General features: G+C 68.6%; 52 protein-coding genes and 2 pseudogenes (1 of these 54 cut by a window edge). 26 read left to right on the top strand and 28 right to left on the bottom strand.

Going from position 1 to position 57,010, the window contains the following annotated elements; translation table 11 throughout:
* Positions 1-74: the beginning of an ABC transporter ATP-binding protein gene (locus GPX89_RS33355; protein ID WP_157391718.1), read on the bottom strand. The gene continues 757 nt to the left of window position 1, outside the view; only the first 74 of its 831 coding nucleotides appear in the window; the start codon lies at positions 72-74; its stop codon lies beyond the left edge, outside the window.
* A 210-nt stretch (positions 75-284) separates the two neighbouring features.
* Between GPX89_RS33355 and GPX89_RS46335 the strand changes: the two are divergent.
* The 3 genes and pseudogenes from GPX89_RS46335 to GPX89_RS33340 all read left to right on the top strand — a co-directional run.
* A pseudogene (locus tag GPX89_RS46335) lies at positions 285-1,709 on the top strand (Spo0B domain-containing protein); the annotation flags it as partial.
* Positions 1,710-1,844: 135 nt separating this feature from the next.
* Positions 1,845-2,504 carry an ATP-binding protein gene (locus tag GPX89_RS46330; RefSeq protein ID WP_407939515.1) on the top strand — a complete coding sequence of 220 codons (660 nt, stop codon included), beginning with the start codon at positions 1,845-1,847 and terminating at the stop codon, positions 2,502-2,504.
* A complete protein-coding gene (locus tag GPX89_RS33340) occupies positions 2,486-3,166 on the top strand; it encodes a response regulator (protein WP_328602594.1) in 681 nt (226 codons plus the stop codon). The genes GPX89_RS46330 and GPX89_RS33340 overlap by 19 nt, the downstream gene beginning before the upstream one ends.
* A gap of 14 nt (positions 3,167-3,180) precedes the next feature.
* On the opposite strand, the gene GPX89_RS33335 is transcribed toward GPX89_RS33340, so the two are convergent.
* A complete protein-coding gene (locus GPX89_RS33335; protein ID WP_157391717.1) occupies positions 3,181-3,477 on the bottom strand; it encodes a hypothetical protein in 297 nt (98 codons plus the stop codon).
* A gap of 261 nt (positions 3,478-3,738) precedes the next feature.
* Between GPX89_RS33335 and GPX89_RS33330 the strand changes: the two genes are divergently transcribed.
* Positions 3,739-4,137 carry a VOC family protein gene (locus GPX89_RS33330; protein WP_328602635.1) on the top strand — a complete coding sequence of 133 codons (399 nt, stop codon included), beginning with the start codon at positions 3,739-3,741 and terminating at the stop codon, positions 4,135-4,137.
* Between the two features lie 3 nt (positions 4,138-4,140).
* Here the strand turns inward: GPX89_RS33330 and GPX89_RS33325 are convergent, their stop codons facing one another.
* The gene (locus GPX89_RS33325; RefSeq protein WP_328602593.1) at positions 4,141-4,761 is read right to left on the bottom strand and encodes a class I SAM-dependent methyltransferase; all 621 of its coding nucleotides are present in this window, start codon (positions 4,759-4,761) and stop codon (positions 4,141-4,143) included.
* 55 nt (positions 4,762-4,816) lie between these two features.
* Positions 4,817-6,202 (bottom strand): alpha/beta hydrolase family protein, encoded by a 1,386-nt coding sequence (locus GPX89_RS33320; protein ID WP_157391716.1) that lies wholly within the window; start codon positions 6,200-6,202, stop codon positions 4,817-4,819.
* Between the two features lie 138 nt (positions 6,203-6,340).
* Here GPX89_RS33320 and GPX89_RS33315 point away from each other — a divergent pair, with 138 nt between their 5' ends.
* Positions 6,341-7,591 (top strand): serine hydrolase domain-containing protein, encoded by a 1,251-nt coding sequence (locus GPX89_RS33315; protein ID WP_328602592.1) that lies wholly within the window; start codon positions 6,341-6,343, stop codon positions 7,589-7,591.
* A 15-nt stretch (positions 7,592-7,606) separates the two neighbouring features.
* On the opposite strand, the gene acs is transcribed toward GPX89_RS33315, so the two are convergent.
* The 8 genes from acs to GPX89_RS33275 all read right to left on the bottom strand — a co-directional run bounded on the left by acs (position 7,607) and on the right by GPX89_RS33275 (position 17,638).
* Positions 7,607-9,547: an acetate--CoA ligase gene (gene acs, locus GPX89_RS33310; RefSeq protein WP_328602591.1), complete on the bottom strand. Its 1,941-nt coding sequence runs from the start codon at positions 9,545-9,547 to the stop codon at positions 7,607-7,609.
* A gap of 81 nt (positions 9,548-9,628) precedes the next feature.
* On the bottom strand, positions 9,629-11,263 hold the full coding sequence (locus GPX89_RS33305; RefSeq protein WP_328602590.1) for a solute symporter family protein: 1,635 nt from the start codon (positions 11,261-11,263) through the stop codon (positions 9,629-9,631).
* Positions 11,260-11,616: a DUF485 domain-containing protein gene (locus GPX89_RS33300; protein ID WP_157391715.1), complete on the bottom strand. Its 357-nt coding sequence runs from the start codon at positions 11,614-11,616 to the stop codon at positions 11,260-11,262. The genes GPX89_RS33305 and GPX89_RS33300 overlap by 4 nt, the downstream gene beginning before the upstream one ends.
* A gap of 140 nt (positions 11,617-11,756) precedes the next feature.
* Positions 11,757-13,151: an ammonium transporter gene (locus GPX89_RS33295; RefSeq protein ID WP_328602589.1), complete on the bottom strand. Its 1,395-nt coding sequence runs from the start codon at positions 13,149-13,151 to the stop codon at positions 11,757-11,759.
* A 202-nt stretch (positions 13,152-13,353) separates the two neighbouring features.
* Positions 13,354-14,889, bottom strand: coding sequence for a sodium/solute symporter (locus tag GPX89_RS33290; protein WP_157391714.1), 1,536 nt, complete (start codon positions 14,887-14,889; stop codon positions 13,354-13,356).
* Between the two features lies 1 nt (position 14,890).
* Positions 14,891-15,256 (bottom strand): hypothetical protein, encoded by a 366-nt coding sequence (locus tag GPX89_RS33285; protein WP_157391713.1) that lies wholly within the window; start codon positions 15,254-15,256, stop codon positions 14,891-14,893.
* 353 nt (positions 15,257-15,609) lie between these two features.
* The gene (locus GPX89_RS33280; RefSeq protein ID WP_328602588.1) at positions 15,610-16,401 is read right to left on the bottom strand and encodes a LytR/AlgR family response regulator transcription factor; all 792 of its coding nucleotides are present in this window, start codon (positions 16,399-16,401) and stop codon (positions 15,610-15,612) included.
* Positions 16,402-16,447: 46 nt separating this feature from the next.
* Entirely contained in the window at positions 16,448-17,638 is a 1,191-nt protein-coding gene (locus tag GPX89_RS33275) for a histidine kinase (protein ID WP_157391712.1), read from the bottom strand.
* A 169-nt stretch (positions 17,639-17,807) separates the two neighbouring features.
* On the opposite strand from GPX89_RS33275, the gene dnaE reads away from it, so the two are divergent.
* Together dnaE and GPX89_RS33265 are read left to right on the top strand one after the other, a co-directional pair.
* Positions 17,808-21,359, top strand: coding sequence for a DNA polymerase III subunit alpha (gene dnaE, locus GPX89_RS33270; RefSeq protein ID WP_328602587.1), 3,552 nt, complete (start codon positions 17,808-17,810; stop codon positions 21,357-21,359).
* Positions 21,360-21,477: 118 nt separating this feature from the next.
* Positions 21,478-22,638: a cellulase family glycosylhydrolase gene (locus GPX89_RS33265; RefSeq protein WP_157391711.1), complete on the top strand. Its 1,161-nt coding sequence runs from the start codon at positions 21,478-21,480 to the stop codon at positions 22,636-22,638.
* A 9-nt stretch (positions 22,639-22,647) separates the two neighbouring features.
* Here GPX89_RS33265 and GPX89_RS33260 read toward each other — a convergent pair whose 3' ends face one another.
* From GPX89_RS33260 to GPX89_RS33235, 6 genes are all read right to left on the bottom strand, one after another.
* A complete protein-coding gene (locus GPX89_RS33260; protein WP_235948724.1) occupies positions 22,648-24,393 on the bottom strand; it encodes an ArnT family glycosyltransferase in 1,746 nt (581 codons plus the stop codon).
* Entirely contained in the window at positions 24,390-25,862 is a 1,473-nt protein-coding gene (locus tag GPX89_RS33255) for a glycosyltransferase (protein ID WP_157391710.1), read from the bottom strand. Before GPX89_RS33255 ends, GPX89_RS33260 begins: the two co-directional genes overlap by 4 nt.
* The gene (locus GPX89_RS33250) at positions 25,859-27,373 is read right to left on the bottom strand and encodes a hypothetical protein (protein WP_157391709.1); all 1,515 of its coding nucleotides are present in this window, start codon (positions 27,371-27,373) and stop codon (positions 25,859-25,861) included. The genes GPX89_RS33255 and GPX89_RS33250 overlap by 4 nt, the downstream gene beginning before the upstream one ends.
* A 1-nt stretch (position 27,374) precedes the next feature.
* Complete coding sequence (locus GPX89_RS33245; protein ID WP_157391708.1) at positions 27,375-29,351, bottom strand: hypothetical protein; 1,977 nt, start codon at positions 29,349-29,351, stop codon at positions 27,375-27,377.
* 70 nt (positions 29,352-29,421) lie between these two features.
* Positions 29,422-30,054 (bottom strand): MspA family porin, encoded by a 633-nt coding sequence (locus GPX89_RS33240; protein WP_157391707.1) that lies wholly within the window; start codon positions 30,052-30,054, stop codon positions 29,422-29,424.
* 84 nt (positions 30,055-30,138) lie between these two features.
* Entirely contained in the window at positions 30,139-30,357 is a 219-nt protein-coding gene (locus GPX89_RS33235) for a hypothetical protein (RefSeq protein WP_157391706.1), read from the bottom strand.
* Positions 30,358-30,444: 87 nt separating this feature from the next.
* Between GPX89_RS33235 and GPX89_RS33230 the strand changes: the two genes are divergently transcribed.
* Positions 30,445-30,882 carry a nitroreductase family deazaflavin-dependent oxidoreductase gene (locus GPX89_RS33230; protein WP_157391705.1) on the top strand — a complete coding sequence of 146 codons (438 nt, stop codon included), beginning with the start codon at positions 30,445-30,447 and terminating at the stop codon, positions 30,880-30,882.
* Between the two features lie 128 nt (positions 30,883-31,010).
* On the opposite strand, the gene GPX89_RS33225 is transcribed toward GPX89_RS33230, so the two are convergent.
* Positions 31,011-31,352, bottom strand: a complete 342-nt coding sequence (locus GPX89_RS33225) for a hypothetical protein (RefSeq protein WP_157391704.1) — start codon at positions 31,350-31,352, stop codon at positions 31,011-31,013.
* A 235-nt stretch (positions 31,353-31,587) separates the two neighbouring features.
* Here GPX89_RS33225 and ilvA point away from each other — a divergent pair, with 235 nt between their 5' ends.
* Positions 31,588-32,943, top strand: coding sequence for a threonine ammonia-lyase IlvA (gene ilvA, locus GPX89_RS33220; RefSeq protein ID WP_328602586.1), 1,356 nt, complete (start codon positions 31,588-31,590; stop codon positions 32,941-32,943).
* 10 nt (positions 32,944-32,953) lie between these two features.
* Here ilvA and GPX89_RS33215 read toward each other — a convergent pair whose 3' ends face one another.
* Positions 32,954-33,631: a response regulator transcription factor gene (locus GPX89_RS33215; RefSeq protein WP_235948722.1), complete on the bottom strand. Its 678-nt coding sequence runs from the start codon at positions 33,629-33,631 to the stop codon at positions 32,954-32,956.
* 190 nt (positions 33,632-33,821) lie between these two features.
* Between GPX89_RS33215 and GPX89_RS33210 the strand changes: the two genes are divergently transcribed.
* The 3 genes from GPX89_RS33210 (at position 33,822) to GPX89_RS33200 (ending at position 36,200) form a co-directional block, all read left to right on the top strand.
* Positions 33,822-34,979 (top strand): DUF2235 domain-containing protein, encoded by a 1,158-nt coding sequence (locus GPX89_RS33210; protein WP_157391703.1) that lies wholly within the window; start codon positions 33,822-33,824, stop codon positions 34,977-34,979.
* An 83-nt stretch (positions 34,980-35,062) separates the two neighbouring features.
* Positions 35,063-35,383, top strand: a complete 321-nt coding sequence (locus tag GPX89_RS33205; protein ID WP_157391702.1) for a hypothetical protein — start codon at positions 35,063-35,065, stop codon at positions 35,381-35,383.
* Positions 35,384-35,444: 61 nt separating this feature from the next.
* Positions 35,445-36,200: a PhzF family phenazine biosynthesis protein gene (locus GPX89_RS33200; protein WP_157391701.1), complete on the top strand. Its 756-nt coding sequence runs from the start codon at positions 35,445-35,447 to the stop codon at positions 36,198-36,200.
* A 40-nt stretch (positions 36,201-36,240) separates the two neighbouring features.
* On the opposite strand, the gene GPX89_RS33195 is transcribed toward GPX89_RS33200, so the two are convergent.
* Complete coding sequence (locus tag GPX89_RS33195) at positions 36,241-37,449, bottom strand: FAD-dependent oxidoreductase (protein WP_157391700.1); 1,209 nt, start codon at positions 37,447-37,449, stop codon at positions 36,241-36,243.
* Between the two features lie 103 nt (positions 37,450-37,552).
* Here GPX89_RS33195 and GPX89_RS33190 point away from each other — a divergent pair, with 103 nt between their 5' ends.
* Genes GPX89_RS33190 through GPX89_RS46050 form a run of 3 tightly spaced genes read left to right on the top strand, consistent with a single transcriptional unit; the run spans position 37,553 to position 38,877 of the window.
* Positions 37,553-37,822 carry a hypothetical protein gene (locus GPX89_RS33190; RefSeq protein ID WP_157391699.1) on the top strand — a complete coding sequence of 90 codons (270 nt, stop codon included), beginning with the start codon at positions 37,553-37,555 and terminating at the stop codon, positions 37,820-37,822.
* Between the two features lie 4 nt (positions 37,823-37,826).
* Positions 37,827-38,264, top strand: a complete 438-nt coding sequence (locus GPX89_RS33185) for a PEP-utilizing enzyme (protein ID WP_328602585.1) — start codon at positions 37,827-37,829, stop codon at positions 38,262-38,264.
* Entirely contained in the window at positions 38,161-38,877 is a 717-nt protein-coding gene (locus GPX89_RS46050; protein WP_328602584.1) for a hypothetical protein, read from the top strand. Before GPX89_RS33185 ends, GPX89_RS46050 begins: the two co-directional genes overlap by 104 nt.
* A 17-nt stretch (positions 38,878-38,894) precedes the next feature.
* Here the strand turns inward: GPX89_RS46050 and GPX89_RS46045 are convergent.
* Positions 38,895-38,966 (bottom strand): annotated as a pseudogene (locus GPX89_RS46045) (CGNR zinc finger domain-containing protein); the annotation flags it as partial.
* A 107-nt stretch (positions 38,967-39,073) separates the two neighbouring features.
* Between GPX89_RS46045 and GPX89_RS33170 the strand changes: the two are divergent.
* On the top strand, positions 39,074-39,769 hold the full coding sequence (locus GPX89_RS33170; protein ID WP_157391698.1) for an MBL fold metallo-hydrolase: 696 nt from the start codon (positions 39,074-39,076) through the stop codon (positions 39,767-39,769).
* Positions 39,770-39,810: 41 nt separating this feature from the next.
* Here the strand turns inward: GPX89_RS33170 and treY are convergent, their stop codons facing one another.
* Genes treY through GPX89_RS33155 form a run of 3 tightly spaced genes read right to left on the bottom strand, consistent with a single transcriptional unit; the run spans position 39,811 to position 45,347 of the window.
* The gene (gene treY, locus GPX89_RS33165) at positions 39,811-42,219 is read right to left on the bottom strand and encodes a malto-oligosyltrehalose synthase (RefSeq protein WP_157391697.1); all 2,409 of its coding nucleotides are present in this window, start codon (positions 42,217-42,219) and stop codon (positions 39,811-39,813) included.
* Between the two features lie 11 nt (positions 42,220-42,230).
* A complete protein-coding gene (gene glgX, locus GPX89_RS33160) occupies positions 42,231-44,342 on the bottom strand; it encodes a glycogen debranching protein GlgX (protein ID WP_157391696.1) in 2,112 nt (703 codons plus the stop codon).
* Between the two features lie 33 nt (positions 44,343-44,375).
* Positions 44,376-45,347 carry a bifunctional helix-turn-helix transcriptional regulator/GNAT family N-acetyltransferase gene (locus GPX89_RS33155; RefSeq protein WP_157391695.1) on the bottom strand — a complete coding sequence of 324 codons (972 nt, stop codon included), beginning with the start codon at positions 45,345-45,347 and terminating at the stop codon, positions 44,376-44,378.
* 123 nt (positions 45,348-45,470) lie between these two features.
* On the opposite strand from GPX89_RS33155, the gene GPX89_RS33150 reads away from it, so the two are divergent.
* Positions 45,471-46,739, top strand: a complete 1,269-nt coding sequence (locus GPX89_RS33150) for an adenosylmethionine--8-amino-7-oxononanoate transaminase (RefSeq protein ID WP_328602583.1) — start codon at positions 45,471-45,473, stop codon at positions 46,737-46,739.
* A gap of 10 nt (positions 46,740-46,749) precedes the next feature.
* Here GPX89_RS33150 and GPX89_RS33145 read toward each other — a convergent pair whose 3' ends face one another.
* Positions 46,750-47,094, bottom strand: coding sequence for a YciI family protein (locus GPX89_RS33145; protein WP_157391694.1), 345 nt, complete (start codon positions 47,092-47,094; stop codon positions 46,750-46,752).
* A 74-nt stretch (positions 47,095-47,168) separates the two neighbouring features.
* Between GPX89_RS33145 and GPX89_RS33140 the strand changes: the two genes are divergently transcribed.
* Positions 47,169-47,480: an ArsR/SmtB family transcription factor gene (locus GPX89_RS33140; RefSeq protein WP_328602582.1), complete on the top strand. Its 312-nt coding sequence runs from the start codon at positions 47,169-47,171 to the stop codon at positions 47,478-47,480.
* Positions 47,477-48,010 (top strand): SRPBCC domain-containing protein, encoded by a 534-nt coding sequence (locus tag GPX89_RS33135; protein WP_157391693.1) that lies wholly within the window; start codon positions 47,477-47,479, stop codon positions 48,008-48,010. The genes GPX89_RS33140 and GPX89_RS33135 overlap by 4 nt, the downstream gene beginning before the upstream one ends.
* A gap of 324 nt (positions 48,011-48,334) precedes the next feature.
* Here the strand turns inward: GPX89_RS33135 and GPX89_RS33130 are convergent, their stop codons facing one another.
* Complete coding sequence (locus GPX89_RS33130; protein WP_157391692.1) at positions 48,335-48,628, bottom strand: hypothetical protein; 294 nt, start codon at positions 48,626-48,628, stop codon at positions 48,335-48,337.
* A 104-nt stretch (positions 48,629-48,732) separates the two neighbouring features.
* Between GPX89_RS33130 and GPX89_RS33125 the strand changes: the two genes are divergently transcribed.
* From GPX89_RS33125 to GPX89_RS33110, 4 genes are read left to right on the top strand one after another with little or no spacing between them, the layout of a single operon-like run.
* Entirely contained in the window at positions 48,733-49,887 is a 1,155-nt protein-coding gene (locus tag GPX89_RS33125) for an 8-amino-7-oxononanoate synthase (protein ID WP_328602581.1), read from the top strand.
* Complete coding sequence (bioD, locus tag GPX89_RS33120; protein WP_157391691.1) at positions 49,884-50,576, top strand: dethiobiotin synthase; 693 nt, start codon at positions 49,884-49,886, stop codon at positions 50,574-50,576. The genes GPX89_RS33125 and bioD overlap by 4 nt, the downstream gene beginning before the upstream one ends.
* An 18-nt stretch (positions 50,577-50,594) precedes the next feature.
* Complete coding sequence (locus tag GPX89_RS33115) at positions 50,595-51,677, top strand: serine/threonine-protein kinase (RefSeq protein WP_235948720.1); 1,083 nt, start codon at positions 50,595-50,597, stop codon at positions 51,675-51,677.
* Between the two features lie 43 nt (positions 51,678-51,720).
* On the top strand, positions 51,721-52,887 hold the full coding sequence (locus tag GPX89_RS33110) for a serine hydrolase domain-containing protein (RefSeq protein ID WP_157391690.1): 1,167 nt from the start codon (positions 51,721-51,723) through the stop codon (positions 52,885-52,887).
* Between the two features lie 15 nt (positions 52,888-52,902).
* On the opposite strand, the gene GPX89_RS33105 is transcribed toward GPX89_RS33110, so the two are convergent.
* Positions 52,903-53,466, bottom strand: coding sequence for a DUF6508 domain-containing protein (locus GPX89_RS33105; RefSeq protein ID WP_157391689.1), 564 nt, complete (start codon positions 53,464-53,466; stop codon positions 52,903-52,905).
* An 87-nt stretch (positions 53,467-53,553) separates the two neighbouring features.
* Here GPX89_RS33105 and GPX89_RS33100 point away from each other — a divergent pair, with 87 nt between their 5' ends.
* The 3 genes from GPX89_RS33100 to GPX89_RS33090 are packed head-to-tail and all read left to right on the top strand — an operon-like array spanning position 53,554 to position 56,734.
* Positions 53,554-54,774, top strand: coding sequence for a DUF1800 domain-containing protein (locus tag GPX89_RS33100; protein ID WP_157391688.1), 1,221 nt, complete (start codon positions 53,554-53,556; stop codon positions 54,772-54,774).
* 17 nt (positions 54,775-54,791) lie between these two features.
* Positions 54,792-56,048, top strand: coding sequence for a DUF1501 domain-containing protein (locus GPX89_RS33095; RefSeq protein WP_157391687.1), 1,257 nt, complete (start codon positions 54,792-54,794; stop codon positions 56,046-56,048).
* A 26-nt stretch (positions 56,049-56,074) separates the two neighbouring features.
* Positions 56,075-56,734 carry a response regulator transcription factor gene (locus GPX89_RS33090; RefSeq protein ID WP_328602580.1) on the top strand — a complete coding sequence of 220 codons (660 nt, stop codon included), beginning with the start codon at positions 56,075-56,077 and terminating at the stop codon, positions 56,732-56,734.
* Positions 56,735-57,010: the final 276 nt, after the last annotated feature.

Raw genomic sequence — 57,010 nt, 5'->3', positions numbered from 1 at the left:
CCCGGGAACCGCTTGGTCGCACCACGCAGTTCGATCAAAGGCGCGTCGCTGCGCTCATTGGTCGTTGTGCTCATTACTGCTCCTGTTCAGTGCCGCTGCTGCGGCGTTGGACAGAAGCTACGTGCGCCGGGTCACACTCGGCCCGGTTGTGCGCGCAAGTCACACAACTGACGATTCGGCCGTTTTGCGCATTCTGCTCGAGCGTTTGCGGACCGTTGTCTACACTGTCGCCCGTGCTCTCGCTCGGCCCCCGCTCCGTCCGTCTCCGGACCCAGATCCTGCTCCTGCAGATCGCCGTGGTGGGCCTGACGCTGGGATTGGCCTTCGGGGTCTTCGCCTACGTCAGCGGCGAGCGCCTCTCCAACGAGTACGGTCAGCGCGCTCTCGCCATTGCCCGCACCGTCGCCTCCGACCCTCAGGTCCGCGCCGAGGTCGCCCGCTACGCCGACAGCCCGACCCCCGTCGGCCCGGCGCTGCGGCAGGAACTCGCGGCCGGAGAACTCGAGCACCTCGCCGACGAGGCGGGGGTGCGCACCGGTGCACTGTTCGTGGTCATCACCGACGACCAGGGCATCCGCCTCGCCCATCCCGACCGCGCACGCCTCGGCGAGCGAGTCAGCACCGACCCCTCCCGGGCCCTGGCGGGCGGCGAGGTCGTGATTCAAGAGCACGGAACCCTCGGCGAATCCGTCCGCGCGAAAGTCCCGGTCCTGCAACCGGACACCACGTCTTCGCCCAGGCCGGGAACCGCGCTCCCGTCAACCGCTCCGGACATGCCCACTGCCGGCCACCCGGCGAGCGGGTCGCCCACGGGCCCGATCCCGGCAAGCGGTGCGGCCCCGACCGGCGGCAGGGTCGTCGGTGAGGTGAGCGTGGGGATTTCGACTGCGGCCGTACATGATCAGCTGCTGCGTGATCTGCGCCGGGCGGGCTTGCTGATCGGCGGCGCACTGCTGGCGGGTATTGCCGGATCGGTGTTGCTGGCCCGTCGCTGGCATGGCTTGACGCTGGGGTTGGAGCCTTCGGATCTGGCGGATCTGGTGCGCGAGCAGGACGCCGTCCTGCACGGCATCGGTGAGGGAGTGGTCGCGGCCGATGCGAAGTCCCGGGTCACCGTCGTCAATGACGAGGCGCGGCGTCTGCTGGGCATCGACCCCGAACCGGGCAGCGACGTCGAGTCGATCGGCCTGACTCCCCGTGTCCTGCAAGCCTTCCGGGCCGCCGACGGTCAACCGGTCCAGGCGGCGGTCGGCGACCGCATCGTCGTCGTCACCGCCCGCGCGGTCTCCCGCGACGGCCGGGCGCTGGGCGCGGTCCTGTCCGTCCGCGACCGCACCGACGTGGAATCCCTGACCCGCCAGCTCGACGCGGTCTCCACCATGAGCACCGTGCTGCGCGCCCAGCGCCACGAATTCGCCAACCGCCTCCACCTCCTCAACGGCCTGCTCCACACCGGCCGCCCCGACGAGGCCACCCACTACATCGAAGAACTCCTCGGCACCGGCCCCCTCGGCGCGGCGCTCCCCGGCATGGACGCCATCCGAGACCCCTATCTCCAAGCCTTCCTCGCCGCGAAGGCCGCCCATGCCCGCGAAAAGGGCGTCCACCTCCGCCTCGGCCCCAACACCTGGGTCGACGCCACCCTCGCGGCCCCGGTCGACGTCACCACCGTCCTCGGCAACCTCCTCGACAACGCCATCGAGGCCGCGGCCATCGATCCCGGTCGAGAGGCAAAGCCGAATGCGGCCGCTGGTCCTGCCGGTGACGGTCCGGCCGACGCGGCGAGTCTCGATGACGACGCCGCTGCCTCGGTCTCCGCGGGCCCGGTTGCCCCTGGTGACATCGTGTCGTCCGGCCGCACAGGCCACGCCGAGGATGGCTCATCGGACTTCGGCGCAGACCTCACCGCAGGCGGGGACGGTATCCGCACGGCCGAGTCCGGCCTCCGTGCGAACCCCGGTGGCAGCGGGATTCCCGGCGGCGCCGTGAGGTCTGCCGCCGCCGAAGGTGCGGGCACTTCAGCGACCGGCGATATCGGCTCTGCCGCCGGGGCTCTCGACCGCGGTGAGAATCCCGGCGGGGGTGGGATTCTCGGTGGAGACGTGGATTCCGGGATCCTCGGTGGGAATCGCGATTCGGCGGTGGGCGGGGCCGGAGCGGTGGTCGAGGTGGAGCTGGTGCGGGAGGGGGCCACCCTGCATATCGCCGTGGCGGACAGCGGGGCCGGAGTCGCGCCCGAGCTCGTGGATTCGGTGTTCGCCGAAGGGGTTTCGACCAAGTCGGGTGGCGGAGCCGGCGGGCGCGGACTGGGGCTGGCGTTGTCCAGGCAGGTCGCCCGGGCTCGCGGTGGCGAGGTTCGTCTGGCCGACCCCGGAGGGGCCGCCGTCGATTCCCCGGATCCGGCGGTGGGGGACACCGGGACGGTCCTGCGGGGAGCGGAATTCATCGCCCGGATGCCGGGTGTGTTGTCGGAGGAGGAGCCCGCGTGGGCCGAGGAGATCTGAACGTCCTGGTCGTCGATGACGACTTCCGGGTGGCCAACCTGCATGCCGGAATCGTTTCGGCGCTACCGGGATTCGCGGTGGTCGCGACCGTGAACAGCCTGGCCGCCGCGCGGGCCGCCATCGCCGAGCACGCCTTCGATCTGGCGTTGGTGGACGTATATCTGCCCGACGGGTCGGGGGTGGAGCTGGTGCGGGAGATTCGGTTCGACGCCATGATGCTCACCGCCGCAACGGAATCGGCGACGATTCGGGCGGCGCTGGCGGCGGGGGCGCTCGGGTACCTGGTGAAGCCGTTCGATCACGCGGTGTTGGCCGCGCGGCTGGTCGGGTACGGGCGGTATCGGCGGGTGCTGGCGGCGCCGGAGGTGACCGCGGCCGATGTGGACGCGGCGCTGGCGGCGCTGCGCCCGCCACCGACGACCGTCGGCGGCGGTCCGGTCGCCGCACCGGCATCCCACACGAAAGACCTGGTGATGCAGGCGATTCGGGCTTCGGCGGAACCCATGTCGGCGGCTCAGGTCTCGGCCGCCATCGGGATCTCCCGCGCCACCGCGCAGCGCTATCTGGCCAGCCTCGTCGGCGCGGGAGACCTACGCATGCAACTGCGCTACGGCAGCACCGGCCGCCCGGAGCAGGAGTACTCCGCGCCCCGCCGCGCCTGAGCGCGCGGCAGCGCTCAGATGCCGCCGCCGATGCACGTGCCGTCGCTGAACTGCCGTCCGGCCAGCGTGCACGCCAGCTGGTCGAGCGAACGGGCCAGGCCGGAGGAACCGGTCTGCATGAGGATGGTCTGGATCAGGCTGACACCGTAGGAGGCGGCGGATCCGGCCGAGACGGAACCGGAGTCGACGACCGGTGCCGTCGTGACCATGAAGGTCGACGGCGTCGGGTCCGCGGTGGCGGTACCGCCCAGCGCGAGGGTGGTGCAGAGGGCCGCGGCCGCGGCCGCGGAATAGAGGTATTTGCGCGTCATGAACTATCCCCTGGGGGTATCGAATCTATTGAGTCCCCGACGATTCGGCACAGTACGCGAGGCCGCTTCACCGCACGCGCCGACGATTGCCCCGACTTCCTGGGGCCGATATTTCGGGGGCAGGCTCACCCTGTGACGGTTCGCACAGGATCCTTGGCGGAATCGCGGCCGGGTGACTAACGTCGGGGGAGTGGCGGTGCTCCTGTCGGCCGACTTGTACCGGTCCAGGGTCGGGATCGCCACGAGTACAGGAGAATTCCTATCACTATCCAGTTCAACCACACCATTGTCGCGTGCGCCGACAGGCAGGTTTCCGCCGAATTCTGGGCGGACATCCTCGGGGTGGAGGTGGGCAAGCCGTACGGGCCGTTCATTCCGATTACCGTCGGGAACGGCGTCACCTTCGACTTCGCCGATATGCCACCGGGTTTCGAGGGCGAGCCGCAACCTCAGCACTATGCGTTTCTCGTGTCCGAGGAAGAATTCGACGCCGCCTACGACAAGATCAAGCGGTACGGCATGACCTATTGGGCCGATCCGCGTCAGCAGGGCGTCAACGAGATCAACCACAATGACGGCGGCCGGGGGATCTATTTCCTCGATCCCGTCGGCCACTTCATGGAGCTGATCACCGTCCCGTACGGCGGTTGGCCCCACTAGGAGTCAGAGCGCGACCACAGCGACTCCCAGCGACAGCGAACCCCACGGCCTGGGGGTGTCGGGCTGGTAGTAGCGGTCGATGTCGCGGATCTCGAAACCCGCGCCCTCGACCAGGCCGCGAATATCGCGGTTGAGGTGGCAGCCGCCGGCCACGATCTTCTGAATCGGGTTCAGCCGATGCTGCCACTTCTCCACCCCGTGATCCGGTGCGAGACCGTGCTCGACGAAGTGAAAAGTGCCGCCGGGCACCAGAACCCGGCGCACCTCGGCGAGCGCGGACTCGACGTCGGGAATGGTGCACAGCGTCCAGGTCGACAGCGCCGCGTCGAAACTGTCGTCCTCGAAGGGCAGCTGCTGCCCGTCCAGGCCGGAGCGCTCCACCGGAACCTTCGACGCGGCCACCCGCTCGGCGGCCATCCGCCAGCCCAGGTCGGCGGGCTCGACGGCGTGCACCGAAGTCACCGTGTCCGGATAGAACGGCACATTGCGCCCGGACCCGAATCCGATCTCGACGACCCGGCCGTGCAGCCCCGCGCAGACCCGCTCACGCTCGGGGTTCATCTGTTCGGCCCCGCAGCACAGGTCGACCAGTCGAGGCAGCACCCGGTCTTCGTAAATTCCCACCCCACCACTCTTCCAACCGAAACGCCGATGCGCCACGTGCACCGTGCACAAGTCGTCAGTGCGCCGGTGGGAACCGCTGGGTCAGCCAGTCGGTGACAAAGGTCAGCACCTGCGGATCGATGGTGGTCTCGATGGTGGCGTACTCCTTGGGGCTGCCGGTGTTCGCGGGCTGCATCAGGTGGTTGAGGCCGTCGAAGACGTGCACGGTGGCATCCGGGTCGGCGGCGAGCAGGGTGCGGGCCGGGCCCTCGCTCTGGGAGGCGGGCACCTGCAGATCCTTGGTGCCGTAGAAGGCGAGCACCGGCACCCGCAGCGCCGACAGCGCGGGTGCGGGGTCGTAGCCGACGAGCGCGGCCATGTACGGGTTGATCAGCGCGTCGATGTCGTCCTCGGACAGCTTCTTGTCGGCGGGCAGCTCGTCGTTGTGCTGGCGCACATAGGTCTTAGCGGCCTCCAGGTCTCCAGCGCGCAGCAGCGTGGACATGGTCGAGATGTAGGCGACCTGCTTGTCGACCTCCTCGGCGCTCGCGCCCTGCGCGGTGAGGATCAGCCGGTTCTGCACGACCAGTACGTCCGAGCCGGGCACCGCCGGGCCCGCCATCATGATCACGAAGGCCACGCCGCTGTCGGGCCGCGAGGCGTAGAGCGGGCCCAGGTAGCCGCCCTCACTGTGGCCGAGCAGACCGATCCGTTTGGCATCGATGTCGGACCGTCCGTGCAGGAAGGTCATGCCGGCGGCGATGTCGCCGGTGAGGTCCTGGTAGCTGGAGGTCTCCAGCGTCCCGCCGGACTTGCCGACCCCGCGCTTGTCGGTGCGCAGCACCGCGTACCCGGCCCGGGTGAGGGTGTCGGCGAGCAGCAGGAACGGCTTGTGGCCCAGGATCTCCTCATTGCGGTCGTTGGCCCCGCTGCCGTTGATCAGCACGACCGTCGGGAACGGCCCGCCGGTATTCGGTTCGGTGAGCGTCCCGGCGATGGTGATGTCGCCGCTGCGATAGCTGACATCCTCGGACTTGTACGGGTACGGCGGCTTGGGCTCCTGCGGCCGCGGCGGGCCCTGCACCTTGCCGCGGGCCAGGTTCAGCGGGAAGGTCTGCCCGGACTGGGTGAACTGCCCCTTGATCGTGTCCGAGCCCTTATCGTATTTGCCCTGGTACGAGGGATTTCCGGGGAACCGTGTGATGGTCCAGGACACCGCGTCGGGGTCGGCCTTCACATCGCTGAGCGCCTTGCTCTCGACGCCCTGCGACGGAATATCGATGGTGGCCTTGCCATTCGCGGCGAAGCTGACCCCGACCGCCAGTGGATGGTCCGGAATCTCGATATTCCCTTGGAAATCACCGCTGACCTGCGGTGGCGCTGTCTCCTGCTTGGTCGCGCACCCCGCGACCAAGGCAACGACGGCGAACACAGCCAGCAGTACCGACCGCAGCGTACGCATGGTGTTCAGCCTACGCACCCTTACGGGATAACAACCCCATCCCGAACCGGACACTCGAAATAACCACTGGGCCAACGCGAATAACTCTCCCGGCGAGGTCATTGCCCGGCGTCACCTTTCGCTCGTACCGTGTAAGAGGTGAGCAATGACGCTTCTCTCGCGGGTCTCGTGGACCTTCCCACCTCGGTGAGCGGTTACGCGGCCACCGAATTCGGTCCCCTGGTACGTGCTTTCGCGCGGATGGTCGGGGGCCATCCGGGCGCGGGAGGCGCGCTCACCGTGCATCTGCGCGGCGAACCCCTGGTCGAGATCTGGACCGGCGAGGCCGCGCCCGATCGGCCCTGGTCCGCCGACACCGGCTCGGTCATCTTCTCCGCCACCAAAGGTCTCGCGGCCACGGTCGTCCACCGGCTGGCCGACCGCGGACTCATCGACTACGACGCCCCGGTCGCCCACTACTGGCCCGAATTCGCCGCCAATGGCAAGCAGCGAATCACCGTGCGTGAGGTGATGTCCCACCGGGCCGGGCTGTACGGGCTGCCCGAGATCGCGCGCGGCCTCGACGACGTGCTCGACCACCGGATGATGGAAGACCAGCTGGCCGCGGCGAAACCCGATCACCTGCTGGGCATTCCGACCTATCACGCGCTGACCTACGGCTGGCTGCTGGCGGGCCTGGCACGCGCGGTCACCGGGCGGGGCATGGCCGAGCTGTTCCGCACCGAGATCGCCGAACCGCTGGGCGCGGAGGGCATCCACCTGGGCAAGCCGCCGGCCGGATCGCCCACGAGCGCGGCGGTCATGCAGGGCAACAAGCTGTCGCTGGTCGGCACGAACTACATCTCGCTGGTGCTGGGCCGCGCCTACTCGCTACCCGGCGCGCTGGGGGCCGCGGCGCGGGCGCTGTTCCTGCCCGGCCTGGATCTGCTGCTGGAAGGCGAGGATCCGCCGATCCTGCACACCGAACTGGGGGCGGGCAACGGCGTCTGCACCGCGACCGGCCTGGCCACCGTCTACGGCGCGCTCGCCAATGACGGTATGCACCAAGGCCGCCGGTACCTCTCGCCGGAAACCGTCAAGGCCATGCGGCAGGTCGAGACCTATCGCCTCGACCACGCGCTGTTCTACATCCCCATGATGTGGCACATGGGTTATCACTCCCTGCCGATTCCGGGCGCCCGCGCGGGCTTCGGGCACATCGGACTGGGCGGATCGTTCGGCTGGGCCGATCCGCGGCAGGGTCTTTCGGTCGGATTCGTGCACAACCGCCTCGGCATCGGGGCGGCGAGTCTGGACCAGATCGCGTCGGCATGGGTGCTGCCGCTGGTGGTGCGGGGCGCTCACGCGGCGCGTCGCACCACTACCCATGTCGAGCCCGCGGCCGCCTGACCCGCGCTCGCGGTTTCAGCGCCGGGCGATCGCCTCGAACACGCCGGGATCCACCAGGGTCGAGGTGTCGCCGAGTTCGCGGCCCTCGGCCACATCGCGCAGCAGGCGGCGCATGATCTTGCCGGACCGTGTCTTGGGCAGCTCCGGAACCACGTGGATCTCGCGCGGGCGGGCGATCGGGCTGATCTCGCGGGAGACCTCGGCCTTCAGCTCGCCCACCAGATCGGCTCCGGTGTCGGCGGTTCCGGCGGTCAGGATGACGAAGGCGACGATGCCCTGACCGGTGGTGGCGTCGGACGCGCCGACCACGGCGGCCTCGGCCACGCCGGTGTGCCCGACCAGCGCCGACTCCACCTCGGCGGTGGAGATGCGGTGGCCGGAGACGTTCATGACATCGTCCACCCGGCCCATGATCCACAGGTCGCCGTCGGCATCGAGGCGCGCGCCGTCACCCGCGAAATACCAGCCGGTGGCGGCGAATCGGTCCCAGTAGGTTTCCCGGAAACGCTGGGGGTCGCCCCAGATGCCGCGGGCCATGGACGGCCAGGGCTCGGTGAGCACCAGCAGGCCGTCGGCGTCGCGGTCGCCGAGTTCGGTGCCGTCGTCGTCGACGACCTTGGCGGAGATGCCGGGCAGCGGGGTCATGGCCGCGCCCGGCTTGGCGGCGGTGACGCCCGGCAGCGGGGAGATCATGATCGCGCCGGTCTCGGTCTGCCACCAGGTGTCGACGATGGGAGTCCGGTTGCCGCCCACCACATCCCGGTACCAGCGCCAGGCTTCGGGGTTGATCGGCTCGCCGACCGAGCCCAGCAGCCGCAGGCTCGACAGGTCGTGGGCGTCGGGGATCTCGCGGCCCCACTTCATGAACGTGCGGACCAGTGTCGGCGCGGTGTAATAGATGGTGACGCCGTACTTTTCGATGATCTGCCAGTGGCGGTGCTCGTCCGGGAAGTTGGGGGTGCCCTCGTAGACGACCTGGGTGGCGCGGTTGGCCAGCGGGCCGTACACGATGTAGGAGTGGCCGGTGATCCAGCCGATGTCGGCGGTGCACCAGTACACATCCCGGCCCGGTCGATGGTCGAACACCACATTGTGGGTATAGGACGCCTGGGTCAGATAGCCGCCCGAGGTGTGCACGATGCCCTTGGGTTTTCCGGTGGTGCCGGAGGTGTAGAGGATGAACAGCGGGTGCTCGGCGTCGAAGGGCTGCGCCTCGTGCTCGGGGGAGGCGTGCGCGACGGTTTCGTCCCACCACAGGTCGCGACCCTCGGCCATCGGGGTCTCGATCCCGGTGCGGCGCACCACGAGCACGTGCTCGACGGTCGAATCGCCTTCCGCGAGCGCCTCGTCCACCGCGGGCTTCAGCGGCGCGGCCGCACCTCGTCGCCACTGCCCGTCGGTGGTGATCACCAGTCGTGCCCCGGCGTCGTCGACCCGCTGCCGCAGCGCGCTCGCCGAGAATCCCGCGAACACTACCGAATGCACGAGCCCGAGCCGGGCACAGGCGAGCATGGCGACGATGGCCTCGGGGATCATCGGCATATAGATGGCCACCCGATCACCGGCGGTCAGCCCCAGCCCTGCGAGCGTGTTCGCCGCCCTGGACACGTCCGCCAGCAGGTCGGCGTAGGTGAGGTCGCGGGAATCGCCCGGCTCACCCTCCCAGTGGATGGCGACCTGATCGCCGTGTCCGTCGAGCACGTGTCGGTCCACGCAGTTGTACGCGACATTGAGCGTGCCGTCCGCGAACCACGCGGCCACGGAGGTGGACTCGTCCCAGTCCAGCACCCGGCCGAAGGACCGGTGCCAGTGCAGGCGGCGCGCCTGCTCGGCCCAGAAGCCCTCCCGGTCCGCCGCCCGGTCGTACAGCGCGCGACCCGCGTTGGCTTGCGCCGCAAAGGATTCGCTCGGCGGATACGAGACGGGGCGTCGGTCGATATCGGTCGTGCTGGTCACTGCGCTTACTCCTGTCGGACGAGGGGTGGGAGGGGCCGTCCCCGGTGGCGGGCGCGCGGGAGGCCGCCACCGGGAACGGGGTCAGTGCGCGATCGCCTTCTCGGCTCCGACGCCGGTGAGGGCGCGCACCTCCATTTCGGTGGCCTTGGCGGGGTCCTCGTCGGCCTTGCCCAGGAAGGTGCCGGCGATGCCGAGCGCGAAGGCGAGCGGGATGGACACGATGCCCGGGTTGGACAGCGGGAACCAGTCGAAGCTCAGCTTCGGCAGCATGGCGGTCTTGTTGCCGGACACGGCGGGGGAGAAGACGATCAGCACGATGGTGGAGATCAGGCCGCCGTACATGCTCCACAGCGCGCCGGTGGTATTGAAGCGCTTCCAGAACAGCGAGTACAGGATGGTCGGCAGGTTCGCCGAGGCCGCCACCGCGAAAGCCAGTGCCACCAGGAACGCGACGTTCTGACCGTTGGCCAGGATGCCGAGGCCGATGGCCAGCAGGCCCACCACGACCGCGGTGATGCGCGAGACCCGCACCTGCTCGCTGTCGGAGACCTTGCCGCGCTTGATGACTCCCGCGTAGATGTCGTGGGCGAAGGAGGCCGAGGCGGTGATGGTCAGACCCGCGACCACCGCCAGGATGGTGGCGAACGCGACCGCCGAGATGACGGCCAGCAGCACCACGCCACCGAGCTCGAAGGCCAGCAGCGGGGCGGCGGAGTTCTGCCCGCCGGCCGCGGCCAGGATCTTGTCCGGGCCCACGATGGCGGCCGCGCCGTAGCCGAGCACCAGCGTGAACAGGTAGAACGCGCCGATCAGGCCGATCGCCCAGACCACCGAGCGGCGTGCCTCTTTCGCGGTCGGCACGGTGTAGAAGCGCATCAGCACATGCGGCAGACCGGCCGTGCCGAGTACCAGTGCCAGGCCCAGGGAGACGAAGTTCAGCTTGGAGGTGCCGTTCGCGCCGTACTGCGCGCCCGGGGCCAGCACGTCACGCGCGGCCACGGCCTTGGCGGTCGATTCCGACACGTGCTGCTGCGCCGAGCCGAGGATGTCGGAGAAGTGGAAACCGAACTTGCCCAGCACCATCACCGTCATCAACGCCGCGCCCGCGATGAGCAGCACCGCCTTGATGATCTGCACCCAGGTGGTGCCCTTCATGCCGCCGACCAGCACATAGACGATCATGAGAATGCCGACGACCGCGATCACCACCGATTGCCCGGTGCGGCTCTTGATATCGAGCAGCAGCGCCACCAGGCCGCCCGCGCCCGCCATCTGCGCCAGCAGATAGAACAGCGACACCGCGAGGGTCGACAGGGCCGCGGCCGTGCGCACCGGACCTTGCTTCAACCGGAAGCTCAGCACGTCGGCCATGGTGAATTTACCGGTGTTGCGCAGCATTTCGGCGACCAGCAGCAGCGCGACCAGCCACGCCACCAGGAAGCCGATGGAGTACAGGAACCCGTCGTACCCGTACACCGCGACGGCCCCCGCGATGCCGAGGAAGCTCGCGGCCGAGAGGTAATCGCCCGCGATGGCGATGCCGTTCTGCGGCCCGGAGAAGCCGCGCCCGCCGGTGAAGAAGTCCGCCGCACCGGCATTGGAGCGGCTGGCCCGCACCACCACGACCATGGTGACGGCCACGAACAGCGCGAAGATGGCGATATTGACCGCGGGCTTGCCGACCGTCTCGGCGGCGGCGTAGGTCAGGGTGTTCACGCCCGGTCCCCTTCCAGCTCGGCGCGCAGCGCGGCGGCGCGGGGATCCAGCTCCCGATTGGCGAACCGGACGTACAACCCGGTGATCACGAAGGTCGACACGAACTGCCCGAGCCCGAGCAGCAGCCCGGTGTTCACGTTCCCGAACACCTTGTGCGCCATGAAGTCATGGGCGTACGCACCCAGCAGCACATAGCTCAGATACCAGGTGAGGAACACGGCGGTCATGGGAAACACGAAGCGCCGCAGCCGGTGCCGAAGTTCCTGGAACTCCGGACTGGCCTGCATGGCGGCGAACTCCGCCGCCGTGGGCGCGGCCGGCGGGGTACCGCCGACCTCGATACTGCTGCTCATCGAACGGTCCTAGCGTGTGACGGGGCTTACTTGCCGCGAAACGCTAGCCAGGACTTCATGATCAACACATGATGTGGCCCGGGTCACTCGCCGAAGGACCCGCTTCGTGCGCCGAACGGTCGATCCCACGCGCCGAACGGTCACCAATACTGGCCGCGGGGTCTCGGCGTCGGGCCGGTCGGGGGGCCGGGCTGTCGGCGTGGCGGTGTCACCGGGACGCGCGGCCGCGCCGGCGCGGTGACCGGGATGCTGTCCGAGAACGGACCGTCGTAGGCGGATTCGGCGTGCTCGGATTCGTCGATACCGCTCGCCTCCACCTCGTGGTCGACGCGGAACCCGAAGAGTTTGTGGACGATCCACGCCAGGATCAGCGTCGCCACGAACGAATAGCCCATCACGGCCAGCGCCGCGACGGCCTGCCGCAGCAGTTGGGTGACCCCGCCGCCGTAGAGCAGTCCGTTGCCGCCCGCCGGATTCACCGAAGCATCGGCGAACACGCCGATCAACAGCGTCCCCACCAGCCCGCCGACCAGGTGCACGCCCACCACGTCGAGCGAATCGTCATAGCCGAAGGTGAATTTCAGGCTCACCGCCAGTGCGCAGAACACCCCCGCCGCGATACCGATGACCAGCGCGCCCAAGGTTCCGACGAAGCCGCACGCGGGCGTGATGGCCACCAGCCCCGCGACCGCGCCCGACGACGCCCCGATGGTGGTCGGGTTGCCGTCGCGCACCTGCTCGACGATGATCCACGCCAGCGACGCCGCACCCGTCGCGATGGTCGTGTTGGTGAACGCCACCGCCGCGAGATCACCTGCTGTCAACGCGGATCCGGCATTGAACCCGTACCACCCGAACCACAGCAACGACGCGCCCAGCAGCGTGAACGGCACATTGTGCGGTCGCGTGATGGTGCGCGGCCAGCCGTGCCGCTTCCCGATCACCAGCGTCACCGCCAGCGCCGCCGCGCCCGCGTTGATGTGCACCGCGGTGCCGCCCGCGAAATCGAATGCCTCGAGCCTGTTGACGATCCATCCCCCGATATCGGCCGAGTTTCCGGACGCGTCGGTATTCGTGAACCCGTTTGTGCTGAAAACCCAGTGCGCGACAGGGAAATACACAACGGTCGTCCACAGGACCGTGAACCCCAGCCACGCCCAGAATCGCGTCCTGCCCGCTATCGCCCCGGAGATCAGCGCCGTCGTGATGACCGCGAACATCAGCTGGAACATCACGAACGCCATGGTGGGAATCTGGTGTCCCGCCGGGCCGGACGTCGTCCCCTGCGTCATCCGGAGCAGCGCGTGCGACATCCCGCCCACCAGCCCGTGGAAGACGTCGCTGCCGAACGCTTCGCTGTATCCGTACAACAGCCACAGGGTCGCCACCACGCCCAGGCAGGTGAAGTTCATCATCAGCATGTTCAGCACACTCTTGTTACCGACCATGCCGCCGTAGAAGAACGCCAGCCCCGGCGTCATCAACATGACCAGCGCCGCACTGGCCAGCACCCACGCCGTGTCTCCCGAATTCACACTCGCACCTCATATCCAACGGGAATTGGGCACAGCATCGAGAACGACTGTTTCGTCCGGCGCCAGTCGGCGTTTCGGGCCGATGAATTCGCCGACCCGGCGCCGCCGCATCGAGGGCCCCGGTCGTTTCGGTCAGGCGTCTCGGCGGGCGGTGGCGGCGAGAACCCGGGGACAAGATCGAGAGTCGTCGGGGATCACCGGCTCACCCGGTTCCGGCCGGGCGGAGGCCGGGTTCGCGGTCGGTGCTCAGGCCCAGGCCCTCGGGGGCGTGGAGGCGGACGAAGATTCGCGCGATTTCGGGGGTGGGCTGGGGGCGGGTCAGGCGGCTGATGGCGATCATGGTGAGGAAGGTGAGGGGGACGCTGACGGCGGCGGGGTAGCTCAGGATCGCTGCGGGCCAGCCGTCGGCGATTCGGGTCGGGATGCCGCCCGCTACCGAAATCGCGGTTGCCGCACCGGAAGTCAGGCCGCCGATGATCAGGCCCGCGGCCGCGCCGGTCGCGGTCAGGCCGCGCCACCAGATGCCCAGGGTGAGCAGGGGGCACAGGGTCGAGGCCGCGACCGAGAAGGCCAGGCCGACCGTGCGGGAGAGGTCGAGGGAGACTACGACCAGCGAAAGGGCCAGGGGGACAGCGCCCGCGATGAGGGCTGCCAGCCGGAAATCGCGGATGCGGCCGCGGAGGAGGTCGGTGCTGACTACGCCCGCGATGCTCACCAGCAGGCCGGATGAGGTGGACAGGAAGGCGGCCAGGGCACCGGCGGCGACGAGTGCGCCCAGCAGTTGGCCTGCCAGTCCGCCGAGCACGGATTCGGGCAGGAGCAGTACGGCGGCGTCCGAGGCGTCCGAGCCCAGCACCTGCGGCGTGAAGACCCTGGCGAACGCGCCCAGCAGGGTGGGGAACAGGTAGAAGACGCCGACCATGCCGATGACGGTCGCGGCCGTCGCCCGGGCGGCTCGGCCGTCCGGATTCGTGTAGAAGCGCACCAGGACGTGCGGTAAACCCATGGTGCCCAGGAAGGTTGCGACGATCAGGGAGTAGACCGCGTAGAGGGGGTGGGGTCCGCCGAGCCCGCCGCCGGGACGCAGCCAGGCGCCGAGCTCGGTGGTCGCGGGGCGGTTGCCGAGGAAGTGGGCGGCCAGCACCAGGGCGGGCAGTGCGACGGCGGTCAGTTTCAGCCAATACTGGAAGGCCTGGACGAAGGTGATCGATCGCATTCCGCCGCCGGCGACGGTGGCGATGACGATGGTGGCGACCGCGACGGCCCCGACCCAGCCGGGCACGCCCAACAGGATTCGCACCGTCAGACCCGCGCCCTGGAACTGCGGGATCAGGTACACGGCGCATACGAGCACCACGACCAGTGCCGCCAAACGCCGCAAACGCAAAGAGCCGAGCCGGAATTCGGTGAAGTCCGGCACCGTGTACGCCCCCGAGCGCCGCAACGGTGCGGCGACGAACAGCAGCAGGCCCAGATAACCCGCCGTGAAACCCACCGGGTACCACAGTGCGTCCGCTCCGTATTTGGCGATCAGCCCGGCGACGCCGAGAAACGAGGCGGCGGAAAGGTATTCACCCGAGATGGCCGCCGCGTTCCACCGCGGCCCCACACTGCGCGAGGCGACCAGGAAGTCGGAGGTGGTCCGCGCCAGCCGCACCCCGTACACCGCGATTCCGACCGTCGCGACGGCCGCGGCCAGCAGCGCGATCAGTGTGAGCGGCGACGCGTGCGAATCCATCTCAGTCCCTGGTCAATTCGTTGAAGTCACGTTCATTGCGTTCGGCCAGCCGGGTGTAGATCCTTCCCACGACGAACAACAGCGGATACGCCGCCGCCCCCAATAACAGCCACGGCAACCGGATTCCGAACACCGTCGCCGTCCCGAGCGGCCCCAGGAAAAGCAGCGGCAGCGCACCCAGTACGACCACGGTCACCGAACCCAGCCGAACGGCCAGCCCGAACTGCGCCCGAATCAGCCCACCGATCAGCACCGCCCCTACCTCGGTCTGCTCGGCCACCTCCACCCGCGCCCGCACGACCCGCGCTCCCCGCCGCTCGGCCAGCACCACCCGCTCTCGCACCGGCTTCCGCTGCTCAGCGTTCATCGCCCGCCCTCGACCCGATCCGCTGCCCAGCCCGCACCCCGGCGTCGCGACACGGCCTCCACGGCAGGTAGTTCGCCAGTGACGCCGCAGGCCGCCGAACTCGGTTCGCGCACCCTGGCTTTGGTCGCGCCGCGCTCATCGGCCGCCCTCCGCCAGGCGCGCGCCCAAGTTTCGCGGTTCGCCCGCGGGGCCTGCTTGCCGAACACCATTCATGCGCACGGCCTGCGCCGCCCGATGCGCTTCCCCGCCCGCGCCCAGGCTTCGCGGTCTGTTCATCCTGGTTTGCGGCTCGCCTACGGTGCCGGAGTCCGATCGCCGAACTCGGTTCGCGCGCTCGGGCTTTCGTAGCGCACTCATCGGTTGCCTCGGGTGCGGTGGGCCGCGGGTATGAGGCGGTGTTTGAGTTCGCGGACCTGGCGGCGGGCCACCGGCAGTTCGACGGCGGGGGAGGAGCCGGTGGCGCGGAGGCACACCACCGTGCTGGTGCCGACCATTCGCAGGCCGGTGACTTCGCGGAGGGCGACCAGGTAGGAGCGGTGGACGCGGACGAATCCGGCTTCGCGCCAGCGGTTTTCCAGTTCGGAGAGGGGGATTCGGACGAGGTGGGAGCCGGTGTCGGTGTGCAGGCGGGCGTAATCGCCGTCGGCCTCCACCCAATTCACGCTCTCGCGGGCGACCAGGGTGGTGACGCCGCCGAGTTCGACCGGGATCACGGCGTGCGGGTCGGACGGTTCGCGCTGGGGGCTCGGGCGGGCAGGGCCCGAAGGGATCCGTCGGACCGATTCGGCCAGCCGGGCTTCGCGGATCGGTTTCAGCAGGTAGTCCACGGCTCCCAGGTCGAAGGCGGCTACCGCCCGGTCGTCGTGGGCGGTCACGAAGACCAGGGCGGGCGGGGTCGCGAATTCCGAGAGGATTCCGGCCAATTCCATGCCGTCGAGGCCGGGCATGTTGATGTCGAGGAAGACCGCGTCGACGGGGTGGGCGCGCAGGACTCGCAGGGCGGAGGTGGCGTCGGCGGCCTGGTGGATCTCGCCGACCTCGGGGCGGGTGCGCAGCAGATACACCAGCTCGTCCAGAGCGGGCTTCTCGTCGTCGACGGCCAGGACGCGCAGCGTGCCCGGCCCCTTGATGGTGGTCTGAGTCACAACGGCCTCATCGTACGGGCGATTTGTCCGGTGGTGGGCGAGCGGGTCAGGGGTGGATGCCCGCGCGGAATTTGGGGATGCGCATGATGACCTTGGTGCCCGCCCGGGGCGCGGTTTCGACGATGAGGCCGTAGTCGTCGCCGAAGGCGGCGCGCAGGCGGTCGTCCACATTGGCCAGTCCGATATGGGCGGATTCGCCGGAAGGCGCGTCGGCGGAGCCCTTTTCGACGGCGTCCAGCGCACCGGAGCGAAGCAGGTCGGGATCCATGCCGACGCCGTCGTCCTCGATGGTGATGACGCAGTCGGTGCCCTCGTCGGCGGCGACGAGGGTCAGGGTGCCGCCGGAGGGTTGCGGAGCCAGGCCGTGGCGGACCGCGTTCTCCACCAGGGGCTGCAAGGCCAGGAACGGCAGCACCACGCCCAGCACCTCCGGTGCTATCTGGAGCCGGACCTGCAGCGCGTCGCCGAAGCGGGCGCGCTCGAGTACGAGGTACCGGTCGATATTCTTCAATTCGTCGGCCAGCACGGTGAATTCGCCCGCGGTGCGGAAGGAATAGCGGGTGAAGTCGGCGAAATCGAGGATGAGCTCACGCGCCCGCGCCGGATCGGTGCGCACGAACGACGCGATGGTGTTCAGGGCGTTGTAGATGAAATGCGGGCTGATCTGCGCCCGCAGCGCCCGCACCTCGGCGCGGTCGAGCCGGGCGCGGGAGGCGTCGAGTTCGGCCAATTCGATGTGGCCGCAGGCGTATCGGGCCACCTCGGCGACCGCGCCCAGCATGCCCGGATCGGGCTGCCCGGTGATGACCGCTCCCACCGCGCCAGCCATGCCGCCGTATTCGGTGGACAGCGGCTGGGCGATGACGGTGTGCGTCCCCGCGCCGGGACCGGCGACCAGCAGCGGGCGTCCGGTCGAAATGGCCCGGCGGGCCGCGTCGGTGAAGATCCCCGCCAATTCCGGATGCGGCCCCTCCCACGCCAGCAGGGTGCCGTCGGCATCGGCGATGCCCAGCGCCTCTGCCCCGGTCAGCGTGCGCAGATAGGGTGCGGCCTCGGCGGCGGAGTCGGCGGTCAGACCGCGGCGCAGCGGGCGGGCCGCTTCGGAGGCGGTGTGCAGGACCATGTGCACCGCACGCTCGGCGGGTGTGGTCACCGTGCGCCGGGTGCGCGGCCAGACCAGCAGCGCGCCCGCGATCAGCGCGCCCGAGACCAGGATCGCGGCGGCGGTGGCGGTCATGGCCCGATTATCACTGAGCCGTTGCCGCAGTGGCATTCACCACCTCCGGCGCGGCATTCACCACCTCCGGCACCGGTGAACTGGCGACACGCGAGGACGCCACGCCGATCTTGCGACCCGCCCCCGCGTGCCTTCGGAACCTGTCGGCGGGTGCACTTAAGATGGCCGGGTGTCAGCCTCGTCGGGATCATTCGTCCATCTCCACAACCACACCGAGTACTCGATGCTCGACGGCGCGGCGAAGATCACGCCCTTGTTCAAAGAGGCGACACGACTGGGCATGACCGCGGTCGGCATGTCCGACCACGGCAATATGTACGGCGCGTCGGAGTTCTACAACTCCGCCAAGAAGCAGGGCATCAAGCCGATCATCGGCATCGAGGCCTACATCGCGCCGGAGTCCCGGTTCAACACCAAGCGCGTGCTGTGGGGCGACCCGTCGCAGAAGAGCGATGACGTCTCCGGTTCGGGTTCCTACACCCACATGACCATGGTCGCCGAGAACGCGACCGGTCTGCGCAACCTGTTCAAGCTCTCGAGCCTCGCCTCCATCGAAGGCCAGCTCGGCAAATGGGCGCGCATGGACGCCGACATCATCGCCGAGCACGCCGAGGGCATCATCGCCACCACCGGCTGCCCCTCGGGCGAGGTGCAGACCCGCCTGCGCCTGGGCCACGAGCGCGAGGCCCTCGAGGCCGCGGCCAAGTGGCAGGAGATCTTCGGCCCCGAGAACTTCTTCCTGGAGCTGATGGACCACGGCCTGTCCATCGAGACCCGGGTGCGCCAGGGCCTGCTGGACGTCGGCAAGAAGCTGGGCATCCCGCCGCTGGCCACCAACGACTGCCACTACGTGCACGAGTCCGATTCGGCCAACCACGAAGCGCTGCTGTGCATTCAGACCGGCAAGACGCTCTCGGACCCGACCCGCTTCAAGTTCGACGGCTCCGGCTACTACCTCAAGTCCGCCGAGGAGATGCGCGCCATCTGGGACGCGGAAGTCCCCGGCGCGTGCGACAACACCGTCCTCATCGGTGAGCGCGTCCAGTCCTACGAGGATGTCTGGGCGCACCGCGACCGGATGCCGATCTTCCCGGTGCCCGAGGGCGAGACCCAGGCCAGCTGGCTGCGCAAGGAGGTCATGCGCGGCCTGGACCGGCGCTTCCCGGGCGGCGTTCCGGCCGAATACATCACGCGCGCCGACTACGAGATCGGCGTCATCAACGAGATGGGCTTCCCGGCCTACTTCCTCATCGTCGCCGACCTCATCACCTACGCCCGCTCGGTCGGCATCAATGTCGGCCCGGGCCGTGGTTCGGCGGCGGGCTCGCTGGTCGCCTACGCGATGGGCATCACGAATATCGACCCGATTCCGCACGGTCTGCTGTTCGAGCGCTTCCTCAACCCCGAGCGCGTCTCCATGCCCGATATCGATATCGACTTCGACGATCGCCGCCGCGGTGAGATGGTCCGCTACGCCACCGAGAAGTGGGGCAACGACCGGGTCGCCCAGGTGATCACCTTCGGCACCATTAAAACCAAAGCGGCGCTGAAGGACTCGGCGCGCGTGCAGTTCGGCCAGCCGGGCTTCGCCATCGCGGATCAGATCTCCAAGGCGCTGCCGCCGCCGATCATGGCCAAGGACATTCCGCTCTCGGGCATCATGGACCCGGAGCACGAGCGGTACAAGGAAGCCGCCGAGGTCCGCGAGCTCATCAATACCAACCCGGATGTCAACAAGATCTACGAGACCGCGCGCGGTCTGGAAGGTCTGATCCGCAACGCGGGTGTGCACGCCTGTGCCGTCATTATGTCCAGCGAGCCGCTGACGGATGCGATCCCGGTCTGGAAGCGCGCGCAGGACGGCGCCATCATCACCGGCTGGGACTACCCGTCGTGTGAGGCCATCGGCCTGTTGAAGATGGACTTCCTGGGCCTGCGCAACCTGACGGTCATCGGTGACTGCCTGCAGAACATGAAGGCCAACCGCGGCATCGACCTGGACCTCGACACCCTGCCGCTGGAAGACGCCCCCACCTACGAATTGCTCGCCCGCGGTGACACTCTCGGCGTGTTCCAGCTCGACGGTGGCGCCATGCGAGACCTGCTGCGCCGCATGCAGCCCACCGGCTTCGAGGACATCGTCGCCGTGCTCGCGCTGTACCGCCCGGGTCCCATGGGCATGAACGCGCACAACGACTACGCCGACCGCAAGAACGGGCGGCAAGAGGTCAAACCGATTCACCCCGAATTGGAAGAGCCTCTGAAGGACATCCTGCGTGATACCTACGGCCTGATCGTGTATCAGGAGCAGATCATGCAGATCGCCCAGAAGGTCGCCGGCTACTCGCTCGGCCGAGCAGACATTCTGCGCCGCGCCATGGGTAAGAAGAAGGCCGAGGTCCTCGAGGCCGAATTCGAGGGCTTCGAAAAGGGCATGCTGGAGAACGGATTCTCCAAGCCCGCCATCAAGGCGCTGTGGGACACGATTCTTCCGTTCGCCGGCTACGCGTTCAACAAATCGCACGCGGCCGGATACGGCCTGGTCTCCTTCTGGACCGCCTACCTCAAGGCGAACTACCCCGCCGAGTACATGGCCGGTCTGCTCACCTCCGTCGGTGACGACAAGGACAAGGCCGCCGTCTACCTGGCCGACTGCCGCCGCCTGGGCATCCAGGTGCTGCCGCCCGACGTCAACGAGTCCGAGATCGAATTCGCCTCCGTGGGCAACGACATTCGCTTCGGCATGGGCGCGGTGCGCAATGTCGGCGCGAACGTGGTGTCCTCGATCATCGCGGCGCGCAAGGAGAAGTCGAAGTTCACCGACTTCTCCGACTATTTGAACAAGATCGACGCCGTGGCCTGCACCAAGAAGGTCACCGAATCGCTCATCAAGGCAGGTGCTTTCGACTCGCTCGGCCATCCGCGCAAGGGCCTGCTGCTGGTGCACTCCGACGCCATCGACGCGGTCATGTCCACCAAGAAGGCCGAGGCCATCGGTCAGTTCGACCTCTTCGGCGGCCTCGACGACGGCGACGAGTCGATCGCCAGCGTCTTCAATGTGAAGGTCCCCGACGAGGAATGGGAGACCAAGCACAAGCTGGCGCTCGAGCGGGAGATGCTGGGCCTCTACGTGTCCGGGCACCCGCTCAACGGTGTCGAGCACGTGCTGGCCGCGCAGTCCGACACGCAGATCCCGGCCATTCTCGAAGGCGACGTGAAGGACGGCGCGCAGGTCACCATCGGCGGCATCTTCGCCAATGTCACCCGCCGCGTGAACAAGAACGGCCTGCCCTGGGCCTCGGCCCAGCTCGAAGACCTCAGCGGTGGCATCGAGGTGCTGTTCTTCCCGCAGTCCTACTCGGTCTACGGCATGGACGTCACCGAGGACGCCATCGTCCTGGTCAAGGCCCGCGTCAGCGCCCGCGACGACCGCGTCTCCCTCATCGCCAACGACCTCGTGGTGCCCGACCTTTCGTCCATCGGCGTGGATCGGCCGCTGCAGGTGGTCATTCCAACTCGCCTGTGCACGCCCGACAAGATCGGCGAACTCAAGCGGGTGCTGTCCCGTCATCCCGGCACCGCCGACGTGCACATCAGACATGTCGGCTCCCGGGATCGCACCACCACGCTCAAGGTCGCCGACAATCTCCGGGTCTCGCACTCCTCGGCCCTCATGGGCGATTTGAAGGCGCTCCTCGGCCCGGGCTGCCTGGGCGGCTGAGCGTTCGACGCTGACACCGGTCCGCCCATTGCGGACCGGTAGCTATCCGGTTCGCCGATGTCGGCCGCACCGTTCGGAATCCCCGGAATCCGTTCGGGTTGTCGGTAGGGTCCTGGATATGGTGGCTGTACGATCGATTCGCCGTTTCACCGCGCTGATCGCCACCAGTTCGCTGGCTATCGGTGGATGCGGCCAGAGCCTGCCGCACCACGTGACCACCACATCGCTGGCACAGCCCCCCGCGGCCGCCGCTCCCGCCGCTCCCGCCGTGGTCTCGGCGAGTGCGGACGGCCTGCTACTGCGCGGACGGCCTTGGTGGCCTTCGGGATTCAACGGTCCCCAGCTGGCGACCGACTACTCGATCAATTTCGGCTGCGGCGCGGAGGTCGACTTGGACGCCTTCTTCAGCAAGGTGCCCGAGAACTCCCTGACCCGCTTCGCCATGTTCCAGGCCCTCGCGGTGAACAAGAACTCGGGCCGGCTCGACTTCACCGCGGCAGACGCGGTTTTCGCGGCGGCCGAGAAGCACGGCCGGATGGTGCTGCCGGTGCTGGCCGCGCAGAACGGGGACTGCGGCGACGAGATCTTCAAGCAGCGGCAATGGTACGTGGACGGCTGGACCCGGTTCGTCCCGATCCATGGCCGGTCGGTCATGAGTTTCCAAGACTGGCTGCGCACCGCCGTCGGCCGGTGGCGCAGCTCCCCGGTGCTGGCGGGCTGGGAACTGGTAGGTGAGCCCGAGACGAGCAATTGCCGTGGCGGCCAATGCGATCTGCGGTCGCGGACCTGCCCTAAGGACGCCGCGCAGGTGCTGCGCGGCTTCATGGACACCGCCGGGAAGATCGTGCGCGATCTCGATCCCGAGCGGCTGATCTTCGCCGGTTATGTCGGCGGCAGCCAGTGCGGCACGGCGGGCAATGATTTCCGCACCGTCAGCGAGTCACCGAATATCGACGTCGTCGAATACCACGACTACAGCGAGTCCGACAGTCCGCTCATCGGCGGCCCCTCGGGTCTGGGCAACCGTCTGGTGCAGGCCCGGGCCTTGGGAAAGCCGTTGCTGGTGGGCGAGATCGGCGAGAACGCCGGTTCGTGCGAGAGCCTCGACGAGCGGCGCGACCGGATGGCCGCGCGCATCGCGGGCCAGCGGATTGGGGGCACCGCGGGCGCGGTGATCTGGGCGTACGTCCCCGATCCGCGGCTGGATGAATGCACCTACGACGTTGGCCCCGATGATCCGCTGTGGAAGCTGGTGGCCGAGCGCAGCACTCTGGGCTGAGCGCCGCGCTCAGCCGCCGATCACCCGGTACAGCCGCCAGTTCGGCTGTCCGGCACCGTCATTGGGTATCTCGAGCTCCAGGGTGGCGATCTGCGCACCGTTCTCGTACATGGTCGGATAGCGGCGGTTCACCGCGTCGGAGGTGCCGCGCCCGGAATTCGGCACGGAGAGGATGTATCTCACGCCGTGCTCGAGGGGGCGATTGAGGGTGCGGACGAAATCGCGGTCGGAGGGTATGACGAAGCGCTCGGGATACGCCGAGGCGATCTGTATCGCGAATCCGTACACGGTGTCCATGACGATGGTGCCGGCGGGCAGCTCCTTCGCGTCCAGATATTCGGCCAGCCGCCGTTCGGTGGAGAAGGTCGCCGCGATGCGCGCCTCGTCGTTGTACTTGGGCGAGACATTGTTCGGATCGGGAAACAGCACCGCGCCGAGCGCGTACTCCTGCACGGCCATCAGCTGACTGTTCATACCCAGCGCGGTCGCGGGCAGCGAGGCGAGCAGCAGCAGCGCCGCCAGTGCCGTGCCGAAGACCGGAACCGCCCCGGCTGATGCGGCCGCACGCTCCACCGGTGAGTCGGCGGCCGGGGCGTACGCACCGAGGCGGCGGGTCGGTGCGCTCCCGCGAGCGGGCGGCAGCACCAGGACGAGGATCGCCGCGAGCGGAATCGCGGCCACGTAGAAACGCAGGAACGCGAAAGTCGAACCCATGGCGTAACTGAGCGTCTGGAAGCCCAGCACGGACCCGCACAGCAGCATGGGAACCAGTGGCTGCAGATCGCGCCGCCGCAGGGCCAGCGCCCCGGCGACCGGCAGCAGCAGCGGCAGCGCGGGCGCGAGAATCAGCGTCGCCCCGATCGAGTACTGCGCCGCGGCGATCGGATGGCTCGGCGCCTCGGCACCGGACTGCGACAGGATCGCGGAATTGCCGTACTGCGAGGTGAACTGCTGGAACGCTTCCCCGGTAATGAGCCAGCTGGTGTCGGCCCACACCAGGAAGGCCAGGATCACGGGCGCGGCGACGAGCACCAGATCCATTGCCGCTCCGCTGAATCGATGCTCACCGCCGCGCCGCCGCAGGTAGCTCACCGCGAAGACGAACCCCCCGGCCGTGGCCGCCGGCGCCAACGCGTCGTAGCGGGTCAGATAGCCCAGCCCCATCGCAATGCCACACGCCACCAGATCGTGCACCCCGTCGGTGCGCACCCAGCGCATGAGCCTGCGCACCCCCCAGCACAGGCAGAACAGGAACAGCGCCTCGCTCATCCCGTTGCCGCCGTAGAACACCACCATCGGATTCAGCGCGAAAACCGCCGTCACCAGGCCACACAGCCACAGCGGCGCACCACGATCGATACCGATGCCCCAGATCATGACCACCGCGCCCGCCATGAACAGCGCGGTCATCAGCACTCCCGACAGCCCCCAGCGGGTGACCCCGGGGAACCACGGCTGCACCGCCACGAAAGGCAGCTGGGCCAGCGAGGTGAGCGGAGTGAACACGAAGCCGATGGCCGACAGATGCGGATCACGGCTGAACAGCGCCGATTCCGTCGCCGACACCCGGCTCAGCGCATCGCCCATCAGATAGCCGCGGCCCGCTGTCAGGAACGTGCCCGTGATCAGATACAGCAGCGCGCACGCGGCGTAGAGATAGCGTGCGACGCGCGCGCCGGACCGTGACTCGCCCACGGTCGTGGCCGCGGGGCCGGTATCGGACCGGTCCACCCGTGCACTGGTCGCGATGCTCATTCCGCCGCCTCCGTCGAGGTGCCCAGACCGTGGAATGTCTTCTCCCAGTAGGACGGATTGCGAAGCAGCTGCCAGCAGCCCTTGGTGGCGGCGATCGCCATCAGCAGCCAGTACATCGGTGACACCAGGCAGGCCACCAGCAGGTCGGGCCGACCGTTCTCCCGGCAGGCGACCAGATTCATGTACACCGTCGCCGCATTGCCCAGCACCAGCGCGATGAGCGCCGGGAAGTACACCGCGGCCGGGAACATGTCCTCGATCACCCGGGGCTGCCCGAACACCCACGCCATCGTGATGAACCAGAACGCCAGATTGAGACAGGCGATGATCGGCGTGCCGGCCAGGATCAGGGTGAACCGCAGAAAGCTCACCGGCCCGATCTTGCGCCACAGTTCGACCGGCCGCCGCACGTGCACCAGCCAGCTCTGCAGATAGCCCTTGTACCAGCGGGAGCGCTGCCGGATCCAGTTGATCGGGTCCGGGTTGGCTTCCTCGAGGGTGACCGAATCGATGACGGCCGTGGAGTATCCGCGCGCCGCGATGCGCACCCCGAGATCGGCGTCCTCGGTGACGTTGTACGGATCCCACGCGCCGATGGCCACCAGCACGTTGCGCCGGAAATGATTCGAGGTGCCGCCCAAGGGGATCGGCGCGCTCGAGCGCATGAGCCCCGGCAACAGGAAGCTGAACCACAGGCCGTAATCCATGGTGAACCAGGCGGTCAGCAGATTCTGCCGGGCGTTGTGGAAGGAGAGCTTCGCCTGGATGCACACCACCGACCGCGGCAAGGTCCGGAAGGCCGCGACCACCCGGCGCAATTGGAGCGGATCGGGGATGTCCTCGGCGTCGTAGATGGTGACGATATCGCCGGTGGCCGCGTGCAATCCGTAGTTGCACGCCTTGGGCTTGGTGCGCGGATCGGCGGCCGGGACCAGCACGATGGTGATGTGTTCGCTGCCGTCGGAACCGATTCCGGCGGCACGCGCCGCCTCGATGGTGGGCGCGTCATCCTCTTCGAGCAGCAGCAGCGCCTGCATCTTCGCGCGTGGATAGTCCAGGCCGTTGAGGGCGGTGATCAGATCGCCGACCACCTCGGGTTCGCCGTAGGCCGGGACCAGAATCGTGTAGGGCGGCAGGTCGGAATCCGGTACGGCACGGGCGGTGTCGTCATCGACGGTGAGAATGGCGTCGCGGGACATCCCGCGCGCGAAGATCATCACGCGATCCACCAGCACCGCGCTGTAGCCCAGGGTGCAGACCGCCACCGCCACGATCAACGTCTGCAACGGGAAGAACACCGCGCACATCACCGCGGTCGCCACCATCGCCAGCGCCGTATTGCGTTGCCACGGTAGAAAAGCCACGGACGCCGAGGCCATCGGATCGTGCTCCCGCAAACCGTGCACCGCCTCGTGCAAGGCGTGCGCCCGCTCGGCCTCGGTCGCCAATCCGGGGAGTTCGCCCGTCATTCGTCCCCTCCCATCGCGACCATCGAGCGCGCCAGACTGGTCAGCATGTCCTGGTCCTTGTATTCGGATTCGGTATCGTCTTTCTCCGATTCCGGGTCCAGGGTCACGGCATTGCCACGCAGGATCTGGTGCAGCAGATTGTCGGCATTGCGCAGGACAGAAGGCTCGGGCTGGGGGAATTCGGCGTCCGGCAGGTGATTGTCGGCGGAGATGAGGCTGACGAGTTCGGCGCCGCCGTGGCCGCGCCAGCGCCAGCTCAGCCAAGTCCAGCTCAGCAGCCGCCGGTCGTCGACGACGGTATTGAGGCGGCCGGTGATGCCGTGGCCCAGGTCGATTCGGACAGGTGCGCTGATCCGCGGCTGAATGAGCCGGTACAGCACGAACTGGGGATGCCGTTCGAGTTCGTTGGGGTTGGGCGAGCGTTCGACGTCGACCACGATCCGGCGGCGACGGGATTCCTTGTCCCAGTCCGGGTTACCGCGCTGCGCCACCAGGCTGCTGCGGGTCCACGAGGTGCCGGGGCCGAAAAATCGCGGTGCCCACGGATATTCGCGTCGGCTGAACTCCTCCCAGCCCGGCGGTACGCCCGGCGCCTCGCTGATCACCAGCCCGGCGAGGTCCGGATAGTCCACGACGTAGTCGTGTGGCAACGGAATCGGGGCGATCAGCGCGGTCGCCACCACCGCCGTCGTGATCGCGGCGCGGGAACGCGCCGCGGTGAGCGGGCGTACCGGGCGGTCCAGCGGCTTCACGGTGGACCAGTTCCGGTGGTACAGGTACATGATCGCGGTCGTGGCGCACACCGCCGGAATGGTCGGCACGGCCTGGTACGCGAACAGCGACATGTCCGGAAACCACCGCCACAGGACCGCCAGCGCGACCGCGCCCAGTACGAGGGTGAGGACCGCGGCCATGAGCGCCCGTCGCCACGTGCGCCCGGATCCGATGGCCGCGGCCATGGCACCGAGCACCAGTGCCGCCACGCCCTCGGCGACCTTGCTGCCGCCGAACACGGTCACCATTTGGCGATACGGCGTGGGAGCCGCCGTGAGCAGCACCAGCAGCCAGGCGGGCCAGAACCGGAACACCGGCCGCAGCCCGAACACCAGGACGCTCACGCTCATCAGGAACAGCGGCGCCGCGACCAGATCCAGGTGCAGCACCTCGTACTGATAGGGATAGCGCAGCACCAGCAGGCTGAGCAGCGCGCCCGTCAATCCCAGCCCGAGCAGCCCCACGATGATGTCGGTCTGCCGGTCGTAGATGGGCAGCTCGCCCCGGTACCGCAGCGCGACACCGACGGCCGCGAAGGTCGCGACCACCGCCAGCACGAAGACGTAGCCGATATCGGAGTCGTGGCGCATGTCGCCGAGCAGCTCGAGCCACGTGTAGCCGAACGCCACCAGCGTGCACAGCAACACGAACACCAACCCCACCATCGTGCGCCACTGCGGACCGCGCCACACGCGTCCGGCCCGCTGCTGCGCCTCCAGACTCGCGGTGATGCTCATATCAGCGAGAACGCCGGCGCGGCAACAGGATCACGACCGCGGCAAGCAGTCCCACGATCAGCGCCACTCCGCCGCCCAATGCGAGCCTACGGCCGAGCGGGATGGGGGAGTCGCTCTTGCCGGCGGCGACCTGTGCGGCGATACCGGCCGCGGGGTCGAAGAACTCCGGTTCCCGGTCACCCGCCTGGAGCAGCACCGGACCCGAGAGCCGGAAGGATCGATCCGGGTCGGCGAGCAGCCAATTCAGCAGGCGATCAAGGTGGTCCGGGGCCTGGGTGGAGGTACCGACCACGACCGTGCGCTTGCCGGTCCAGGTGGCCTGCAGAGAGCCGAACTGCAGCGGCGGCCGCAGATCGATCCTGGTCTCCAGGTCGGCGTCGTCGCCGTACACGATCAAGGTGTCGCCGCTGCGCTCGAGTGGCAGCGTGATGGACTGCGGCACCTCGCCGTTCGGGGCCACCAGCACGGCGGGCTGTTGGCTGTGGACCGCCGTATCGAAGGACACCAGCTCCGGCCGCAGCGGCACCGCGGTCAGTCGCTGCACGGCCACGAGAATCTGTGCGGCCCTGACGGTGTCGGCGAATCCCGGTGTCTGCAGACCCACCTGCACATCCGGCAGCAGGGCCTGCGGCACCGCGCTCAGTCCGCCCGGCACCGGTGGTTTCGCGAGCTCGCCGCGCACCTCGCCGTCCGGATCGATGGTCAAGGTGATCGGTTGTTCCAGCCCGCAACCGTGCGTCAGGCCCGCCGGCTGCAGGGTCACCGCGACCGTGGTGAACCGGGTCAGCAGCTCGGCGGGGATGGTGACCCATTCGTCGAAGCGGCCCGAGAGCTGCACGGGCCAGGCCGCGATCTGCCGGTCGCCGACCGTCACCGCCACCTGCCCGTTCAACGTCTCCGGTAGGGGAGTGTGGTTGCCGCGCAGGTGAATTCGCACATTCTTCGACGGGCGGCCCAGCCGGGTCATATCGATGGCGAACTCGATTCGCACCGAGCCGATGGCCGTCGCGCTCAGCCGGGACTGCCCGAGCGCGGCGAGAGTGGTGGACTCCGGGGCGAGCTGCGGTGCGACCGGCACGCCGAGCGCGGTGGCCGATCCGGCCATGGCCGCCCGCGCCAGATCGCTGGTGATCAAACGAATCTGGGTGGGCAGCGAATCCTTGTCGCCGGAGATCATCAGCACCGGGTCCGGACCGGGGGTGACGCGCAGCTCCGGATCGCCCTCGCGGATCACGACCTGCCGTTCCAGGAACGCGGGCGGATGGTCGGGCGGTGTCGCGCCCGAATCCAGTCGTCGGATGTCCACCGCGACCGGCTGATTGGCGTAGCGGGCGGTGGCGGCCGTGCTCAGCGCGAGGACCGCCGCGCTCTCGATGCCGGACGGGTTCGAGGGCAGGTACATGGTCAGCCGCTCGAGCACCGGCGGCAGGAACTCCGCCACCGTGGTCGGCTGTCGCTCCTCCCCGAAGTAGACGACCGCCGCATCGGAGAGGGTGAACGGCTGGCCGGTCCAGTCGTCGGGGCAGATGCCCGCCTCGGGCAGCAGCGAGGAGGCGAGCGTCACGCTGACGGCGTTGCCCTCCACGCGCGCGCCCGCCAGGGAGATCCGAATGGGCGCACGCGGATCCGTCGGCACGCCGATCCGCTCCAGCAGACGCTGATCGGACCGGGTCTCCAAGGTGCCGTGCGCGAGGGCGGGCGGCAATTGCACGGTCCCGGTCAGCGCGACGGGCACGAGGCCGGGCAGCAGCGGGAGAGTCAGCGACACCTCGTGCTCGCGTCCGGGGAACTGCAGTGTCCTGCCCAGCCCCAGGCTTTGCAGCGGGATCGGGTGATCCGCCGGCGCGGCGGCGGCGGTCGGAAGGCCCAGCGGTGCGGGCGCGATCGCGACGATCATCGGCGGTGCCGTCAGCGTGAGGGCGAGCGTTGTCGCGAGCAGTCCGGACCACCTGCGGGGCGCGAGCGAGGACGAAGTCATGCTGGGGCTCCCAGGGGACAAAGGGTTTGGGGGACAGCGTGGGTGCGGCGCGGGCCGAGACCTGTTCGGTTCAGAGCCAGGTGGGATCGCCGAAAACCGCTCCGCTGTCGTCGGTTTCGGCGGACTTCGCGTAGACGTAGGTGTACTGCCGGATGGAGACCGGGCCCGCGCACTGGTTCACGGCGATGTGGAAGTCGCGGACGATGACCTGGACCTGTTTGCCCGGGATGAGGTCCTTGGTCGCGACCTCGAGGTCCTTGACCTCGCCGGGGGACAGGTTGATGGTCATCGGCACCTGGATGTTGGGTCCGATGATCTGCAGTGCGGGGTTGCTGCCGGGTCCCGGTGGGATGGGGACGTTTCCACTGGGGACGTAGACCTGCGGGATCGCGCCCAGGCTGCCGGTGGGCAGGGTGACCGAGCAGCCGACGTGGTAGCCGGTCTTGAGCTGGCCGCCGGCGATGCCGTCGACCCGGGCGTAGGACATATTGCTGACCAGGGCCTCACGGGTGGTGCCCACCTGGTTCAACGGCGCGATGCGATTGATGAACTCGTCGCGGTCGCCGACGGTGAAGCTGCCGAAGGTGGATTGGTAGGTGCGCTCGTGCGGAGCGAGGGTGACGATATCGGCCTGGGCGGGCGGCGTGGAATACAGCGCGGCCCCGAGGGACAACAGCAGAACGCCGAGGGTGGACAGCCGCATGCGGATCAAGTTAATAGAGAAAACGCATGAATCGCCCGAAAGACACGGACCGGTAGGTCGTATTTAACGGAAGAGAGACCTACCTCAGCGGCGGGTCATCCCCAGCAGCCAGCGCAGGGCCGCGACCGTGCTCGCGCCCAGCACCGCGAGCTGGATCGAGCCCGTGATCAGGGCGAGCATCAGGCAGACCACCACACCGGCGAACAAGGCTTCCAGCTTGTAGACCGGCCACGCCGTTCCGGCGATGTCCACGGTGGCGACCGAGGGCGACCGCTCGGTGTCCGTAGGGTTAACCACTGCCATACGGTCAGGGTAGCCGGGTGGACAAAGTTCGGGCAACCGAAACTTGGTGTCGGGAACAACACACGGCGGCTGGCGGTTGAGCACGTCATGCCACTAATCGGAGAGTACGAACCGAGTCCTTCCGACTGGGCCCGCGAACAGGCCGAGCAGTACGAGAATTCCGGGGGCGCGGTGGGCGGCGACCACGAAGGCGTGCCGATCATCCTGCTCACCAGCCGCGGCAACAAGAGCGGCAAGCTCCGCAAGACCCCGCTCATGCGCGTCGAGCACGACGGTGAGTACGCGATCGTGGCGTCTCGCGGCGGCGCGCCCCAGCATCCGGTCTGGTACCACAACATCGTCGCCGACCCGCACGTCGAACTCCGCGACCGCGATGTGGTCAAGGATTACGACGCCCGCGAGGTCACCGGCGACGAGAAGGCGCTGTGGTGGAAGCGTGCCGTCGAGGTCTGGCCCGACTACGCCGAGTACCAGAAGAAGACCGACCGTCAGATCCCGGTCTTCGTCCTGACTCCCCGCTCCTGACCGTCGCCCGCCGCTCTGTGTTGATTGCAAACGACACCGGGAAGCCCGGCGGTCGAGAAAACCGTGTTCGATCAAAGAAGTGCCCCGGTCACATTGTGGCCGGGGCATTTTCAGCGATCGAGGGTGCCTCAGGGCAGGATCTGCGGGACCACGTCGGGGGCGATCGCGCCGGTGACCGCGCCGACGACGCCGCCGATGAGCGCGCCGTTGAGCGCCGCGCTGCCGACCGCGGCCGAGCCGATGCCCGGGATGATGATGGCCGGCAGGCTGAGGATCGCGCCCGACGCCGCACCGATGCCCGCACCTGCGGCGGCGCCGTTGGCCAGCGGATCGTGGTTCTGGGCCTCGGGGTTGGTGGCGACCGGCTGCAGCTCCAGCGGCTGGGCGGACGCGGTGGCGGTGCCCGCGGCGATGCCCGCGGTGATGGCGGCGGCGGTCAGCGTAATGGCAACGGGCTTACGGAAATTCATCAGGCTTGTGGCTTTCTGGTTCGTTCTCGGGTCGAGCGCTGCCATCGACGTTAGCTATGAGTTTGCGCAAGCCACAAAGCGGAGGCGACACCTCCTGCCGGACGTTTGGTCAGATGTCCAGCTCGGGGCGGTGGTGTCGGCTCTATCACCGAGCGCGCTTGCGGTTATTCGGACGATCCGCGCCGAAATCGGCGCTGCCCGCAGCCCGGCGCATGCCCCCGGCTAGCATGTTCGGGTGTCTGATCCGCTTGCTGTAGCAGAGAAAGTGTCCAATCCGCTGCCCGAACTGAGCGCGGACGAGATCGATGCGGCTGCCAAGCGAATTTCGGACATTATCGAGCCGACGCCGCTGCAACGGATTCCGCGGCTGTCGGCGCTGACCGGGGCCGAGGTCTACCTCAAGCGTGAGGACCTCACCGCCGTGCGCTCCTACAAGCTGCGCGGCGCCTACAACCTCATGGTCCAGCTCACCGAGGCCGAGAAGGCCGCCGGCGTGGTCACCGCCAGCGCCGGAAACCACGCGCAGGGCGTGGCTTTCGCGTGCAAGGCGATGGGCGTGCGCGGCCGCATCTACGTCCCGACCACCACCCCGAAGCAGAAGCGCGACCGAATCCGCGTCCACGGCGGCGAATTCGTGGAACTCATCGCCACCGGCGACACCTACGACGCGGCCGCCGCGGCCGCCGCCGACGACGTGGCCCGCACCGGGGCCACCATGGTCCCGCCCTTCGACGACCCGCGCACCGCGGCCGGACAGGGCACCATCGCCGCCGAATTCCTCGAACAGCTCGGCCGCCAGCCCGATCTGGTGGTGGTCCCGGTCGGCGGTGGCGGGTGCCTCGCGGGCATCGCCACCTACCTGCGCGAGCGCTCGCCGCGGACCGCGATCCTCGCGGCCGAGCCCACCGGTGCGGCCTCCATGACCGCCGCGCTGGTGGCCGGTGGCCCGGTGACGCTGCCCGAGATCGACCCCTTCGTGGACGGCGCGGCCGTGCGCCGGGTCGGCGGGGTCGGCTACCAGGCGGTGGTGCGCTTCGGCGGCGCGGTCCGCTCGCACGCCTCGCTGCCGCTGCTGACCAGCACCGAAACCCGCACGGGCGCGGGCTCTTTCCGCATGATGCACGTGGACGAGGGCGCGATCTGCACCGCCATGCTCGACCTCTACCAGAACGAGGGCATCGTCGCCGAGCCCGCGGGCGCGCTGGCGACCGCGGCCCTGGGCGAGATCGAGGTGGAGCCGGGTTCGACGGTGGTGGTGCTGCTCTCGGGCGGCAACAACGACGTCTCCCGCTACGGCGAGGTGATCGAGCGCTCGCTGGTGCACCAGGGGCTGAAACACTATTTCCTGGTGGACTTTCCGCAGGAGCCCGGCGCGCTGCGCCGCTTCCTGGACGAGGTGCTCGGGCCCGACGACGACATCACCGTCTTCGAGTACGTCAAGCGCAACAACCGGGAGACCGGCGCCGCGCTGGTCGGCATCGAACTGGGCACCCCCGCGGGTCTCGAGCCGCTGCTCGAACGCATGGACAAGGCCCCGATCCAGTGCGAGCGCCTGGATCCGAACTCGCCCGCCTACCGATACCTGACCTGAGCCTCGCCGCTCAGGCGTGGAGCAGATAACCCGCCGCCGAACTGTGGATGATCTGCGGTTCACCGAGTTTGCGGTCCAGGCGGGTGATCACCTCGTCGACTCCGAGGGGCGAGCCGGGGTCGCTGCAGAACGCGGCGATCTCGGCCGGGGTGACCAGGGTTCCGGCGCGGGCGGCCAGCAATTCCAGCGCGCAGAATTCGCGCGTGGTCACGGTGAGCAGGATGCCGCTGCGGCGGACCCGGCGGCGTAGCCGGTCGACCACGAGGTCCCCGATGGTGAGGACCGGCGTCGGCTGGGGCTTGCGGATCGTGCACAGCGCCCGCACCCGGGCGGCGAGCTCGCTGAGCGCGAAGGGCTTGGCGAGGTAGTCGTCGGCGCCGCCCGCGTAGCTCTCGGTGCGGTCGGCGGCGCTCTCGCGGGCGGTGATCAGCAACGCGGGTGTCAGATCACCCGATTCCCGTTGCCGCCGAACCAGATCCAGCCCGTCGCCGTCGGGTAGCCCGCGGTCCACGATGAGACAGTCGTAGAGCCGCTCTCCGCACTGCTCGCGCGCCTGCGTAAGATTCCGGGTCAGATCGACGAGGAATCCGGCTCGCCGCAGTCCGTCCGCGACCCGTTCGCCCAGCTGCTCGTCGTCCTCACACACCAGGACCCATACGCGGCGGGCGCTCATTCCATCGTCGGACATGGGCATACGGTGCCACAGTGATCATGAACGAATCGTGAGCGATCGCGGAGCGACCGCCGGGTGTTAACAGGGTGCGCGCGGGTACTCGAGCGGTTACGTTTCCGGGTTAACGGGTGCGTGACGGGGTGACGATAAATCGGGTAGTTCACTACGCGTGAAACCGAACGGTCAGGACGGGAGGCTGACGTTCATGAAAAGGCTGGTGGTGTGCTGTGACGGCACCTGGAAAGCCGAGTCGAGCACGACGGTGTCGAACATCGTCAAGATCGCGGAGACGGTGCGGCTGACCGGAGCGGGCAGGGAGGGGAAGTCCGTCGGTCAGCGCATCTACTACGTGTCGGGGCCCGGCTCGCGGGGATTCATGTCGGACCGGCTGCTGGGCGGGGCCTTCGGCCTCGGGCTGGAGGCCAATCTGTCGGCGGCCTACTGGCAGCTGGCGCTGAACTGGGAGCCGGGCGACGAGATCTACATCTTCGGATTCAGCCGGGGCGCGTACACCGCGCGCAGCCTGGCTGGCATGATCAACCGGCTCGGAATCCTGAAGTACGACGCCATGATTCACGGCGAGTACCCCAAGGCGCTCGACATCTACCGGACCCGCAAGAAGCATCCGGACGATCCGGATCCGCCGGAGTGGGAGGAGTTCCGTGCCGAGCACTGCTATCCGCAGCGGCCGACCATCAACTTTCTCGGCGTCTTCGACACCGTCGGCGCGATGGGCGTGCCGGGTCTGACCGCCCGCAAGCACCGCTTCCACGATGTGCGGCTCTCGAAGATCGTGCTGTGCGCTCGGCAGGCGCTGGCCATCGACGAGCGCCGGCGGGCGTTCGCGCCCTGCCTGTGGGAGATCCCGGCCGAGCAGAAGGGGCTCTACGACCGGCCCGATCGGGTGAAGCAGGTCTGGTTCGAGGGCGTGCACAGCGATATCGGCGGCGGCTACCAGGACTGCGGGCTGTCCGACATTACGCTGCGCTGGATGATCGCCGAGGCCGAGGCCGAGGGGCTGGCCTTCGATCACGACCGCCTCGACACCTTGCTGCGGGATTGCCCGTTCGATGCCACGCACCTGCACGATTCGCTGAGCCTCGGTTTCCGGGTGCTGAACTATGCGCGCCTGGCCGGGAGCTGGCGCAGCCCGCGCTTCTACTGGGATTCGTGGCGCAAACTGCTGCAGCCCGAGGACGAGGAGAGCTTCCTCGCCTCGACCGTCCCGGATCGAAAGGGCTACCGCCCGGCCAATATCCACCGATGGTGCGAGCACAGCCGCGTGCCGGTGCCCCCGGATCTGATCGAGCCCATCGAACTGGTCCCCATCCCGCGCCCGGCCCCCCAGGTGCTCTCGAGCTAGCTGACAGCCATGCTGTGATCTTCCGAACCTCACGATTACGGCGAGTGCCAAGAGCTGTGCCCGGCCGCCGTGATACTTGTCGGATGCGATGGATTCGCGATTATCACGCAGACGAGGATGTCTGGCTCCTGATCGAACTCGACGACCACGGTCGGCCGAACCGCCAGGTCAACCTGAGCGGTCGAGACGGTCACCCTGTCGTCGCCGCATCGCTCGTCGAAGTAGTCCACGCGCGCGATGTCGGGGGTATCAGCGCGGTTCAGTCTTACGAGAGCAAATTCGGTGTGCTTGCGGAGGAGAGTGCCGATGACCGGGACCTCTCGGGCGATCCTCTCGAGGAGATGACCGCCGCCGAATTCGAAAACGTCTGGACCGCAGCTCGTTCGGTCATCGATGGCCGATGAGTCTCACCACGCGCCGGTGGGGTGCGCCCGAGATCGGCTCCACGACAGATACTCTCGCGCCATGCGCTACTGGTTGGTCGACTCCTTCACCGATACTCCGTTCACCGGCAACCCGGCCGGCGTCGTGCTGCTCGACGCTCCCGCCGACGAGACCTGGATGCAGGCGGTGGCCGCCGAGTTCAAACATTCGGAAACCGCGTTCGTGCACGGTGATCGGCTGCGCTGGTTCACCCCGGCCGCGGAGGTCGACCTCTGTGGGCACGCCACGTTGGCCGCCGCCCACGTACTCGGCGGTGATCACGTATTCCAGACCCGTAGCGGCGCGCTGACCTGCCGCGTCGACGACGGCTGGATCCACATGGACTTCCCCGCCGACCCACCCCAACCGTGCACCCTGGAGGTCGAGAAGGCCCTGCCGGGTGTGACGGTGCAGTTCGTCGGCCGCGGCGTGTCCGATGTGATGGTGCGGGTCGGTTCCGCCGCCGAAGTCCGGGCCGTCCAACCGGATCTGGCGCTGATCTCCGAGTGGGACGCGCGAGGCGTGATCGTCACTGCACCCGGCGACAAGCCCGGGATCGACATGGTGAGCCGGGCCTTCTATCCCGCGGTCGGCGTGCCCGAGGATCCGGTCACCGGCTCCGCGCACTGCACGCTGGCCCCTTACTGGGCGGCCCACTTGGACCGGACGGAACTGGTCGGCGAACAGGCGTCGCGGCGTGGCGGCATCGTGCGGATGCGGCATCGTGGCGACCGGGTGGGCTTGGCCGGTCGAGCGGTCACGGTGGCATCCGGTGAGCTGCACGGCTTTTCGAACTGAGGCGGCGATGCGGAGCGCGGTCGCCGGGCGCGGCGACCGGCTAGTTGTTGGCGCGTTGGATGGAGCGTCTCACGAGGCTGCGGATGCCGGGAAGCTGAATGGCGCGGAGCATCAGCTCGCCGACCCACACCTGGGTGCGTGACGACGGGGCGAATCGGCTGATTCCTTTCCGGGCCAAGGCCTGTCGTTTGTGCACTTCGGGGCGCAACGACGTCTCCCAGGCGTCGAGTGCGGCCGGTATGTCGTCGCCGTGCGCCGCGAGTGCGGCGCCGAGCCGATCCGCACCGTCGAGGGCGAGGGCGGCACCGTAACCGGCGAATACCGTGACGCACCAGGCTGCGTCGCCGAGCAGCACGACTCGGTCATGACTCCAACGGTCCATCACGATCTGACCGACCGAGTCGAAGTAGACGGAGGCGGGGTCGGTCTCGAGTTGCCGCAGCGCGTCGGCGACACCGCCGCCCAGATCCCCGAACGCTCGGGTGAGGGCGGGTGCGACTCCGAGAGCCAGTTCGGCGCCCGGGTCGGGGCAACGGTAGGTGAAGAACGCCGAAGAGCGTTCGGGTCCCAGATTCATTACCGCGGCAGTGCGTCCGGGGCCGATATAGGTGGTTCCGTGACCTTCGGGTATCCGCTCGGGAGTCGCGTCCAGCGGAAATGCGCCGACCATGTGGCCCAGGTCGACGAGATGGTCGGACTCGGCGCCGAAGACGAGCTCGCGGACTCGGGAGTGCACGCCGTCGGCGCCCACGAGGAGCGCGGCGTGCAGACGGGTGTCGTCGCTGAGGGTGACCACGACCTCGGCGGAGCTCTGGGTGATGGCCCGCACCGTGGTGGCGAAGCGGAATTCGGCGACGTCTGCCACGGCGTCGTACAGCGCTGACTCCAGGTCACCCCGGAACAGGCTCAGCGCCCGGTTCCCGACCGCGGCTTCGGTGACGGCGGCGGGCACGCGGAGCTTCTCGCGGCCGTCCGCGTGGACGAGGATCGAGGTGAAGAACCCGATATCGCGCGAAGTCAGCGCCGGGAGCAGTCCGAGCCGTTCGGCGGCGGCGAATCCGGGTCCGTGCAGGTTCACCAGGTAACCGCTACTGCGCCGGCTCGGTGCGCGTTCGACCACGACGACCTCCCAGCCGTGCTGATGCAGTCGCAGCGCGGCAGCCAAACCGGCGATGCCGGCGCCGGCGACGACCGCCCGCCGGGTCGATGTCCCGGCGGGTCGATGCGTGGTGTTCTCGAGCGCGTCCATTGCGATCTCCTGAATCGATGACGGTCGACGACAGCCGACGAGCTGTCGCCGTACCGTCAACTAGTAGTTGACGTACGAATGAACGTCAACTACTAGTTGACCTATGGTTCGACAAGTACCGCTGGGCGATGTGATAGCCGCGATCGAGCGCGCCCACCCCGATAGCCGCTTGGATCGCTTGGCGGCGGGAGTGATTCTCGCGGCGCACTGGTTGCGGGTCGCCGATCAGCTACTGGGCTGTTTCGTGGACCAGGCCCGGCGTGCGGGCATGTCCTGGACGGAAATCGGTATGCGCCTCGGGGTATCCCGACAGGCCGCGCAGCAGCGGTTCTCGACACGTGCCGGAGAACGACCGCGAGGAGCCGAATCGTGATGGTGTGCACAGCGAACGGAAGAAGATCGTGACCCCGGGCCTGTCGATCGTCACCGGCGTCCCGGCGAGCGGTGGTGTTGTCTCCGGTCCGGTCCGGCTGGTGCGCGGTGTCGACGACTTCGACACGGTCGAGCCCGGCGATGTCATCGTCTGTCGTACCACCGATCCGTCGTGGACAGTGCTTCTCGGCCTTGCCGCCGCGGTGGTGACCGAAACCGGGGGAATTCTGTCCCATGCCGCAATCGTCGCCCGCGAGTACGGGATTCCAGCCGTGGTGGCAGTCGAGGGGGCGATGGCGGCCTTGGCGGATCATCGGCTCGTCTCGGTCGATGGGACCGGTGGCCATATTCGTGCGCTCGCTCGATCCGAAGTTGATGCCGCTCCATCCGACGTGGCGACTCGACACGAAAGGCAAGTCCCCGATGACTCACGTCTCATGTAGTTCGTTGCTCGCGTTGCATGCCATCCGCCTCGGAGGGTTCGTGGGTACGCAAGCCGTCGCCGACAGATTTCACCTGCCCCTCGGCCTCGCGGAGTCGCACATCCGGGATTTCCGGGAGCGCGGTTGGATCAGCCACTTCCGATTCGCGACGGACGCGGGGTGGTCGCTCACGGCGCGCGGGCGCGGGGAGAACGAGCAACTGCTCGCCGGCGAACTTGCCGAGTGCGGGGCGAAATCGTCGGTGGAAGAGGTCTATCGCATGTTTCTCCCACTCAACGAACGGTTGGTGAAGGCATGCACCGCATGGCAGCTGACAATTCTTCCCGACGGCGGCATGCGCGACAACGATCACGACGACGCGGATCACGACGCTCGAATCCTCGCCGAACTGGAAAGCCTCGCACAGGAATTGGTGCCGATGACGACTCGGCTCACCGAACACCTCGCCCGATTCTCCGGTTACGACACACGGTTCGCCTCAGCGCTCTCCCGGGCCGTCTGCGATCCCGAGATGATTGTCGGCACCACAACTGATTCCGCCCACCGGGTCTGGTTCGAACTGCATGAAGACCTGATTGCCACGCTGGGTATCGATCGGGGAGCCGCCCCGTAGCAGGCGCAGCGCCGCTGACCCGGGCGTGAGGTGTCGAGAAACAGTGCTCCGCAATCGGTTCCGGCGCACTGTCGGACCCGTGCGAGCAGCGGCGAGGAGACCAGGTCGGGGGCGTCGGGGGCGTGGTTGTACTGACTTTTCTGCTCAGGGCAGATCGGGTGGGGAAGCTCGATCGGTTGTGGATAGGGTCCGGTGCATGGAGATCGTATCCGTATTGCCGCAGCTGACAGCGCTACGGTTTGCCCAGGTCAACGACCTCAACGTGTACGTGTGGCACGACGCGGGCGTGGTGACCCTGATCGACAGCGGTCTGCCCGGGACCGCGGGGGAGATCGAAAAAGGGCTGCGCGCTGTGGGATTCACCCGCGACCAGGTGCGGCGGGTGATTCTCACCCACGCCCATGACGACCACATCGGTTCGGCAGCCGATCTCGCCGAGTGGGGGGCCGAGATCTGGGTGCATCACGCCGACGCCGACATCGTGCGGGGCGAACGCCCGCAGCCGGCTCCGGTCCTGCGCGAGTGGGAACGACCGATCGCCGAGGCCCTCGAGCTCGGCCCGGCCCCGCGTCCGGCCCCGGTGCACCGCGAGATCCACGACGGCGAGGTGCTCGAATTCGGTGGCGGCGCACAGGTGCTGGCGGTTCCCGGCCATACCGAGGGCAGTCTGGCGCTGTACTTGCCGCACCATCGGGTGCTGTTCACCGGCGACACGCTCGCCAATGTCGGTGGTGTCACCATGCCGGGTGTGTTCAACCTCGACAGCGCCGCGGTCGACGCGGCCGCCCGTCGACTGAGCGAACTCGACGCCGACGTCCTCTGCGTCGGCCACGGGGACGTGCTGACCGCCGCGGCCCTGCACGCATGGCGCAGTCACGGAGCGGCCCGCTGAGGCCTGCCCGGGCACCGGCCATCGCGGGCGTCCGGAACCGCTCAGCGGACCAGGAGGGCGACCGGGAGGCGGGCGAAGAGTTTTTCCAGGCGGGCCCGGCCGGAGAAGGTGTGGCCGGTGAGGCGGTCGGTCCAATGGCCCTGGGGGAGATCGAGGACGGTGTCGGACCAGCCGCCCGCTTCGTCGAGGCGGATCGAGTGGCGGGTGACGGCCACGATCACCTCGGGGGTTTCGCCGCGGCGGCCGCGGGCGAAGGAGAGCAGGTGGTGGGCGCGGTCGCCGGCGGCGAACAGGGGGACGTAGGTGCCGCCGACGAAGCAGTCGGGGCGTTCGCGGCGCAGCCACAGGGCGTAGGCGGTGATCCACATCTTGACCGCGCCGGAGGGGTCCAGATCCGGTGTGCCGGTGAGGGATTGCAGCAGCAGGGTGCGGTGGGTGAAGTCGACTGGGCGGCGGTTGTCGGGGTCGACGAGGGAGTCCTCCCACAGTTCGCAACCCTGGTAGATGTCGGGGATGCCGGGCCCGCACAGTTGCAGCAGCTTCTGGGCCAGCGAGTCGGTCCAGGCGTGCGCGGCCAGATCGTTGACGAATTCCCCCAATTCGGCCCCGACCGGCCCGTCGATGACGGTGTCGATCCAGCGGTGCACCGCCGTCTCGAACTCGATATCGGGTTCCTCCCAGGAGGATTGGGTGCCCGCCTCGCGAACGGCCTTCTCCGCGAACTGGTGCAGCCGTTCGCGCAGGCCCTGCACGGCCGCGGCCGGGCGGCCGTCGGCGGGCCAGACGCCGAACATGTTCTGCAGCAGGAACAGTGTGGTCGCGCCGTCGGGCCCGGGCGCGATCTCCTCCCATGTGCTCACCGAGCGCGCCCAGATGTCGGGCACCTGCGAGAGCATCCCGATGCGGGCGCGCACGTCCTCGCCGCGCTTGGTGTCGTGGGTGGACAGCGTGGTCATGGTGGCCGGCCAGCGGGCGGCGCGCTCGGCGTTGGCGAGATGGAATTCGATGACCGAGCGGCCGAAGCGGGCCGGGTCCGCGCCCATCTCCTGCAGCGACACCAGCCGCGCGGCGCGGTAGAACATGGTGTCCTCCACCGCTTTCGCGGTCATGGCGCCGCCCACCTGATGGAAGCGGGTGGCGGCCTCGCCGTCGAGGGACAGCGCGGTCACCAGCACCTGCAGCGGCGCGGTGAGCTCGGCATTGCGCCGCGCCACGTCGGCGACCACCGCGCCGATCGTGCCGGCCAGCGGCGCGTAGTCGGTGCGGTAGACCGGCATGAAGGACAGCACCTCGATGGCGGCATTGGTGAGCGCCATGGTGTCGAAGGCGTCGGCGCGGGCATCGCGCTTGATGGCGGCCACCAGCCGGCGCACCTCCGGCACCAGCATGGTCTCGGCGACCGCGCGGCGAATCCGGTGCTCCTGCTCGAAGAACCAGGCGCGGTCGCTGCCGTGCCCGGTGAACTGGCGCGACAGCTCGGTCAGCTGCTTCTCGCCGTCCGGGTCGATGAGCACGCCGCCGATTTCGGCGAGGGCGTCGTAGCCGGTGGTGCCGTCGATGGGCAGGGTGGCGTCGAGGGGTTCGCGATCGGCGAGCACCTTCTCGACCAGCAGCAGCCGTGCCGGGCCGATGAGCTGGCGCAGCCGCCGCAGGTATTCGGCCGGATCGGTGAGCCCGTCCGGATGGTCCACGCGCACACCGTCGATCAGGTCGTGCTCGCACCAGGCGGCCAGTTCGCGGTGGGTGGCCTCGAAGACGTCCGGATTCTCCTGCCGCAGCGCGGCCAGCCCGCCGACGGTGAAGTAGCGGCGGTACCCGCACAATCCGGACTTCCAGTTGACCAGCCGGTAGTGCTGCTTGTCGTGGATGCGCAGGGCGTTCTCGCCGTCGGTGCCCGGCGCGATGGGGAAGCGCATATCGTGCAACGCCAGCATCGGTTCCGGGCCGGAACGGTCCACGGTGAGCGCGGCCGGATCGTTCTCCCCGGCCAGCACCGGCAGCGCGATGCGCCCGCCAGACCCGTTGCCCGGCGTCCAGTCGATGTCGAACCAGGAGGCGTACTGGGATTCCTTGCCGTGCCGCAGCACATCCCACCACCACTGGTTCTGCTGCGGGTCGGCGACGCCCACGTGGTTGGGCACCAGATCCACGATCAAACCCATGCCGCGGCTGCGCACCTCGTCGGAGAGGGCCTTGAGTCCGGTCGGCCCGCCCAGTCCCGCCGACACCGTGGTCGGGTCGGTGACGTCGTAGCCGTGGGTGGAGCCGCGCATGGCGGTCATGACGGGCGACAGATACAGGTGCGAAATGCCCAGCTGCTGCAGGTATTCGGCGATCGAGCGCGCGTCCGCGAAGGTGAGCGCGTCGGGCCGCAGCTGCAGGCGGTAGGTGCTGCGCACGGGTGTCTGCCGGGCGATGGGGCCGGTGTGGTGTTCGAGCGAGCTGGTCATGGCGGTATCGATCATGCCGTACGGCGCAACACGAGCAGACAGCGTGCGGGCACTTGCACGGTCGAGGCGGCAGGGCGGGCGGTGTCGGCGGCGGGATATCCCGTCGGCGTGGAGCAGTCCAGGGCGATCGACCAGGACTTGCCGTGCGCGGCGTCGGGCAGCGTGAAATCCAGTGCCGCGTCATGTGCGTTGAAGCACAGCAGGAACGAGTCGTCGGTGACGCGGTCGCCGCGCGGTCCCGGCTCGTGGATGCCGTCGCCGTTGAGGAACACCGCCAGCGAGCGCGCGAAGGTGGTCTTCCAGTCCGCGTCGGTCATGCGGGTGCCGCCGGGAGTGAACCAGGCGATGTCACCGGGGCCGTCCTGAACGGGCGCCGGATCGAAGAAGCGGCGGCGGCGGAAGATCGGGTGCGTGGCGCGCAACGCGACCGTCCGCCGGGTGAATTCGAGCAGATCGGCATTGGTGTGCATGAGTGTCCAGTCCATCCACGACAGCGGTGAATCCTGACAGTAGGCATTGTTGTTGCCGTGCTGGGTGCGGCCGAATTCGTCGCCGTGCAACAGCATGGGCGTGCCCTGCGAGAGCAGCAGGGTGGCGAGCAGATTGCGCGTCTGGCGGGCGCGCAGGGCGAGGATCTCCGGATCCTGCGTCGGGCCTTCGATGCCGCAGTTCCAGGAGCGGTTGTAATTCTCGCCGTCCTGATTGCCCTCGCCATTGGCGTCATTGTGTTTCTCGTTGTAGGACACCAGATCCGCGAGGGTGAAACCGTCGTGGGCGGTCACGAAATTGATGCTCGCGCTGGGGCGGCGGCCGGTGGCCTCGTAGAGGTCCGAGGACCCGGTGAGCCGGGAGGCGAACTCGCCCAGGGTCGCGGGCTGCCCGCGCCAGTAATCCCGCACGGTGTCACGGTATTTGCCGTTCCATTCGGTCCAGGCCACCGGGAAATTGCCGACCTGGTAGCCGCCCTCGCCGACGTCCCACGGTTCGGCGATCAGCTTCACCTGGCTCACCACCGGGTCCTGGTGCACCATGTCGAAGAAGGTGGAAAGCCGGTCCACATCGTGCAATTCGCGAGCCAGGGTGGCGGCCAGGTCGAAGCGGAAACCGTCGACGTGCATGTCGAGGACCCAGTAGCGCAGCGAATCCATGATGAGTTGCAGGGCGTGCGGGTGGGCCATGTTGAAGCTGTTGCCGGTGCCGGTGTAATCCATGTAATTCTGCGGATCACCGTCCACCAGACGGTAATACGCGGCATTGTCGAGGCCGCGGAAGCTCAGCGTCGGGCCGAATTCATTGCCCTCGGCGGTGTGGTTGTAGACCACGTCGAGAATGACCTCGATCCCGGCGGCGTGGAACGCTCGCACCATGGCCTTGAATTCGTTGACCGCGGCGGCGGGGGAGTGGCCCGCGGCGTATCCGCGATGCGGGGCGAAATAGCCGAAGCTGTTGTAGCCCCAGTAATTCCGCAGGCCGCGATCGAGCAGGATGCGGTCGTCGAGGAATTGGTGCACCGGCATGAGTTCGACGGCGGTCACGCCCAGCGTCCGCAGGTGCTCGAGAACGGCCGGATGCGCCATGCCCGAGAAGGTTCCGCGCAAGGGCGGCGGCACGTCCGGATGCGTGAAGGTCATGCCTTTCACGTGTGCCTCGTAGATGACCGTCTCGTGGTAGGGCCGCCGCGGCGGGCGGTCGTCGGCCCAGTCGAAATACGGGTTGATCACCACCCCGGTCATGGTGTGTCCGAGCGAGTTCTGCCCGTAGTTGTAGGGCGCGGCATCGGTGCCGAAATCGCCCTCGAACGCCTTGCCGTAGGGGTCGAGCAGCAGCTTGCTGGGATCGCAGCGCAAGCCCTTCGCCGGATCGAAGCGGCCGTGGACGCGGAAACCGTAGCGCTGTCCCGGCGTGATCTCGGGCAGGTACGCGTGCCACACGTACCCGTCGACCTCGTCCAGCGGCACCCGGGTCTCGCGGTGGTCGGGGTCGATCAGGCACAGCTCCACCCGCCGGGCCACCTCGGAGAACACCGAGAAATTGGTCCCGGCGCCGTCATAGGTCGCGCCCAGCGGATAGGCGGTCCCCGGCCAGACACCGAGCGCGGTGGTGCCGGGGGTCGCGGGAGGCATGCAGTGACGATATAGGCCGCCGCGACCGCGTCCTCAGCGGCCCGGATCGGTCCCGGGACCCAGCGCGCGCCGCCAGGTCTGGCCGACCAGATCCACGCCGAAACTGTGGTGCGGATTCGATTCCACCAGCGTGAAACCCGCGCGCTCGTAGATGTGGCGGGCCGAGGTCAGGATGCTGTTGGTCCACAACACCATCTCGGTGTAGCCCGCCTCGGTGGCGAAGCGCAGGCATTCGTCGACCAGGGCGCTGCCGACGCCGAGCCCGCGGGCGGAAGGTTCGACGAGCAGCAGCCGCAGCCGCGCGGTGGTCTCGCTGTCGCGCATGCAGTAGACGCTGCCGACCGGGGCGCCGTCGTATTCGGCGATCCAGGCCCGTTCCCGTTGCGGGTCATGGGAATTGAGCCAGTCGGCGACGATCTTGGCGGCCAGCGCCTCGTACTCGCCGTTCCAGCCGAACTCCTCGACATAGAGCTCGGCATTGCGCTGGATCGCCCAGCCGTGCTCGCCGGGGCGGGGCGCGCGCAGGATGACGGCGGCCGGATCGGGCTCGGACTCGGCGTCGAGGATCTGCTCGATGGTGCGCATGGCGCCGACCAGCCGGGCGCGCACGCCGGGGGCGTGCGGGACCAGCAGGTCGCCGATCTGTTCCTGGGTGCGCTGGTTCAGGATCTCGAAGGCCGCGCGGCCCGCGTCGGTCAGTTCCACGATCTGCCGCCGCCCGTCGGCCTCGGATCTGCGGCGGGCCACCAGCCCGCGCTCCTCGAACCGGGCCAGGATCCGGCTCAGATATCCGGGGTCCAGGTCCAGCGCCAGGCGCAGGTCCACCACCTCCGAGGCGCCGAAGTTGGCCAGCTCGAACAGCACCCGGCCCTCGGTCAGCGTGTGTTCGGTGCCCACGATCCCGCCCTGGAGCACCCCGATGATCCGGGTGTAGCGGCGGTTGAAGGCGCGGACCGCGGCGATGTGCTGGGCCTCCACGAGGCCATCGGCAGTGCTGGTCACCATCTCGGCTCCAATCCTTTGACCGAGTCAAAGAATACGCCGCAGCGGCGGGTGAGGACAGGGTTCGTGGTAACTTGAACAGCGTTCAAGCCAGCTCCTCGCAAGGACTTCCCGTAAGGATTTCCAGTGGCACTGACCCCCGACGCGATCACCGCCCTCGACGCGGCACACGTGTGGCATCCCTACGGCGGCTTCCCCGCCGGGACCGATCCGCTCATCGTGGCCTCCGCGTCCGGCACCCGGCTCACCCTGGCCGACGGGCGGGAGCTGGTGGACGGGATGAGCTCGTGGTGGGCGGCAGTGCACGGCTACCGGCACCCGGTGCTGGACGCCGCGCTGCTGGCGCAGGCCGGGAAGATGAGTCACGTCATGTTCGGCGGGCTCACCCACGAACCGGCCGTTCGGCTTTCGCAGTTGCTGGTCGAGCTGACCCCCGAGGGGCTGGACAAGGTCTTCCTCTGCGACTCCGGGTCGGTGTCGGTGGAGGTCGCGATCAAGATGTGCCTGCAGTACCAGCGGGCACTCGGGCGGCCCGCGAAGCACCGGCTGATGACCTGGCGCGGCGGCTATCACGGCGACACCTTCAGCCCGATGAGCGTGTGCGATCCCGAGGGCGGCATGCACTCGCTGTGGACGGATGTCCTCGCGCCCCAGGTCTTCGCTAGCGCCCCGCCGGAAACCTATGAGCCGGAATACGTCTCGGAACTCGAGCGCGTGATCGCCGAGCACGCCCACGAACTCGCCGCCGTCATCGTCGAACCCGTCGTCCAGGGCGCGGGCGGTATGCGCTTCCACGACCCGCGCTACCTGGCCGACCTGCGCCGCCTCTGCGACGACCACGACGTGCTGCTGGTCTTCGACGAGATCGCCACCGGATTCGGCCGCACCGGAACGCTTTTCGCCGCCGAGCAAGCCGGCGTCCGCCCCGACGTCATGTGCGTGGGCAAGGCATTGACCGGCGGCTACCTGACCCTGGCCGCCGCCCTGTGCACCTCCGAGATCGCCGAAACCATCAGCCGCTCCCATGGCGGCCTCATGCACGGCCCCACCTTCATGGGCAACCCCCTGGCCTGCGCCGTCGCCGTCGCCTCCATCGAACTCCTGCTCTCCCGCGACTGGCAGTCCGAAGTTCGCCGCATCGAATCGGAACTCACCGCCGGTCTCACTCCGGCCCGCGACATACCCGGCGTCGCCGGAGTCCGAATCCGTGGCGCGATCGGCGTCATCGAACTCGCCCACCCGGTCGACATGCGCAAAACCACCCACGCCGCAGTCGAATCCGGCGTCTGGCTCCGCCCCTTCCGCAACCTCATCTACTCCATGCCCCCCTTCATCTCCACCCCCGACGACGTCACCCGCATCACCACCGCCATGCGAGCCGCCGCCTCGGCCTGACGCGGAGGTCTTACTGCTGCAGTTCGGGAATGGGCTGTTCCTCCAGGACGACGATCTCGCACTGCTCGGCCCAGTGCAGGTGGTGATGGTCGCCGACCATATCCAGGGCCTCGTCCATGGATTCGGCCCGCAGGATGGACATTCCGATCACGCCGCTGTCGGTTTCGGATGTTCCGTTCGGCGTGATCCGGCGTGCGTTGCCGAGGGGCTTGCCCGGGTCGAGCAGGCCGCTCCCGATGCGGTCGCTCCAATCCGCCCACAGCCGCATGCCTTTCGCGGCTTCTTCGGGTGTGGCCTGCGCGAATCGTTCCGCGACCGAGAGGGGTGCGAGGTACAGGACTATGTAGCGTTTCATGATCCGAAAATAGGTGACCAAATGGTCACATGTCAACGGTCATGTGACCGGAAGGTCTCGTATAGGGTGAGATCGTGGACGAAGACGCGGTGTTCAAGGCGCTGGCCGATCCCACCCGGCGGTTTCTGCTGGATGCGTTGTTCGTCAAAGACGGCCAGACGCTGACGGAGCTGGAATCCGGGCAGGAGATGACCCGCTTCGGCATCAGCAAACATCTGCGTTTGCTCGAAGAGGCCGGGCTGGTGACCGTCGTCCGCAGTGGGCGAAAGAAACTGCACTACCTCAATCCCGTGCCGATCCGGTTGATCCACGACCGCTGGATCGACAAGTTCACCGAGCGGCAGATCACCGCACTCGCCGATCTGAAGAAGGACCTCGAATCATGAGCTTCGAGGACGTCCTCGCACGGGCGCGCCCGGAGACGACCCAGATCCACCGCGTGATCATCGCCGCACCGGCCGAACGGATCTGGGAAGCCATCACCCATCCCGACTGGACCGTTCGCTACGGCTTCGGCGGCCGCAGCGTGATCGAGCCTCGGATCGGCGGTGCGTTCACGGTTTTCGCGCCGACCGGCCCGCGCCCGATCGACAGCGAACCCGACATCCTCATCCGCGGCACGGTCACCGACTACGACCCGCCGACGCTGTGGGGCGCGCGCATCCGCTTCCTCGGCGACGAGCAGCTCGCCGCACAGCCGGAAACCTACCTGCGCTACGAGATTCGCGACCGGGGCGACGGCACCTGCGCCCTCACCGTCATCCATGACGTGGCGGGCGCGCCCCTCATCTCGATCATCATCTCCGGCGACCTGGAGCCCGAAGGCTTCGGCGGCGGCTACCCGTTCATGCTCAGCGACCTGAAATCCCTGCTGGAGACCGGTCGATCGCTACCAGCCAGCCGTCATATCCGGTGAGCTCGGTCGAATCGTTGTTGCGGCACAACACCGCGACCGCTCCAGGCGCAATCCGAACTTGGCTGCTGAGGTCAGTGCGGTGGCCGGTTTGTTGCGCTGCCGGTGGCCGGGTCGAGGATGAGAAGCGGCTATGGGCGGCAAGGAGCGCCTCACCGGCAATCATGCCGAATCCGATCACGCCCGCTATCGCTCGGATCCGGGTCCAGCGCCCTTGTGACCCGGTGTCCTGCGATGTCACGCCGAATAGCCCCTGAGTCGTTGTGCGCTACCCGGTTTCCGGCAGCTTGTCTGCGGCTTTGCTGCTTGGCCGGGCGGCACGCGGACTCAGCGACTAGCCCGTTTTTCGCGCACTTTGTCTGAATTGTCGCTGTCAGACAGGACTTCCCAGACTCGGAAAACGCAGTGGTAGTCGTCGGACCAGCCGCGGGCGATCAGCATGAAGGTGTCGCCGTCGCGCAGGATGGTGCGGCGGCTGACCATCTTCGGATGATCGGGAATGAATTTCGAGACGAGGTCGGGGACCTTCGCGAGGGCTTGTTCGCGGGTGCCCACCACCTCGGTGAGGATCTTCGGACTCCAGGTTTTGCTGTCGCCGAAGCCGGTCGTCTGCTCGACCACTATTGCCCATCGTGGCATCGCGCAGCCTCCTTACGATCCCCAGCATAGCGCCGCTCACCGACACCCATGGTCTCCTGAACGGCGTTCAAGTATGCTTCCGAGCTGTGACTGCCGATCCCTTGAGCTGGCTCGACGCACGCGCCGCGGAGCGCGTGGACGCCGGGCTGCGCCGTGAGCTGCGCCCCCGCACCTCCGACACGGCGTGCATCGACCTGGCCTCCAACGACTATCTCGGGCTGGTCCGCCACCCGGAGGTGATCGAGGGGGCTATCGCCTCGGTGCGGTACTGGGGCACCGGCGCCACCGGCTCGCGGCTGGTCACCGGCACCACCGCCGAGCACGAGCAGCTCGAGGCCGAACTCGCCGAATTCGTCGGTGCGGAGGCCGGATTGGTGTTCGCCTCCGGTTACGCGGCGAATCTGGGCGCGGTCACGGCGCTGGCCGGCCGTGGGGCACTGGTGGTTTCGGACGCGGGCAGCCACGCTTCGCTGGTGGATGCCTGCCGGTTGTCCCGCGCGCGAGTGGAGATCGCGCCGCATCGCGATCCGGCGGCGGTGGATCGATTGCTGGCCGAGCGCCGCGAAGAGCGTGCACTGGTCTTGACGGATTCGGTGTTCAGCGCAGACGGCGATCTCGCGCCATTGGCGGAGCTGCACAGGGTGACTCGTGAGAACGGCGCGGTGCTGGTCGTGGACGAGGCGCACGGTCTGGGCGTGCGCGGCGCGGGCGGCCGCGGTCTCGTGCACGAGTGCGGGCTGGCCGGGGAACCGGACCTGATCATCACCGCGACGCTCTCCAAAGCCTTTGCCGCCCAGGGCGGTGTCGTGCTGGCGAGTGAGCGCGTCCGCGCGCATCTCATCGACGCCGCCCGCACCTTCATCTTCGACACCGGCCTGGCTCCCGCCGCCGTGGGCGCGGCGCGTGCCGCCCTGTCCCTGCTCCGCCGCGACCCCGCTATGGCGCAACGCGTCCTGGACCGCGCCGCCGACCTGGCCCGCATCGCCGGTGTCGGCCAACCGGATTCGGCCGTCGTCTCGGTCGTGCTCGGCGAGGCCCAGGTCGCCTATGACGCCGCCCAGGCCTGCCGGGAGCGTGGCCTGTCGGTCGGCTGCTTCCGTCCGCCGTCGGTCCCCGAGGGCACGTCCCGGCTGCGCCTGACCGCCCGCGCCGACCTCACCGAGGACGAACTGGCCACCATCGCAACCGTTCTCGGCGAGGTCCTGGCCGAAGCCCGTGCCCGGGAGGTCGTTCCGGCATGACCCGGATGCTCTTCATCACCGGCACCTCGACCGATGTCGGCAAGACGATCGTCACCGCCGCCCTGGCCGCGACCGCCCGCGCGGCGGGAGCCGATGTCGCGGTGTGCAAACCGGCCCAGACCGGCGTGGCGCCGGGCGAACCCGGCGACCTCGCCGAGATCACCCGCCTGAGCGGAGTGACCCGCACCCTCGAACTGGCCCGCTACCCGGAACCGCTGGCCCCCGACACGGCCGCCCGCCGCTGCGGAGCGCCCCTGCTGACCTTGGCCGAGACGGTCGCAGGAATCGAATCCTGCGCCGACGCCGACCTGGTCCTGGTCGAAGGCGCGGGCGGCCTGCTCGTCCGAATCGGCGACTTCACCCTCCTCGACCTGGCCCAAAAAATGAACGCCCCCGTCCTACTGGTAGCCGCCGCCGGCCTCGGCACCCTCAACCACAGCGAACTCACCACCCGCGCACTCACCTCCGCAGGCGTCGAATGCGCCGGCCTGGTCATCGGATCCTGGCCCGCCACCCCGGATCTCGCCTCCGAATGCAACCGCACCGACCTCCCCGCCGTCACCGGCGTCGACCTCATCGGCTCCCTCCCCGCCGGCGCAGGCGCCTGGACCGCCCCCGCCTTCACCGCCGCGGCCCCCACCTGGTTCGACACCCGCTGGACCACCCGCTACCTCCACCCACAGGTGTAGCCCGGGCACAATCATGTGATGCCGGACCCCAGAACAGACCGCTACCAAAGACTTTCGGCTTCCCTGGGATCCCGCCCCGACTCCGAGCTCCTCGAGCTCATCGAGACGGGCCAACCCGTCGGTGTGGGAGTCGGCGGCAGCTCGGCGGTCCTGAACGTCGACGGCGTACCGGTGTTCGCCAAGCGCATCCCGCTGACCGATCTCGAACTGACCCACGGACCCTCCACCGCCAACCTGTTCGACGTCCCACTGCACTGCCAATACGGAATCGGTGGCCCGAGCTTCAACGCCTGGCGTGAAGTGGCCGCGAACACCATCGTCACCGGCGCGGTCCTGTCCGGCGAGACAAGGGCTTTCCCGATGCTTTATCACTGGCGTGTGCTTCCCGGCCGACCGCCGATCGCCGCCGAACACGCCGATGTCGAGACGGTCGTCGCCGCCCAAGGCGGCTCTCCCGCGATCCGTACCCGACTCGAAGCCCTGGCCGCCGCACCGAACTCCCTGGCGCTGTTCAGCGAGTACATCCCGCACCCGCTGGCACAGTGGCTGCGCGAGAACCCGATCGACAAGGCCATCGCATTCGAGCGCCAGCTATCGGAGATCGTGACCGTCCTGCAGGATCACCGGCTACTCCACATGGACGCCCACTTCGAGAACTTCCGCTCCGACGGTGACCGGATCTACCTGACCGATTTCGGCTTGGCCACCTCACCCCACTTCGACCTCTCGCCCGCCGAACACGCCTTCGTCGCCGCCCACGCCACCCATGACGCCGACTACACGGCCATGCGCCTGGTCAACTGGCTGGTGACCGAGGTCTGCGGTATTCCGGGGCCGCCCGCCAGTGGCGCACTGGCCCGGAACGAGTACATAGTTCGCTGCGCTGGCGGCGATATTCCGGACGACGTGCCCGCACCGGTGGCTGCCATTCTGGCTCGGCATGCTTCCGCCGCCGCGAGTATGAATGCTCTTCTCTGGAAGTTGTTCTCCGGGGAATTCCCGGCCGGCGATATCTGGTCGGGGTCTTCGATAGCACCTTCGGGTGAGAGTTGGTGGCTCTCGGGTATCGGGGGCGGGGTGCGGGATCGCTCTCGGGGGTGAGGTGCCGGTGGGGCGGGGGTGCATAGCGTGAGGGTTCTTCGGGATGGAGGACGAGATGCTCAGGTATGCACGGGGTTTCGGTTGTGCGGGGGTCGCGGTGGTGTTGGCGTTGTGCGGTTGCGGGACGGGTGGGCGCGCGGAGGAACCGGCCGCGTCCGGGTACGGCGGTACGCGGGTTGTGCTGCAGCGGTTGAGCGGTGGGGAGAGTGCGCCCGGGGTGCTGCTCGAGGTGAGGGATGGGCGGGGGCGGACGGTGTTGGCCGAGGGGGTTGCGGAGGTGGGGAGCCGGGTGCCGATGGAGGGCGGGGATCGGTTTCGGATCGGGAGCATGACCAAGATGTTTGTCGGGACTGTGGTGTTGCAGCTGGTGGGGGAGGGGCGGGTGGAGCTGGATGCGCCGGTCGAGCGGTATCTGCCGGGGGTGGTCGAGGGCAGTGGGAATGACGGGCACGGCATCACGGTGCGGCAGTTGCTGCAGCACACCTCAGGGCTGCCGGATTACGTGCAATACCTGGATCTGAGCGAGCTCATCACATCGCCTGCCACGCATCATGATCCGGAGGAGCTGGTGCGGGTCGCGCTCGCGCATCCGCCGGTGTTCGCGCCGGGGACCGGGTGGCAGTACTCCAATACCGACTACGTCGTCGCCGGAATGCTGATCGCGAAGGTCACCGGGCATTCGTACGGCCAGGAGATCGAGAGTCGGATCATTCGGCCGCTCGGGCTCGGTGACACCTCCGTTCCGGGGGACGACACGGCGATCCCGGGCACTCATTCGCACGGGTATGCCCGGCCGGGTGATGCGCTGGTCGACGCGACCGAATTCAACCCGACGGTCGCGGACGCGTCCGGAGCGATGATTTCCAGTGCGGCGGACATGAATCGGTTCGTCGACGCACTCGTGAACGGCAGTCTGCTGCGTCCGTCCGAGCTACGCGAGATGATGACCACCCGACCGGCCACCGATTCCACCGGCGATGCGTACGGTCTGGGGCTCGTCAGCTCCCCGCTGCCGTGCGGCGGCGTGTACTGGGGTCACGACGGCGGCATCATCGGATTCCGGACCCAGACCGGCGTCACGACCGACGGCCGCACCGCCACCGTCATGAACAACCTGTACCCCGGCGGCAGCGACGCGCAGATCGCGGACATGCGCACCGCCCTCGCCACGGCCCTGTGCGAATCAACGCCCGGAAAGCCCAAGCCCTGACCGCCTGTCCACGAGCTACCGCGGGGGAACCGGCGGAAATCGTGAAGGCGGTGGCGGCGGGAGGGGCAAAGAGGTTGGCGGTCTTGCCGGGGAGGCGGCGTTGGCCTGCCGGTCCTCGGTGAGCCACGGGGGCATGGGAAGGGGAGGGCGTGGTGTCCGGTCGTGCCAGGTGCGGAGGCGGAGCAGGGCGGCTTGGAGGGTTCCGGTTCGGAGGGCGTGGCCGATGGTGCCGTCGCAGAACCGTTCGGCCCGGGTGAGCATGGTCAGGAGTCGGCAGGCTTCGGCGACCGGGGCCTCGGCGAGGTCCTCGCCTTGTTCGTATCGCTGGATGCCGTCCCAGTTCCGCCAGTCGAAGTCGACATTCACCTTCACCTCGGTGAGGGCGCGGCGCACGTCGTTCACCGTGTCGCTGTAGACGGCGTAGGGCATGCACAGGGCGCCGTTCGGAGTGTGGGTGCGGATCTCCCAGGGGCTGGGCTGCTCGGCGAGCAGGGCGTCGTATGCGGACCACAGTCGCTGCCAAGCCTCCGGTGGCGTGCTGCGCAACCGCTGTTCGATATCGGAATCGCTCGGCTCCATTCCGGCACCCTACCGCCGGAGGACCGACCGGCTCCGATCGTCTGCGGGCTCACAGATTCCTAATGGGTGGTTTGCGATGGTGGCCGTATGGATGAGTCGGCGGCTGTCGCACATGTGCTGCGGCGCACCACCTTCGGGCCGTTCCCGGGGCGGGTGGAGGAGTTTGCAGGGAGGGGAGGAGGGGATGTCATCGACACCGTCCTCGGGGCGAAGGCATTGGAGCCGGCGACGCCGGTCTTCGACGAGGACGAGGACGCCGCCGCGAGCGGACCGGTCGGCCGCTGGCTGAAGGCCATGGCGGATCCGGCGGCCGGGGTGCACGAGAAGCTGGTGTGGTTCTGGCACGGGCATTTCACCTCCAGCCACGACAAGGTGGATACCTGGGAGTTGATGTGGCAGCAGCACACGCTGCTGCGCAAGCACGCGATGGGGAACTTCCGGGAGCTCGCGCAGGCGGTGACCGTGGACGGGGCCATGCTGCAGTGGCTCGACGGCGCCGGATCGGTTGCGGACGCGCCCAACGAGAATCACGGGCGCGAGCTCATGGAGTTGTTCACCGTCGGCCGGGGGATCTACACGCAGCAGGATGTGAAGGCCGCCGCGGTCGCGCTGTCGGGGTGGAACGTGGACGACCACGGGGCGGTGTCCTTCGATCCGGACTCCGGGAACAGGCGGGCGGTGGAACTGCTGGGGCGGCAGGTGATTTCGGCCCGGGACGTGGTCGACGTGCTCTGCGATCGGCCGGAGACCGCTCGGTTCATCGCCGCGAAACTGCATTTGTTCCTGGTCGGTCAGGCGGCTTCGGAACAGCGGCTCGGCGAACTGGCGGCCGTCTTCACGCAGGCGCGCTTGGAGATTCGGCCGCTGGTCGAGGCGATCCTGCGGCATCCGTCCTTCCTGGAGGCGAGGTACACCCGCCCTCGGTATCCGGTCGAATGGGTCACGGCCGCGCTGGCCGTCTGCGGAATCACCGATGTGGCGAAGGCTTTCGAGACCATGACCGGTCTCGGCCAGTCGCCCTTCTATCCGCCGAACGTGGCGGGCTGGCCGCCGGGCAACCGGTGGATCGCGCCGGGGACGTCGGTGGCGCGGGCGGCCTTGGCCGTCGAGGCCCCGGTGATAGCGGAGATCGCCGACGCGAGCGACCCGGTCGAGGCCGTTTTCCGCCGTGCCGCGATCTACGACCCCACACCCGAAACCCGCACCGCCGCCCGCGATCTGGCCTTCGCGCTGCGCCGTGAGCCGCGGCAGGCGGCGAGCGCGCTGCTCGCGCTGGCCATCACCGCGCCCGAATTCACGCTGGCATGAACAGGAAGGGCCTCCCGATGGTCTCGTTGGATCGACGCACCGTGCTGCGCACCGGAGCGGGTCTGGGCGTGGTCGCGGCCGCCGGCGCGGTGGCCGGATACGAGCTGCTCGGTTCCCGGTCGACCCCGGAACCGTGGCATCCGCCCGCACCGGTGCGCGCGGCCGCCCCCGACCGGCGGCGGCTGCTGGTGATCGAAATGGCCGGGGGCAGTGACGGATTGTCGATGACCGTCCCCTACACCGACTCCCGCTATCGGGACCTGCGCCGTCGCACCGCCATCGCCGCCGAGCACGTGCACGCTCTCGACGACAGGCTGGGCCTGCACCCGCACCTGTCGAAGCTCGCCGCCTCCGGTGTCGCCGTGGTGCCGGGCGTGGGCATCGCCAAACCCGACCTCTCGCACTTCGAGATGCTCTACCGTTGGCAGACCGGCAATCCGGAGGGCCTGATCCGGGCCGACACCGGATTCCTGGGCCGGCTGTGCGATCACCTCGGCGACCCGAGCGCCCCGGCGGTGGGTGTCGCGCTCGGCGTCGGCTCCTCGCAGGCCCTGGCCTGTGAACGCGTCACCACGCTGTCGGTGGACTCCGGAAACGACGGCCTGTTCCCGGTTTTCGACGACGAGAACGTCCGCGACGCGTGGCTGGCGGCCCAGCGGGCGATGGCGCATCCGGATCGGACCGATGCGCCGTCGTTCGCGACCGCACGCGCTGGAACCGCCGCCGCGCTGCGCTTCTCGGACGTGGCCGCCACCCTCACGCCCGCGGGCGACGGCTACCCGCACAGCGACCTGGGCATCCAATTGCGTTTGGCCGCACGGCTGCTCGCCGATGACAACCACGGACTGCGTATAGTGCACGTGCCCATGGGCGCGGATTTCGACACCCATACCAAACATCCCGGCCGTTACGAGAAGCTCATGAAGGATCTGGACGACTCACTGGCCGCCTTCCGTACGGACCTGGCCCGGCGCGGCATGGCCGACCGCGTCCTCATCGCCGCCTACAGCGAATTCGGCCGCCGCGTCCCCGACAACGACTCCGACGGCCTCGACCACGGCGCGGCCGGCACCGCGCTGCTGCTGGGTCCGGTCAATCCGGGCGTGTTCGGCGAGCAACCGTCGCTGCGCGCCCTCGACGCCGACGACAACCTGCGCGCCACCGTCGACATGACCGAGTTCTACGCGACCCTGGCCGAGTCCTGGTTCGGCGTCCCCGCCACCGACGTCCTGCCCGGCTCGCCGCGGCCACTGCCCGGGGTCGTGGCCGCATGACCGGGGCGGGTGCTGTAATTGCGCAGGTGAGGGTACTCGTATGCGAGGACGACAGGGAACTGGGCGACGAGGTCGCGGCCGGGTTGCGGGCGGCCGGATTCGCGGTCGATCTGGCCCGCGACTACGCCGACGCCGATCTGAAGATCGCCGTGAACACCTACGACTGCCTGGTCGTCGACCGCGGCCTGCCCGACGGCGATGGCCTCGATCTGGTGCGCGCGCACCGCGAATCGGGGCAGCGCACCCCGGTCCTCATGCTGACCGCCCGTGACGCCCTCGCCGACCGGCTCGACGGTTTCGCGCAGGGCGCCGACGACTACGTGGTCAAGCCCTTCGCCATGGACGAACTCGCCGCCCGCGTGCGCGCCCTGTGCCGCCGCCAGGAACTGCCCGCCCCCACCCGCACCGTCGTCGGCACCCTGGTCGTGGACCGCCCGCGCCGCCGCGTGCACCGCGCGGGCACGCTGCTCACCTTGACCCCCAAGGAGTTCGGCGTCCTGGAACTCCTCGCGGTGCGCGCCGGCACCGTGGTGACCCGCGCCGAACTCATCGAATGCTGCTGGGACGAAATGGCCGAACCCGCCTCCAATGTCGTCGACGTGGTGGTCGCCCAACTACGCCGCAAACTCGGCGACCCGCCCCTGATCGAAACCGTGCGCGGCGCCGGTTTCACCATCGCGCCGTGAGCTTCCGGCGACGCCCCGGTGTTCCGCCTGGCGGTCCGGACCCCTCGGGACTGGAGGGCATACGGCGAGAGTCCGGTGTTTCGCGTGGCGGTCCGGACCCCTCGGGACTGGAGGGCATACGGCGAGAGTCCGGTGTTTCGCGTGGCGGCCCGGACCCCTCGGGACTGGAGGGCATACGGCGAGAGTCCGGTGTTTCGCGTGGCGGTCCGGACCCCTCGGGACTGGAGGGCATACGGCGAGAGTCCGGTGTTTCGCGTGGCGGCCCGGACCCCTCGG

It is taken from the genome of Nocardia terrae, from assembly GCF_009760405.1.
GTDB lineage: Bacteria > Actinomycetota > Actinomycetes > Mycobacteriales > Mycobacteriaceae > Nocardia > Nocardia terrae.
This window is presented reverse-complemented; position numbering and strand designations above follow the sequence as displayed.

Excerpts from the sequence above, each read along its gene's own strand:
- GPX89_RS33320 (WP_157391716.1), bottom strand. The coding sequence starts at position 6,202 with ATGCGTACGCTGCGGTCGGTACTGCTGGCTGTGTTCGCCGTCGTTGCC.
- GPX89_RS33240 (WP_157391707.1), bottom strand. The coding sequence starts at position 30,054 with ATGCGGCTGTCCACCCTCGGCGTTCTGCTGTTGTCCCTCGGGGCCGCG.
- GPX89_RS33135 (WP_157391693.1), top strand. The coding sequence starts at position 47,477 with ATGAGCTTCGAGGACGTCCTCGCACGGGCGCGCCCGGAGACGACCCAG.
- GPX89_RS33155 (WP_157391695.1), bottom strand. The coding sequence starts at position 45,347 with ATGGTGACCAGCACTGCCGATGGCCTCGTGGAGGCCCAGCACATCGCC.
- GPX89_RS33245 (WP_157391708.1), bottom strand. The coding sequence starts at position 29,351 with ATGACTTCGTCCTCGCTCGCGCCCCGCAGGTGGTCCGGACTGCTCGCG.
- GPX89_RS33095 (WP_157391687.1), top strand. The coding sequence starts at position 54,792 with ATGGTCTCGTTGGATCGACGCACCGTGCTGCGCACCGGAGCGGGTCTG.
- treY (WP_157391697.1), bottom strand. The coding sequence starts at position 42,219 with ATGACCAGCTCGCTCGAACACCACACCGGCCCCATCGCCCGGCAGACA.
- GPX89_RS33100 (WP_157391688.1), top strand. The coding sequence starts at position 53,554 with ATGGATGAGTCGGCGGCTGTCGCACATGTGCTGCGGCGCACCACCTTC.
- GPX89_RS33200 (WP_157391701.1), top strand. The coding sequence starts at position 35,445 with ATGCGCTACTGGTTGGTCGACTCCTTCACCGATACTCCGTTCACCGGC.
- GPX89_RS33205 (WP_157391702.1), top strand. The coding sequence starts at position 35,063 with ATGCGATGGATTCGCGATTATCACGCAGACGAGGATGTCTGGCTCCTG.
- GPX89_RS33290 (WP_157391714.1), bottom strand. The coding sequence starts at position 14,889 with ATGGATTCGCACGCGTCGCCGCTCACACTGATCGCGCTGCTGGCCGCG.
- GPX89_RS33300 (WP_157391715.1), bottom strand. The coding sequence starts at position 11,616 with ATGAGCAGCAGTATCGAGGTCGGCGGTACCCCGCCGGCCGCGCCCACG.
- GPX89_RS33230 (WP_157391705.1), top strand. The coding sequence starts at position 30,445 with ATGCCACTAATCGGAGAGTACGAACCGAGTCCTTCCGACTGGGCCCGC.
- GPX89_RS33285 (WP_157391713.1), bottom strand. The coding sequence starts at position 15,256 with ATGAACGCTGAGCAGCGGAAGCCGGTGCGAGAGCGGGTGGTGCTGGCC.
- GPX89_RS33260 (WP_235948724.1), bottom strand. The coding sequence starts at position 24,393 with ATGAGCATCGCGACCAGTGCACGGGTGGACCGGTCCGATACCGGCCCC.
- GPX89_RS33145 (WP_157391694.1), bottom strand. The coding sequence starts at position 47,094 with ATGAAACGCTACATAGTCCTGTACCTCGCACCCCTCTCGGTCGCGGAA.
- GPX89_RS33275 (WP_157391712.1), bottom strand. The coding sequence starts at position 17,638 with ATGACCGCCACCGCCGCCGCGATCCTGGTCTCGGGCGCGCTGATCGCG.
- GPX89_RS33335 (WP_157391717.1), bottom strand. The coding sequence starts at position 3,477 with ATGACGCGCAAATACCTCTATTCCGCGGCCGCGGCCGCGGCCCTCTGC.
- glgX (WP_157391696.1), bottom strand. The coding sequence starts at position 44,342 with ATGCCTCCCGCGACCCCCGGCACCACCGCGCTCGGTGTCTGGCCGGGG.
- GPX89_RS33105 (WP_157391689.1), bottom strand. The coding sequence starts at position 53,466 with ATGGAGCCGAGCGATTCCGATATCGAACAGCGGTTGCGCAGCACGCCA.
- GPX89_RS33170 (WP_157391698.1), top strand. The coding sequence starts at position 39,074 with ATGGAGATCGTATCCGTATTGCCGCAGCTGACAGCGCTACGGTTTGCC.
- GPX89_RS33215 (WP_235948722.1), bottom strand. The coding sequence starts at position 33,631 with ATGTCCGACGATGGAATGAGCGCCCGCCGCGTATGGGTCCTGGTGTGT.
- GPX89_RS33110 (WP_157391690.1), top strand. The coding sequence starts at position 51,721 with ATGGAGGACGAGATGCTCAGGTATGCACGGGGTTTCGGTTGTGCGGGG.
- GPX89_RS33190 (WP_157391699.1), top strand. The coding sequence starts at position 37,553 with ATGGTTCGACAAGTACCGCTGGGCGATGTGATAGCCGCGATCGAGCGC.
- GPX89_RS33115 (WP_235948720.1), top strand. The coding sequence starts at position 50,595 with ATGCCGGACCCCAGAACAGACCGCTACCAAAGACTTTCGGCTTCCCTG.
- GPX89_RS33195 (WP_157391700.1), bottom strand. The coding sequence starts at position 37,449 with ATGGACGCGCTCGAGAACACCACGCATCGACCCGCCGGGACATCGACC.
- GPX89_RS33235 (WP_157391706.1), bottom strand. The coding sequence starts at position 30,357 with ATGGCAGTGGTTAACCCTACGGACACCGAGCGGTCGCCCTCGGTCGCC.
- bioD (WP_157391691.1), top strand. The coding sequence starts at position 49,884 with ATGACCCGGATGCTCTTCATCACCGGCACCTCGACCGATGTCGGCAAG.
- GPX89_RS33255 (WP_157391710.1), bottom strand. The coding sequence starts at position 25,862 with ATGACGGGCGAACTCCCCGGATTGGCGACCGAGGCCGAGCGGGCGCAC.
- GPX89_RS33225 (WP_157391704.1), bottom strand. The coding sequence starts at position 31,352 with ATGAATTTCCGTAAGCCCGTTGCCATTACGCTGACCGCCGCCGCCATC.
- GPX89_RS33210 (WP_157391703.1), top strand. The coding sequence starts at position 33,822 with ATGAAAAGGCTGGTGGTGTGCTGTGACGGCACCTGGAAAGCCGAGTCG.
- GPX89_RS33250 (WP_157391709.1), bottom strand. The coding sequence starts at position 27,373 with ATGAGCATCACCGCGAGTCTGGAGGCGCAGCAGCGGGCCGGACGCGTG.
- GPX89_RS33265 (WP_157391711.1), top strand. The coding sequence starts at position 21,478 with ATGGTGGCTGTACGATCGATTCGCCGTTTCACCGCGCTGATCGCCACC.